Origin of the sequence: Pantoea sp. alder81, from assembly GCF_020179835.1 — a bacterium.
In the GTDB taxonomy this organism is placed as follows: Bacteria; Pseudomonadota; Gammaproteobacteria; order Enterobacterales; family Enterobacteriaceae; genus Pantoea.
The window spans coordinates 50855-106948 of record NZ_JAIUDA010000009.1 but is presented as its reverse complement, the minus strand read 5'-3'; the positions used below and the strand labels follow the sequence as shown (position 1 = coordinate 106948).

Annotated in this window: 56 protein-coding genes, 1 other RNA gene and 1 other annotated feature (2 of these 58 only partly in view); of the genes, 33 read left to right on the top strand and 24 right to left on the bottom strand. The window is 54.6% G+C overall.

The annotated features are described in order from the left end of the window. From tig to LBW88_RS21330, 8 genes are all read left to right on the top strand, one after another. A protein-coding gene (gene tig, locus LBW88_RS21365) for a trigger factor (RefSeq protein WP_200573274.1) crosses the window boundary here: on the top strand, nucleotides 1-2 show a 2-nt sliver of it. It extends 1303 nt beyond the left edge of the window; just 2 of its 1305 coding nucleotides fall inside the window; its start codon lies off the left edge, out of view; its stop codon straddles the left edge of the window (only 2 of its three bases are visible, at nucleotides 1-2). A 336-nt stretch (nucleotides 3-338) separates the two neighbouring features. Beyond that, on the top strand, nucleotides 339-962 hold the full coding sequence (clpP, locus tag LBW88_RS21360) for an ATP-dependent Clp endopeptidase proteolytic subunit ClpP (protein WP_008103933.1): 624 nt from the start codon (nucleotides 339-341) through the stop codon (nucleotides 960-962). A 126-nt stretch (nucleotides 963-1088) separates the two neighbouring features. Next, a complete protein-coding gene (clpX, locus tag LBW88_RS21355; protein WP_100702281.1) occupies nucleotides 1089-2360 on the top strand; it encodes an ATP-dependent protease ATP-binding subunit ClpX in 1272 nt (423 codons plus the stop codon). Nucleotides 2361-2546: 186 nt separating this feature from the next. After that, the gene (gene lon, locus LBW88_RS21350) at nucleotides 2547-4901 is read left to right on the top strand and encodes an endopeptidase La (protein ID WP_224934139.1); all 2355 of its coding nucleotides are present in this window, start codon (nucleotides 2547-2549) and stop codon (nucleotides 4899-4901) included. A 213-nt stretch (nucleotides 4902-5114) separates the two neighbouring features. Beyond that, the gene (gene hupB / locus LBW88_RS21345; protein WP_034828113.1) at nucleotides 5115-5387 is read left to right on the top strand and encodes a nucleoid-associated protein HU-beta; all 273 of its coding nucleotides are present in this window, start codon (nucleotides 5115-5117) and stop codon (nucleotides 5385-5387) included. 237 nt (nucleotides 5388-5624) lie between these two features. Further along, nucleotides 5625-7493 (top strand): peptidylprolyl isomerase, encoded by a 1869-nt coding sequence (gene ppiD / locus LBW88_RS21340; RefSeq protein WP_224934138.1) that lies wholly within the window; start codon nucleotides 5625-5627, stop codon nucleotides 7491-7493. Between the two features lie 140 nt (nucleotides 7494-7633). After that, a complete protein-coding gene (locus LBW88_RS21335) occupies nucleotides 7634-7957 on the top strand; it encodes a ComEA family DNA-binding protein (RefSeq protein ID WP_224934137.1) in 324 nt (107 codons plus the stop codon). A gap of 101 nt (nucleotides 7958-8058) precedes the next feature. Further along, nucleotides 8059-8466, top strand: coding sequence for an acyl-CoA thioesterase (locus LBW88_RS21330; protein WP_414004106.1), 408 nt, complete (start codon nucleotides 8059-8061; stop codon nucleotides 8464-8466). Nucleotides 8467-8711: 245 nt separating this feature from the next. On the opposite strand, the gene queC is transcribed toward LBW88_RS21330, so the two are convergent. Both queC and LBW88_RS21320 read right to left on the bottom strand, forming a co-directional pair. Beyond that, nucleotides 8712-9407, bottom strand: a complete 696-nt coding sequence (queC, locus tag LBW88_RS21325; protein ID WP_224934135.1) for a 7-cyano-7-deazaguanine synthase QueC — start codon at nucleotides 9405-9407, stop codon at nucleotides 8712-8714. Between the two features lie 26 nt (nucleotides 9408-9433). Further along, nucleotides 9434-11149, bottom strand: coding sequence for an SgrR family transcriptional regulator (locus LBW88_RS21320; protein ID WP_224934134.1), 1716 nt, complete (start codon nucleotides 11147-11149; stop codon nucleotides 9434-9436). Nucleotides 11150-11242: 93 nt separating this feature from the next. Here LBW88_RS21320 and cof point away from each other — a divergent pair, with 93 nt between their 5' ends. Next, a complete protein-coding gene (gene cof, locus LBW88_RS21315) occupies nucleotides 11243-12064 on the top strand; it encodes an HMP-PP phosphatase (protein WP_224934133.1) in 822 nt (273 codons plus the stop codon). Between the two features lie 34 nt (nucleotides 12065-12098). Here the strand turns inward: cof and LBW88_RS21310 are convergent, their stop codons facing one another. Further along, on the bottom strand, nucleotides 12099-13133 hold the full coding sequence (locus LBW88_RS21310) for a PLP-dependent cysteine synthase family protein (RefSeq protein ID WP_224934132.1): 1035 nt from the start codon (nucleotides 13131-13133) through the stop codon (nucleotides 12099-12101). Between the two features lie 115 nt (nucleotides 13134-13248). On the opposite strand from LBW88_RS21310, the gene LBW88_RS21305 reads away from it, so the two are divergent. The 5 genes from LBW88_RS21305 to amtB all read left to right on the top strand — a co-directional run bounded on the left by LBW88_RS21305 (nucleotide 13249) and on the right by amtB (nucleotide 19193). Continuing rightward, a complete protein-coding gene (locus tag LBW88_RS21305; protein WP_224934131.1) occupies nucleotides 13249-13710 on the top strand; it encodes an Lrp/AsnC family transcriptional regulator in 462 nt (153 codons plus the stop codon). A 24-nt stretch (nucleotides 13711-13734) separates the two neighbouring features. Continuing rightward, entirely contained in the window at nucleotides 13735-15504 is a 1770-nt protein-coding gene (locus tag LBW88_RS21300; RefSeq protein WP_224934130.1) for a SmdA family multidrug ABC transporter permease/ATP-binding protein, read from the top strand. Further along, on the top strand, nucleotides 15497-17272 hold the full coding sequence (locus LBW88_RS21295) for a SmdB family multidrug efflux ABC transporter permease/ATP-binding protein (RefSeq protein WP_224934129.1): 1776 nt from the start codon (nucleotides 15497-15499) through the stop codon (nucleotides 17270-17272). Before LBW88_RS21300 ends, LBW88_RS21295 begins: the two co-directional genes overlap by 8 nt. Before the next feature lie 259 nt (nucleotides 17273-17531). Next, complete coding sequence (glnK, locus tag LBW88_RS21290; RefSeq protein WP_007886947.1) at nucleotides 17532-17870, top strand: P-II family nitrogen regulator; 339 nt, start codon at nucleotides 17532-17534, stop codon at nucleotides 17868-17870. Nucleotides 17871-17903: 33 nt separating this feature from the next. Continuing rightward, a complete protein-coding gene (gene amtB, locus LBW88_RS21285) occupies nucleotides 17904-19193 on the top strand; it encodes an ammonium transporter AmtB (RefSeq protein WP_224934128.1) in 1290 nt (429 codons plus the stop codon). 69 nt (nucleotides 19194-19262) lie between these two features. Here the strand turns inward: amtB and tesB are convergent, their stop codons facing one another. Beyond that, entirely contained in the window at nucleotides 19263-20126 is an 864-nt protein-coding gene (gene tesB / locus LBW88_RS21280) for an acyl-CoA thioesterase II (protein WP_224934127.1), read from the bottom strand. Nucleotides 20127-20330: 204 nt separating this feature from the next. Here tesB and LBW88_RS21275 point away from each other — a divergent pair, with 204 nt between their 5' ends. Beyond that, nucleotides 20331-20888, top strand: a complete 558-nt coding sequence (locus LBW88_RS21275) for a YbaY family lipoprotein (RefSeq protein WP_224934126.1) — start codon at nucleotides 20331-20333, stop codon at nucleotides 20886-20888. Nucleotides 20889-21194: 306 nt separating this feature from the next. Here the strand turns inward: LBW88_RS21275 and LBW88_RS21270 are convergent, their stop codons facing one another. Next, nucleotides 21195-21506 carry an MGMT family protein gene (locus tag LBW88_RS21270; protein WP_160867924.1) on the bottom strand — a complete coding sequence of 104 codons (312 nt, stop codon included), beginning with the start codon at nucleotides 21504-21506 and terminating at the stop codon, nucleotides 21195-21197. A gap of 176 nt (nucleotides 21507-21682) precedes the next feature. On the opposite strand from LBW88_RS21270, the gene ffs reads away from it, so the two are divergent. Then, nucleotides 21683-21779, top strand: an RNA gene (gene ffs, locus LBW88_RS21265) — signal recognition particle sRNA small type. Between the two features lie 128 nt (nucleotides 21780-21907). Here the strand turns inward: ffs and LBW88_RS21260 are convergent. The 3 genes from LBW88_RS21260 to LBW88_RS21250 all read right to left on the bottom strand — a co-directional run bounded on the left by LBW88_RS21260 (nucleotide 21908) and on the right by LBW88_RS21250 (nucleotide 23028). Further along, a complete protein-coding gene (locus LBW88_RS21260) occupies nucleotides 21908-22126 on the bottom strand; it encodes an HHA domain-containing protein (protein ID WP_034828137.1) in 219 nt (72 codons plus the stop codon). 24 nt (nucleotides 22127-22150) lie between these two features. Beyond that, a complete protein-coding gene (tomB, locus tag LBW88_RS21255) occupies nucleotides 22151-22528 on the bottom strand; it encodes an Hha toxicity modulator TomB (RefSeq protein WP_224934125.1) in 378 nt (125 codons plus the stop codon). A 146-nt stretch (nucleotides 22529-22674) separates the two neighbouring features. Further along, entirely contained in the window at nucleotides 22675-23028 is a 354-nt protein-coding gene (locus LBW88_RS21250; RefSeq protein ID WP_224934124.1) for a hypothetical protein, read from the bottom strand. A gap of 341 nt (nucleotides 23029-23369) precedes the next feature. Between LBW88_RS21250 and LBW88_RS21245 the strand changes: the two genes are divergently transcribed. From LBW88_RS21245 to LBW88_RS21235, 3 genes are read left to right on the top strand one after another with little or no spacing between them, the layout of a single operon-like run. Next, on the top strand, nucleotides 23370-24026 hold the full coding sequence (locus LBW88_RS21245; protein WP_224934123.1) for a metal ABC transporter ATP-binding protein: 657 nt from the start codon (nucleotides 23370-23372) through the stop codon (nucleotides 24024-24026). After that, the gene (locus LBW88_RS21240; protein ID WP_224934122.1) at nucleotides 24023-24862 is read left to right on the top strand and encodes a metal ABC transporter permease; all 840 of its coding nucleotides are present in this window, start codon (nucleotides 24023-24025) and stop codon (nucleotides 24860-24862) included. Before LBW88_RS21245 ends, LBW88_RS21240 begins: the two co-directional genes overlap by 4 nt. Before the next feature lie 21 nt (nucleotides 24863-24883). After that, complete coding sequence (locus tag LBW88_RS21235) at nucleotides 24884-25762, top strand: metal ABC transporter substrate-binding protein (protein ID WP_224934121.1); 879 nt, start codon at nucleotides 24884-24886, stop codon at nucleotides 25760-25762. A 44-nt stretch (nucleotides 25763-25806) separates the two neighbouring features. Here LBW88_RS21235 and ykgO read toward each other — a convergent pair whose 3' ends face one another. From ykgO to LBW88_RS21215, 4 genes are all read right to left on the bottom strand, one after another. Further along, nucleotides 25807-25947 carry a type B 50S ribosomal protein L36 gene (gene ykgO / locus LBW88_RS21230; protein ID WP_008103894.1) on the bottom strand — a complete coding sequence of 47 codons (141 nt, stop codon included), beginning with the start codon at nucleotides 25945-25947 and terminating at the stop codon, nucleotides 25807-25809. A gap of 14 nt (nucleotides 25948-25961) precedes the next feature. Next, complete coding sequence (locus LBW88_RS21225) at nucleotides 25962-26219, bottom strand: type B 50S ribosomal protein L31 (RefSeq protein ID WP_038648520.1); 258 nt, start codon at nucleotides 26217-26219, stop codon at nucleotides 25962-25964. A 159-nt stretch (nucleotides 26220-26378) separates the two neighbouring features. Then, on the bottom strand, nucleotides 26379-29528 hold the full coding sequence (locus LBW88_RS21220; RefSeq protein WP_224934120.1) for an efflux RND transporter permease subunit: 3150 nt from the start codon (nucleotides 29526-29528) through the stop codon (nucleotides 26379-26381). Between the two features lie 17 nt (nucleotides 29529-29545). Further along, nucleotides 29546-30736: an efflux RND transporter periplasmic adaptor subunit gene (locus tag LBW88_RS21215; RefSeq protein WP_224934119.1), complete on the bottom strand. Its 1191-nt coding sequence runs from the start codon at nucleotides 30734-30736 to the stop codon at nucleotides 29546-29548. Nucleotides 30737-30878: 142 nt separating this feature from the next. Here LBW88_RS21215 and acrR point away from each other — a divergent pair, with 142 nt between their 5' ends. Next, nucleotides 30879-31517 (top strand): multidrug efflux transporter transcriptional repressor AcrR, encoded by a 639-nt coding sequence (gene acrR, locus LBW88_RS21210; RefSeq protein WP_224934118.1) that lies wholly within the window; start codon nucleotides 30879-30881, stop codon nucleotides 31515-31517. Here acrR and rsmS read toward each other — a convergent pair. From rsmS to priC, 3 genes are all read right to left on the bottom strand, one after another. Then, nucleotides 31514-31669 carry a pleiotropic regulatory protein RsmS gene (gene rsmS / locus LBW88_RS21205; protein ID WP_224934117.1) on the bottom strand — a complete coding sequence of 52 codons (156 nt, stop codon included), beginning with the start codon at nucleotides 31667-31669 and terminating at the stop codon, nucleotides 31514-31516. The two genes, acrR and rsmS, sit on opposite strands and share 4 nt — an antisense overlap. An 11-nt stretch (nucleotides 31670-31680) precedes the next feature. After that, nucleotides 31681-31926, bottom strand: a complete 246-nt coding sequence (locus LBW88_RS21200) for a GlsB/YeaQ/YmgE family stress response membrane protein (RefSeq protein WP_224934116.1) — start codon at nucleotides 31924-31926, stop codon at nucleotides 31681-31683. Between the two features lie 108 nt (nucleotides 31927-32034). Further along, entirely contained in the window at nucleotides 32035-32547 is a 513-nt protein-coding gene (gene priC / locus LBW88_RS21195) for a primosomal replication protein PriC (RefSeq protein WP_224934115.1), read from the bottom strand. Between the two features lie 57 nt (nucleotides 32548-32604). Here priC and LBW88_RS21190 point away from each other — a divergent pair, with 57 nt between their 5' ends. The 6 genes from LBW88_RS21190 (at nucleotide 32605) to htpG (ending at nucleotide 39180) form a co-directional block, all read left to right on the top strand. Next, entirely contained in the window at nucleotides 32605-32985 is a 381-nt protein-coding gene (locus LBW88_RS21190) for a DUF454 family protein (RefSeq protein WP_224934114.1), read from the top strand. A 152-nt stretch (nucleotides 32986-33137) separates the two neighbouring features. After that, nucleotides 33138-33689: an adenine phosphoribosyltransferase gene (apt, locus tag LBW88_RS21185; RefSeq protein ID WP_224934113.1), complete on the top strand. Its 552-nt coding sequence runs from the start codon at nucleotides 33138-33140 to the stop codon at nucleotides 33687-33689. Between the two features lie 284 nt (nucleotides 33690-33973). Then, nucleotides 33974-36094, top strand: coding sequence for a DNA polymerase III subunit gamma/tau (gene dnaX, locus LBW88_RS21180; protein WP_224934112.1), 2121 nt, complete (start codon nucleotides 33974-33976; stop codon nucleotides 36092-36094). Then, nucleotides 35436-35497, top strand: a sequence feature (DnaX frameshifting element). (Overlaps the previous gene by 62 nt.) A 52-nt stretch (nucleotides 36095-36146) precedes the next feature. Next, nucleotides 36147-36476, top strand: coding sequence for a YbaB/EbfC family nucleoid-associated protein (locus tag LBW88_RS21175; RefSeq protein ID WP_031377860.1), 330 nt, complete (start codon nucleotides 36147-36149; stop codon nucleotides 36474-36476). Continuing rightward, on the top strand, nucleotides 36476-37081 hold the full coding sequence (gene recR, locus LBW88_RS21170) for a recombination mediator RecR (RefSeq protein ID WP_084935478.1): 606 nt from the start codon (nucleotides 36476-36478) through the stop codon (nucleotides 37079-37081). The genes LBW88_RS21175 and recR overlap by 1 nt, the downstream gene beginning before the upstream one ends. Nucleotides 37082-37305: 224 nt before the next feature. Continuing rightward, nucleotides 37306-39180: a molecular chaperone HtpG gene (gene htpG / locus LBW88_RS21165; RefSeq protein WP_224934251.1), complete on the top strand. Its 1875-nt coding sequence runs from the start codon at nucleotides 37306-37308 to the stop codon at nucleotides 39178-39180. Between the two features lie 47 nt (nucleotides 39181-39227). Here the strand turns inward: htpG and LBW88_RS21160 are convergent, their stop codons facing one another. Beyond that, nucleotides 39228-40097 (bottom strand): LysR substrate-binding domain-containing protein, encoded by an 870-nt coding sequence (locus LBW88_RS21160; RefSeq protein ID WP_224934111.1) that lies wholly within the window; start codon nucleotides 40095-40097, stop codon nucleotides 39228-39230. Nucleotides 40098-40289: 192 nt separating this feature from the next. Between LBW88_RS21160 and LBW88_RS21155 the strand changes: the two genes are divergently transcribed. The 4 genes from LBW88_RS21155 (at nucleotide 40290) to LBW88_RS21140 (ending at nucleotide 44473) form a co-directional block, all read left to right on the top strand. Beyond that, on the top strand, nucleotides 40290-41120 hold the full coding sequence (locus LBW88_RS21155; protein ID WP_224934110.1) for a DUF6024 family protein: 831 nt from the start codon (nucleotides 40290-40292) through the stop codon (nucleotides 41118-41120). 151 nt (nucleotides 41121-41271) lie between these two features. Next, on the top strand, nucleotides 41272-41916 hold the full coding sequence (adk, locus tag LBW88_RS21150; RefSeq protein ID WP_224934109.1) for an adenylate kinase: 645 nt from the start codon (nucleotides 41272-41274) through the stop codon (nucleotides 41914-41916). A 238-nt stretch (nucleotides 41917-42154) separates the two neighbouring features. Then, the gene (gene hemH / locus LBW88_RS21145) at nucleotides 42155-43114 is read left to right on the top strand and encodes a ferrochelatase (RefSeq protein WP_224934108.1); all 960 of its coding nucleotides are present in this window, start codon (nucleotides 42155-42157) and stop codon (nucleotides 43112-43114) included. Nucleotides 43115-43171: 57 nt separating this feature from the next. Beyond that, nucleotides 43172-44473, top strand: a complete 1302-nt coding sequence (locus LBW88_RS21140) for an inosine/guanosine kinase (protein ID WP_224934107.1) — start codon at nucleotides 43172-43174, stop codon at nucleotides 44471-44473. Nucleotides 44474-44705: 232 nt separating this feature from the next. Here LBW88_RS21140 and ybaL read toward each other — a convergent pair whose 3' ends face one another. Together ybaL and LBW88_RS21130 are read right to left on the bottom strand one after the other, a co-directional pair. Beyond that, nucleotides 44706-46394 carry a YbaL family putative K(+) efflux transporter gene (gene ybaL, locus LBW88_RS21135; RefSeq protein WP_224934106.1) on the bottom strand — a complete coding sequence of 563 codons (1689 nt, stop codon included), beginning with the start codon at nucleotides 46392-46394 and terminating at the stop codon, nucleotides 44706-44708. Nucleotides 46395-46614: 220 nt separating this feature from the next. Further along, entirely contained in the window at nucleotides 46615-47811 is a 1197-nt protein-coding gene (locus LBW88_RS21130; RefSeq protein ID WP_224934105.1) for an MFS transporter, read from the bottom strand. A gap of 163 nt (nucleotides 47812-47974) precedes the next feature. Here LBW88_RS21130 and ushA point away from each other — a divergent pair, with 163 nt between their 5' ends. Next, nucleotides 47975-49726, top strand: coding sequence for a bifunctional UDP-sugar hydrolase/5'-nucleotidase UshA (gene ushA / locus LBW88_RS21125; protein WP_224934104.1), 1752 nt, complete (start codon nucleotides 47975-47977; stop codon nucleotides 49724-49726). A 28-nt stretch (nucleotides 49727-49754) separates the two neighbouring features. Here the strand turns inward: ushA and LBW88_RS21120 are convergent, their stop codons facing one another. Further along, nucleotides 49755-50186 carry a multidrug/biocide efflux PACE transporter gene (locus LBW88_RS21120; protein WP_200573229.1) on the bottom strand — a complete coding sequence of 144 codons (432 nt, stop codon included), beginning with the start codon at nucleotides 50184-50186 and terminating at the stop codon, nucleotides 49755-49757. Nucleotides 50187-50276: 90 nt separating this feature from the next. On the opposite strand from LBW88_RS21120, the gene LBW88_RS21115 reads away from it, so the two are divergent. Further along, on the top strand, nucleotides 50277-51146 hold the full coding sequence (locus LBW88_RS21115; RefSeq protein ID WP_224934103.1) for a LysR family transcriptional regulator: 870 nt from the start codon (nucleotides 50277-50279) through the stop codon (nucleotides 51144-51146). A 90-nt stretch (nucleotides 51147-51236) separates the two neighbouring features. Here the strand turns inward: LBW88_RS21115 and ybaK are convergent, their stop codons facing one another. The 4 genes from ybaK to copA form a co-directional block, all read right to left on the bottom strand. Then, nucleotides 51237-51716 carry a Cys-tRNA(Pro)/Cys-tRNA(Cys) deacylase YbaK gene (gene ybaK / locus LBW88_RS21110; RefSeq protein ID WP_224934102.1) on the bottom strand — a complete coding sequence of 160 codons (480 nt, stop codon included), beginning with the start codon at nucleotides 51714-51716 and terminating at the stop codon, nucleotides 51237-51239. Between the two features lie 29 nt (nucleotides 51717-51745). Then, nucleotides 51746-51901 (bottom strand): hypothetical protein, encoded by a 156-nt coding sequence (locus LBW88_RS21105; RefSeq protein ID WP_224934101.1) that lies wholly within the window; start codon nucleotides 51899-51901, stop codon nucleotides 51746-51748. Nucleotides 51902-52098: 197 nt separating this feature from the next. Then, on the bottom strand, nucleotides 52099-52899 hold the full coding sequence (locus LBW88_RS21100; protein WP_224934100.1) for a TraB/GumN family protein: 801 nt from the start codon (nucleotides 52897-52899) through the stop codon (nucleotides 52099-52101). Nucleotides 52900-52970: 71 nt separating this feature from the next. After that, on the bottom strand, nucleotides 52971-55469 hold the full coding sequence (gene copA, locus LBW88_RS21095) for a copper-exporting P-type ATPase CopA (RefSeq protein WP_224934099.1): 2499 nt from the start codon (nucleotides 55467-55469) through the stop codon (nucleotides 52971-52973). Nucleotides 55470-55565: 96 nt separating this feature from the next. On the opposite strand from copA, the gene cueR reads away from it, so the two are divergent. Beyond that, on the top strand, nucleotides 55566-55982 hold the full coding sequence (gene cueR, locus LBW88_RS21090; protein ID WP_224934098.1) for a Cu(I)-responsive transcriptional regulator: 417 nt from the start codon (nucleotides 55566-55568) through the stop codon (nucleotides 55980-55982). Here cueR and LBW88_RS21085 read toward each other — a convergent pair. After that, on the bottom strand, nucleotides 55958-56094 hold the final stretch of the coding sequence (locus LBW88_RS21085; RefSeq protein WP_224934250.1) for an NfeD family protein. It continues 322 nt past the right edge of the window; 137 of the gene's 459 nt are visible here — the last part of the coding sequence; the start codon falls outside the window, past its right edge; the stop codon is at nucleotides 55958-55960. The two genes, cueR and LBW88_RS21085, sit on opposite strands and share 25 nt — an antisense overlap.

Genomic DNA, 56094 nt, shown 5'->3' with positions numbered 1-56094 from the left:
GATTCTTTAGTTAACCGAAAGTGCGAAGCCCGCGACTGAAAAGTCGCGGGCTTTTTCGTTTTGAGGCGTTAACCGCACAGATTTGTCCTCTATTTGCCTAATTAATCGGCAAATTGTTCGCTAAGCTCTTTTTCCGTGTTAGCGAATGGGCAAAAGGTTGTTATGCTTGAAACAACTGGCCAGCATCCCCAGATACAGGGAGCATGCATGAAAACAGTGAGACTGGCTGATTAACCGTCCTGTTATGTCGGAGTGAGAGGGCAGCGCATAGTTTTCCCGACGCGCCTCACGTAATATCGGTACAGAATGTTGCCAATGAAATTTATCAGGAGACGGTAATGTCATACAGTGGCGATCGTGAATTTACTGCACCGCACATGGCGCTGGTGCCAATGGTGGTCGAACAAACCTCGCGCGGCGAGCGTTCATACGACATCTACTCCCGCCTGCTCAAAGAGCGTGTGATCTTCCTGACCGGCCAGGTTGAAGATCATATGGCCAACCTGATCGTGGCACAGATGCTGTTTCTGGAAGCTGAGAATCCTGAAAAAGACATTTATCTCTACATTAACTCGCCAGGCGGCGTGATTACTGCCGGGATGTCGATTTATGACACCATGAAATTCATCAAGCCGGACGTCAGCACCATTTGTATGGGTCAGGCTTGTTCAATGGGTGCGTTCCTGCTGACCGCAGGCACGAAAGGCAAGCGTTTCTGCCTGCCTAACTCCCGCGTCATGATTCACCAACCGCTGGGCGGCTATCAGGGCCAGGCGACGGATATTGAAATCCATGCGCGTGAAATCCTGAAAGTGAAGCAGCGTATGAATGAATTGATGGCTGAACACACCGGCAAATCACTGGAAGAGATCGAACGCGATACCGAACGCGATCGTTTCCTCTCTGCCAGCGAAGCGGTAGAGTATGGCTTGGTCGATTCCATCCTGACGCATCGCCAATAAGACACATCTGGCTGCCCCTTACGCTATAGTTAACGGGGCAGGTAGTTGGGTTGAATGAATACGGCCGTTGATGTACGGCCAGTGCCGTACACCAAATTGAGTCTGAGAAAGAAAAGAGGTTAGCTGATGACAGATAAGCGCAAAGACGGTTCAGGTAAGTTGCTGTACTGCTCTTTCTGCGGCAAAAGCCAGCATGAAGTCCGTAAGCTGATTGCCGGGCCGTCAGTGTATATTTGCGACGAGTGTGTTGATTTATGCAATGACATCATTCGCGAAGAGATCAAAGAAGTCGCTCCGCATCGTGAGCGCAGTGCACTGCCGACGCCGCATGAAATTCGTCATCATTTAGATGATTACGTCATCGGTCAGGAAAAGGCGAAAAAAGTGCTGGCGGTTGCGGTATACAACCACTACAAACGTCTGCGCAACGGCGATACCAGCAATGGTATTGAGCTGGGCAAAAGTAACATTCTGCTGATCGGTCCAACCGGTAGCGGTAAAACGTTGCTGGCTGAAACCCTGGCGCGTTTGCTGGATGTTCCGTTCACTATGGCGGATGCGACCACCCTGACCGAAGCCGGTTATGTGGGTGAGGATGTGGAAAACATCATCCAGAAACTACTGCAGAAGTGTGATTACGATGTGCAGAAAGCACAGCGCGGCATTGTTTACATCGATGAAATCGACAAGATTTCTCGTAAGTCAGACAACCCGTCAATCACGCGTGACGTTTCCGGTGAAGGTGTACAGCAGGCGTTGCTGAAATTGATCGAAGGCACAGTGGCAGCCGTTCCTCCGCAGGGTGGACGTAAGCATCCGCAGCAGGAATTCTTGCAGGTTGATACCTCAAAAATTCTGTTCATCTGTGGTGGCGCATTTGCCGGCCTCGATAAAGTGATTTCTCAGCGTGTTGAGACCGGAACCGGTATCGGCTTTGGTGCAACGGTTAAGGGCAAATCTCAGAAAGCCAGCGAAGGCGAGTTGCTGTCGCAGGTTGAGCCTGAAGATCTGATTAAATTTGGTCTGATTCCTGAGTTCATTGGTCGTTTGCCTGTTGTGGCGACGCTGAATGAGCTGAGCGAAGAAGCGCTGATTCAGATTCTGCGTGAGCCGAAGAATGCGTTGACCAAGCAGTACCAGGCGCTGTTTAACCTGGAAGGCGTTGAGCTGGAGTTCCGCGACGAAGCGCTGACAGCGATTGCGAAGAAAGCGATGTCCCGTAAAACCGGTGCACGTGGTCTGCGTTCTATCGTTGAAGGTGCGCTGCTGGAAACCATGTACGATCTGCCATCGATGGATGATGTGGAAAAAGTGGTGATTGATGAGTCAGTGATTGACGGTCAATCCGAGCCGATGTTGATTTATGGTAAGCATGAAGCTCAGGCTTCTGGCGAATAAATAAACAATCGAACCATGTTGTTATCTTAAAAAAGGGGAAAATGTTTCCCCTTTTGTTTTTCTCTCTCCCGTGACATTGAATGTCGACCAAGCATCCCCATATACTCAATATCCTGTGGGTTGAACTGCAAACTTCTTTTACGCGGTACCCATCACCTGGCGGACATTAAACTAAGAGAGAGCTCTATGAATCCTGAGCGTTCTGAACGCATTGAAATCCCCGTGTTGCCTTTGCGCGACGTGGTGGTTTATCCGCACATGGTAATTCCGTTGTTTGTTGGTCGGGAAAAATCGATTCGTTGCCTCGAAGCGGCGATGGATCATGACAAGAAGATCATGCTGGTTGCCCAGAAAGAGGCTTCAACGGATGAACCTGGTATTAACGATCTCTTCTCGGTAGGGACCGTCGCTTCCGTATTGCAAATGCTCAAGCTGCCCGATGGCACGGTAAAAGTGCTGGTTGAAGGCTTGCAGCGTGCACACATCACCACGCTGGCTGACAATGGCGACCATTTTGTTGCCCAGGCCGAATACCTGATCTCGCCAGAAATTGAAGAGCGCGAGCAGGAAGTGCTGGTGCGTACGGCGATTAATCAGTTTGAAGGCTACATCAAACTGAATAAAAAAATTCCACCTGAGGTTTTGACCTCACTGAACAGCATCGACGATGCGGCGCGTCTCGCCGACACCGTGGCAGCGCATATGCCGCTGAAGCTGGCTGATAAGCAGTCAGTGCTGGAAATGTCCGACATCAACGAGCGTCTCGAATATCTGATGGCGATGATGGAATCCGAAATCGATCTGCTGCAGGTTGAGAAGCGCATTCGCAATCGCGTGAAAAAGCAGATGGAGAAAAGCCAGCGTGAGTACTATCTGAATGAGCAAATGAAAGCCATTCAGAAAGAGCTGGGCGAAATGGATGACGCGCCGGACGAATACGAAGCGCTGAAACGTAAAATTGAAGCGGCAAAAATGCCGACTGAAGCGCGCGAGAAAGCCGAAGCAGAACTGCAGAAGCTGAAGATGATGTCGCCGATGTCTGCAGAAGCCACCGTGGTGCGCGGTTATATCGACTGGATGGTTCAGGTACCGTGGGTCGCGCGCAGCAAAGTGAAGAAAGATCTGCTGAAAGCGCAGGAAACGCTGGATATCGACCACTACGGTTTAGAACGCGTCAAAGATCGCATCCTTGAGTATCTTGCGGTGCAAAGTCGCGTCAGCAAAATCAAAGGGCCAATTCTGTGCCTCGTCGGACCGCCAGGGGTGGGTAAAACCTCGCTGGGTCAGTCAATTGCTAAAGCCACCGGCCGTAAATATGTGCGTATGGCACTGGGTGGCGTGCGCGATGAAGCGGAAATCCGCGGACATCGGCGTACTTACATCGGCTCTATGCCGGGCAAACTGATCCAGAAAATGGCGAAAGTGGGTGTGAAGAACCCACTGTTCCTGTTGGATGAGATCGATAAGATGTCGTCCGATATGCGCGGCGATCCGGCTTCGGCATTGCTGGAAGTGCTGGATCCAGAACAGAACATCGCGTTCAACGATCACTACCTGGAAGTGGATTACGATCTCTCCGATGTGATGTTTGTGGCGACCTCTAACTCCATGAACATCCCGGCACCGCTGCTGGACCGTATGGAAGTCATTCGTCTGTCGGGTTATACCGAAGATGAAAAACTCAACATCGCCAAACAACATTTGCTGCCGAAACAGATTGAACGTAATGCGCTGAAAGAGAAAGAGATCAGCGTTGACGATAGCGCCATCATCGGCATTATCCGCTACTACACCCGTGAAGCGGGCGTGCGTAGTCTGGAACGTGAACTGTCCAAGCTGTGCCGTAAAGCGGTGAAAACGTTGCTGATGGATAAGACCAGGAAGAGCATCAAGATTAACGGTGAAAACCTTAACGACTTCCTGGGCGTGCAGCGCTTTGACTATGGTCGCGCGGATACTGAAAACCGCGTGGGTCAGGTGACCGGTCTGGCGTGGACGGAAGTGGGCGGCGATCTGCTGACCATCGAAACCGCCTGCGTACCTGGCAAAGGTAAACTGACTTACACCGGCTCGCTGGGTGAAGTGATGCAGGAGTCTATCCAGGCGGCGCTGACAGTGGTTCGTGCGCGTGCGGAGAAACTCGGCATTAACGGTGATTTCCACGAGAAACGTGATATCCACGTGCACGTGCCGGAAGGGGCAACGCCGAAAGATGGTCCAAGTGCCGGTATCGCGATGTGTACTGCACTGGTTTCATGTCTGACGGGTAACCCGGTGCGCTCTGATGTGGCGATGACGGGTGAGATCACCCTGCGCGGTCAGGTGCTGCCAATTGGTGGCCTGAAAGAGAAGCTGCTGGCAGCGCATCGCGGCGGCATCAAAACCGTGCTGATCCCGGATGAAAACAAGCGCGATCTGGAAGAGATTCCACAGAACGTGATTGCCGATCTAACCATCCATCCTGTGAAGCGTATTGAAGAAGTGCTGAACCTGGCACTGGAAAATGCGCCTTACGGTATGCAGGTTGCGACGGCAAAATAGTGATTAGCGGCAAAAACCGTTAAAAAGCGAAGCTGGCAGGCCAAATGGTGCTTGCCAGCTTTTTTTTGTGCCGCTACTTTAGGGGGCTGTTGAATCAACGATTAAGATGAATACCGTTGTTTCAGCTCCACAGGCTTGATATAACTGGCTGCGCGTTCGCACCGGGCGGGAAGCGCGGGTGCGATGTGAATAATAAAAGAGGGGATGAATAGAGTGAATAAGTCACAGTTGATCGACAAAATTGCTGCAGACGCTGACATTTCTAAAGCAGCAGCGGGACGTGTGTTAGATGCATTCATGGGCTCCGTTTCTGACGCGCTGAAAGGCGGTGATGAAGTGGCACTGGTTGGTTTCGGTACTTTCTCTGTACGTGAGCGTGCTGCTCGTACAGGCCGTAACCCGCAAACTGGTAAAGAGATCACCATCCCGGCTGGTAAAGTACCGGGCTTCCGTGCAGGTAAAGCACTGAAAGACTCAGTCAATTAATGACCGCTGATACATCCATTGAAGCATTTTCTTCTATGGATTGAGGACGAAAAAGCCGTTCTCATGTAACATACGGGCACATCATTTTTGATGTGCCTTTTTTATTCTTGATGCGCGGCGATGGCCTTAGGCTATTGTCTCCGCATGGTTGCCAACTGCCAGCCTGAACAGCAGTTGCACGATGATGACATCGTGTCAGAGCTTTACATTCACACTACAGCGGAGTGTTGTCATACCATGATGGACAATTTACGCGCGGCGTCGAATCATGTCGTGCTCAAGATTATTCTGGGATTGATCATCCTGTCTTTCGTACTGACCGGGGTGGGCAACTACCTGATCGGCGGTGGCAGCGACTACGCTGCCAAAGTTAATGGTCATGAAATTAGCCGTGCAGAGCTTGAGCAAGGCTATAACAACGAGCGTAATCGTCAGCAGCAGATGCTGGGCGATCAATTCTCACAGTTGGCCAGTAACGAAGGCTACATGCAGCAGATGCGTCAGCAGGCGCTGTCACAGCTGATTGATCAGGCTTTGCTCGATCAATACATTAAAGATTTAAAGATTGGCATCAGCGATGATCAGATCAAGCAGGCTATCTTTAATCAAAAAGCCTTCCAGACCAACGGTAAGTTCGACAACGCGAAGTACAACGGTTTAATCACACAGATGGGCTTTACGCCGGATCAGTACGCGGCAGCACTGCGCAAGCAGTTAGCCACGCAGCAGTTGATCAATGCGGTTGCCAATACCGATTTCATGCTGAAAGGCGAAACCAGCAAGCTGGTGGATCTGGTCTCGCAGCAGCGTGAAGTGCGTCAGGCAGTAATCGATGTCAACGCGCTGGCAGCGAAACAAACTGTCAATGATGATGAGATCAATCAGTATTACCAGCAGCATCAGAACAACTTCATGGCACCAGAGCAGTTCCGCGTCAGCTACATCAAGATGGATGCAGCTAACATGCAGGAAACAGCGAGTGAAGCGGATATTCAGAGCTGGTTTGATCAACACAAAGCCGACTATTCACAGCCGCAGCGTAATCGCTACAGCGTGATTCAGACCAAAACTGAAGCGGATGCCAATGCGGTTCTGGATGCGCTGAAGAAGGGTGAAGATTTCGCCACGCTGGCCAAAAGCAAATCCATTGACCCGATCTCGGCGCGCAAAGGCGGCGATATGGGTTGGCTGGAGCCGGGCACCACGCCGGATGAGCTGAAAAACGCCAACCTGATGCAAAAAGGTCAGCTGTCTGGTGTGATCAAATCTTCAGTTGGCTTCCTGGTGGTGCGTCTGGATGATATCCAGGCAGAACAGGTGAAACCGCTGGCTGAGATCCATGACGCTGTTGCCGACAAGGTGAAGCAGGAAAAAGCAGTCGATGCTTTCTACAAGCTGCAGCAAAAAGTCAGTGAAGCGGCCAGCAATGACAACGAGTCGCTGGCAGGTGCAGCACAGGCTTCTGGTCTGAAAGTGGCTGAAACCGGCTGGATCACCCGTGATGATGTACCAGCTGAACTCGATTTCGATCAGGTTAAGCAGGCGATCTTTAATGGTGGACTGGTGGGTCAAAACGGTGCGCCGGGTAATAACTCTGACATCATTAGCGTCGATGGCGATCGTGCATTCGTGCTGCGCATCAGCGAGCACAAGCCTGAAGCCGTTAAACCGCTGGATCAGGTGAAAGCGCAGATTGCCGACACGCTGAAGCATGACAAAGCCACTCAGCAGGCTAAAGCGCAGGCAGATAAACTGCTGGTTGATCTGAAAGCCGGTAAAGAAGATGCGCTGAAAGCGGCAGGCTTAACACTGAGCGCCAGCAAATCCTTTGATCGCAATGCGCAGGATCCTGTTGCACAGTCTGCCTTTAACCTGCCACAGCCAGCGGACAACAAACCGTCCTGGGGCGTGAGTGAAGATATGCAGGGCAACGTGGTACTGGTCGCGCTGGATAAGGTCAGCCCAGGTAATATGCCGCAGGCGCAGATGGATGAGATGGTGAAAGGCGTAACGCAGAATAACGCGCAGATTGCGTTTGAAGCACTGCTGGAAAACCTGCGCAAAGACGCGAAAATCAAATACGGCGCGGCGGCACAAAACCAGTAAGCCTCACAAAAAATGTGAATCCGCTGCAACAACACAAAGGCCGCTTCTGCGGCCTTTTCCATTTCTGTCATTGTCCTTTTGAGCCTGAAAACCCGCTGTGACACTCTGCTGTGGCTGTCAAACACAAGGAGAAATACAGCATGGTGAAATCTACATTTCGCGCATTATGCGTCACGCTGGCGCTGGGTGGCGCACTCTATACCACCGGACTGGCCGCTGCCGAAAGCCCCAGCGAAACGCAGGCGACGCAGGTATCCCCGCCGCAAGAAGGACAGGTCAGCATTAATCAAGCCAGTGCTGAACAACTCGCCGCCGCAATGAACGGCATCGGCCTGAAGAAAGCGCAGGCGATAGTCAGTTATCGCGAGCAGTATGGTCCGTTTACCGCCATCGAGCAGCTCAAGGAAATACCGGGCATCGGCAATGCGCTGGTGGAGCGTAATAGCGGCCGGCTGAAACTGTGAGGCGGCTCGCGACTTTGAAGGATTGATAAAGCGTTAAATCTGGCTGTGCTATGCTCAACAGGTCATACCAGTTGTCATTCACAGCCAGAACAGGAGCAACAATGCAAACCACCATCAAAGTACGCGGCTATCATCTCGACGTTTATCAGCATGTGAACAACGCGCGCTATCTGGAGTTTCTGGAAGAAGCGCGCTGGCAGTGGCTGGAGGATGTCGATGCCTTTCACTGGCTGATGGATAAGAAGCTGGCGTTTGTGGTGGTCAATATCAACATTAACTATCGTCGTCCGGCGGTACTGGGCGACGTATTGCATATTGAGAGCGAAGTATCACAGTTGAATGGCAAAAGCGGCATCATTTCGCAGCGCGTGCTGCTGGCAGGTGATAACACCGTGGTGGCGGATGCGGCCTTGACCTTCGTCTGCATCGATTTGCGTACGCAAAAAGCGGTACCGATGGAAGGGGAGTTGCGCGACCGTATGTCGGCGTTGATGGTAGAAAGCCATTAACAGTGGAGCGAGCTGGCGTCAGAAACGCCAGCCAGCGAAGAAGCTTAATGAGTTCAGCGAGTAAAGCAGCTCAATCATTACCTGCTAGCGAAGCTGCTCAATGAGTTCCAGCTTAATGAGTTCAAGCCAGCTAAGCAGCTTAATCAGTTACATCGAGCAAAGCTGTTTAATCAGTTACAGCCAGCAAAGCCGCTCAATCAGTACGAGCCACCAATTAATCATTGCGAGCCACCGATTCAGCGCAATCAGTTAAGGCCGCTTTTTTGTTTCATCGCTGCCATCACCGCAGACGTATTGGCTTGATAATCCGCCAACCCTCGCGCACGCAGATGGCAAGCCGCGCATTCACCACAGCCATCACCTTTCACACCGTTGTAGCAGGTCAGGGTTTCCGCACGCACCAGTGGCAGCTGCTGCCAGTAATCGGCCAGCGCCCAGGTTTCGGCTTTATTCAGCCACATCAGTGGCGTTTCGAAGCGAATGTTGCGCGCCATGCCCAGGCTGACGGCATTGTTGAGTGCTTTGACGAACTCATCGCGGCAATCAGGGTAGCCGGAGAAATCCGTTTCACAAACACCGGTAATCACCGCTTCGGCTTCCACCTGGTAAGCGTAGATGGAGGCTAAGGTCAGGAACAGAATATTGCGGCCCGGTACAAAAGTGCTCGGCAAACCGCTGGCATCAGGATCGTAAGTGGGCACCGGAATGTTATCGCGCGTCAGGCTGCTGACTGCCAGTTCATTGAGCAGCGTCACATCCAGCACTTTGTGGGCACAGGCGCCCAGTTTATGCGCGAGTTGAGCCGCGACTTCAATCTCTTCGCGATGGCGCTGGCCATAATCGAAGGTGACACAGTGCACTTGATCATATTGTTGCAGTGCCTGAATCAGACAGGTGGTGGAATCTTGTCCGCCACTGAATACGACAACGGCTTGTTTCATCTTTATTTCCCCAAAAAGCAGTGCGCCTATGGTACTGGCTCGGGCGCGGGCTGAACAGTCCCTGCGGTGGCTGGCGGTGGAATCCAGGCGCGGGTGAAATCAAACCAGCCCAGCGTATTGAGCTGGATGCCTTCGACGCCAGGCGGGGCAAACACCTGATAGCGATAGTTAAACAGCGGCAACAGATGTCCATCACGCATCAGCTGCTGAAAAAGCTGGTGCGTTAATGCTGCGCGTTGCTCTGGGCTGGGCTGATGGGCGATAGCGCTAAGTGGGGCTTGTAATACCGGAGCACGTAAGGGAGTCCATACGGGATCGTTCTCCAGCCAGTTCACCAGGGTAAACAGCGGGGCATCGCCGATCAAACGGTCACCCATCACCACATCGGCATCGCTCAGGTCGATATCGTCACGCCAGTTTTTCACATCATGAAAAACACAGGTTAATTTGCAGCCCTGTTTTGCCAGCAACGGCACCAGCGCCTGCGCCATCACATGCAGTTCGATAGGGAGATGATAATGCAGAGTGAGTTTCTCGGGCAGCGTGACGGCTGTCATCCCGGCAGACGGCACCGGCCAACCGGGCAGCAACTCCTTGCTCGCGGTAATCAAGCCTTCATCCAACGGTAACTGCTGAATCACTCCGCTGTGTTGAATTAATGCAATCAGTGCCGTGACTTGTGCGGCAGTGAAATCGGCGGAAATGCGCGGTGCCAGATAACAGAAGCCGAGGCTGATGCTGTGATCGACCGGGCGCAATGCGTCCAGTTCGTCAGGATCGCCAATAGCGATTTGCACCGGATGGCGACAGCTGGTGCCGAGGCCATGGGCAAACAGCTGCGGTGTAATCCAGTATTCCACCACCTGAATCAGAGGACGTTGCAGATGCCAGCGGGCATGGCTTTCCAGGCGAACCAGCTCATCAGTGAAATGGGTCAGCTTCCACGGCCCACTACCAACGTCAACCGCATCAGGGTGTGGCAGCAGGCAGTATTGATGGGCCAGCCGCTGCGGCAGCCAGTAGTCGCTCTGACGCAGTTGAATACGCAATGCCAGCGGATGTGGCGCTTCAATGCGTTCGATAGAGGCCAGCAGGCGGCTGCCGCGCACGGTTTGCATGATCTGCTGCAGTTGCGAGGCCAACTGCGCCGCTAGAATTGGCTCATCGTTGTGCCAGCTGAGCTGCGGGCGCAACCAAAAATACCAGTCACAGCCGCTGCCATCATGTTGCCAGTGATGCGCAAGATCGCCTTCTACATCGTCGCCATTAAAGCGGGTCAGGCCGGAGAAAATCTGCCGCACCAGGTGCTGTTCAGCCCTTCCGGTCAGACGAAGCGGCCGCAGCGGCTCCATTGCGCGATAGTAGGGGATACGCAACACAGGTGCCTGGTTTTGCCATTGGCCGCCCATCAGCGGTCGCAGCATTTTCACCAGCCGTTCAGGATGGAGATCCAGCACCTGCAACGCCTGAACCGCTTCGCCCGCTTCCAGTTGTTGGGTTAACAGCTGTTGGCGGAGTTGTTCAGGTGAGATCAGAAACGTTAGTTCGCCTTGTTTTCCGCGGCCGGACTCGCCGCGCCAGCTCAGCCAGCCTGCATCCTGCCACTGACGTAATAAGGTTCGCACATGGCGCTCACTGCAAAAACAGTGCTGCGCCATGGCGGCTACGCTCAGACGCAGAGGCTCGCCCTGGCTGAGTTGCCACAGGCGCTGAAATTGATTAACCCGATGAAGTTGGCGCATCGCTAAACCCGGAACAGTTTTGTAAAAGTATTCACTATTAGTTCCGCAATTACCAGGTGATAGTAGATTCCTCACTCAGACAGGAGAAATTGCATGGCTCGCCTCGCGGCATTTGATATGGATGGCACGTTGTTACTGCCGACGCACCGGTTAGGGAATGAGACCATCGACACCCTGCATGCCTTGCATCAGCGCGATATCACCATTGCTTTCGCCACGGGCCGCCATCTGATGGACGTGCAGGTGGTACGCGACCAATTGACTCTGCCAGCCTGGCTGATCACCGGCAATGGCACACGTATTCACGATCTGGAAGGGCAGCAGCTGTTTGGTTGTGATTTGTCCTCATCCGTTGCCGAAGAGGTGATTCACACTCATTGGCAAACGCCAGCATCAATCCACATCTTTAACGATGAAGGCTGGTTTACCGATAAACCGTTGCTGGGAGCATTGGAAGCGCACGTGATGAGCGGCTTCCACTATCAGCTGCGCGATTTGCGTCAGATGTCGGCACATGAGGTGACCAAAATTTGCTTTATTGCGCCGCATGAGATGCTGCAAGCGTTAAAAGTGGAGTTGCAGCATGCGCTGGCCGAGCGCGCCAACATCTGCTTTTCAGCATGGGATTGTCTGGAAGTTCTGCCGCTGGAGTGCCATAAAGGCGCGGCGCTGGCGCACTTGTGCCAGCATCTGTCGCTATCAATGGCAGATTGTATGGCGTTTGGTGATGCGATGAATGACCGCGAAATGCTGGAGCGCGTGGGCAGTGGCTTCATCATGGGCAACGCCATGCATCAATTGAAATCGTCGCTGCCACATTTACCGATTATTGGACATTGCGAGACACAGGCGGTGTCTCATTACTTAAATCACTGGATGACCACACCACACCTCGATTATTCCCCCGAATGCTGAGGCTTACAGTGAACCGGACAGGACGTCCGGTTTTTTATTGCAGTTCACGCAGCCACGGTTGAATATCCCCGATATTCTGCGCGACCCATTCAGGGTTGTAGTAGGTGTCCGGATAACGATCACCACTGTCGCACAACAGTGTCACTAGTGAACCTTGCTCGCCATTTTCCCGCATGCGTTTAGCTACCTGCAGCATGCCCCAGAAATTGGTGCCAGTTGAAGCGCCCGGGCGACGACCCAGAATCTTCTCCAGTTGCAGCATCGCCGCCACCGTTGCGCCATCAGGCACTTTGATCATCTCGTCGATGACATCGGGTAAAAACGAAGGCTCCACGCGCGGACGTCCGATGCCTTCGATCATGCTGCCACGATCGCTGCGCAGCGCACTGTCGCGGCGATGCCAGAAATCAAAGAACACGGAATGCTGCGGATCCACCACCAACAGACGCGTATTGTGTCCCTGATAACGAATATAGCGGCCCAGTGTGGCCGAGGTCCCGCCGGTGCCGGCGCTCATCACCACGGTATGCGGCACCGGGAAAGGTTCATGCGCCATCTGACGGAAAATACTTTCAGCGATGTTGTTGTTGCCGCGCCAGTCGGTGGCGCGCTCGGCATAGGTGAACTGATCCATAAAATGACCGTTAAGTTCACGCGCCAGACGTTCCGATTCGCTATACAGCTGACAAGGATCGGCAACGAAATGGCACTCGCCGCCATAAAAACGAATCATTTCAATTTTGCGTTTCGCAGTGCTAGCGGGCATTACCGCGATAAAAGGCAGACCCAGCAAACGCGCAAAATAAGCCTCTGATACCGCTGTGCTGCCAGATGAGGCTTCAATAATTGGCGTATTCTCGCGGATCCAGCCATTAGCCAACCCATACAGGAATAGCGATCGTGCCAGGCGATGCTTCAGGCTGCCACTCGGATGAGTACTTTCATCTTTGAGATAAAAGCGGATGCCAGGAAAATCATCCAGTGCGAAACGAATAAGGTGTGTATCCGCAGAGCGTTGAAAATCGGCGTTAATTTCATTGATGGCGTGGCGAACCCAGGGCGTTTGCATGTGGTGAATCCGTAATAATTATTGTGCACAGTGTAAGGCACTGGCAGGAAAATAAGGTTGCTTTAATCCGGGTATAATGCCCGAATAAGAGAAAATTTTTCTCCCGGAGCGCCCAATGCTAGATAAAACTGACCGCACTTTGCTGGCAATGCTGCAAAATGATTGCACATTATCGCTGCAAGCGTTGGCGGAGGCGGTCAATCTCACCACTACGCCTTGCTGGAAACGCCTGAAAAAGCTGGAAGATGATGGCATTATTCGTGCGCGCGTGGCGTTGCTGGATGGGGAGAAGATCGGTCTTTCGCTCACAGCATTTATGTTTGTGAAAACTCAGCAGCACAGCAGCGGCTGGTTTCAGCAATTTGTTGCCGTGGTGCAGCAGATGCCAGAAGTGATGGCATTCTATCGCATGGCCGGTGAATACGATTATCTGCTGCGCATCCAGGTGGCCGATATGAAAAGTTACGATGCTTTTTACAAGCGTCTGGTAAATGGCGTGCCAGGCCTGATTGATGTGACCTCCAGTTTCGCCATGGAAGAGATTAAATACACCACCGCCTTGCCGGTAGCGCCCTGAGCGGGCACAGAAAGAGAGTGTCTTGTGCGATTATTTAGCCAATTAAGTTGGTATTTCCTGCGCGAGTGGCGGCGATATCTGGGTGCCGTCAGCTTGCTGATTGTGATTGCGCTATTGCAGCTGTTGCCGCCGCATGTGGTTGGCGTCATCGTCGATGGCGTGACGCAACACACTTTAAGCAGCAGCAAAATTTTCATGTGGATTGGCGTGATGCTGGTGACGGCGGTGATCGTCTATCTGCTGCGCTATGTCTGGCGTGTGCTGCTGTTTGGCGCGTCCTATCAACTCGCGGTGGAGCTGCGCGAGGATTTCTATCGCCAGCTGAGTCGCCAGCATCCTGCGTTCTACCTGCGCCATCGCACTGGCGATCTGATTGCGCGCGCGACCAATGATGTCGATCGCGTGGTGTTTGCCGCCGGCGAGGGCGTCCTGACGCTGGTGGATTCGCTGGTAATGGGCCTGGTGGTATTGGCCGTGATGAGCACCCAGATCAGTTGGCAGCTGACGCTGCTGGCGTTGATCCCGATGCCGCTGATGGCGATTGCCATTCAGAAAGATGGTTCGCGTCTGCACCAGCGCTTCAAAGTCGCGCAGGCCGCCTTCTCCAGCCTGAACGATCAAACACAGGAGAGCCTCACCAGTATCCGCATGATCAAAGCGTTCGGCCTGGAAGATCATCAATCACAGCAGTTTGCAGACATTGCCCGCGATACGGGTAAAAAAAATCTGCATGTGGCGCGGGTTGATGCACGCTTTGATCCCATCATTTATATCGCTGTGGGTTTCTCTAACCTGTTGGCGATTGCCGGTGGTGGCTGGATGGTGTGGCACGGCAGCTTGACGCTCGGTCAGCTCACCAGCTTTGTCATGTATCTCGGCCTGATGATTTGGCCGATGCTGGCGCTGGCATGGATGATCAATATCGTTGAGCGGGGCAGTGCGGCATGGAGTCGCATTCGCGCGCTGTTGGCGGAAGCCCCGGCGGTGGAGGATGGGCAGAAAGTCTTGCCTGACGACGCTGGTGTTTTACAGGTCGCCATTCGAGAGTTCCGTTATCCCGCTAATTCTGGCGCGGCGCTAAGCCATGTTAATTTTCAATTGAAACCGGGCCAGATGCTGGGGCTGTGCGGTCCAACCGGCTGTGGTAAAAGCACGCTCTTGAGCCTGATTCAGCGCCACTTTGACATCGACCAGGGCGACATCCGCTACCATAACCTGCCGCTGACACAGCTGCGACTCGATAGCTGGCGCAGTCGGCTGGCTGTGGTGAGTCAGACACCATTTTTGTTCTCCGATACCATCGCCAATAACCTGGCGCTGGGGCGTCCGAATGCGTCTCAGGAAGAGATTGAGCGCGTGGCGCGCATGGCCTGTGTACATGATGACATTTTGCGCCTGCCGCAAGGCTATGACACCGAAGTGGGTGAGCGCGGTGTGATGCTTTCCGGCGGTCAAAAGCAACGTATTGCCATTGCTCGTGCACTGTTGCTGAACGCGGAAATCCTGATCCTCGACGATGCACTGTCAGCCGTTGACGGCCGCACGGAGTATGAAATTCTGCATAACCTGCGTCAGTGGGGCAAAGGCCGCACGTTGATCATCAGCGCACATCGTTTATCGGCGTTGACAGAAGCCAGTGAAATTCTGGTGCTGCAACAAGGTGCGGTGACCCAGCGCGGCGATCATGAAAGCCTGGCGGTGCAAGAGGGTTGGTATCGCGATATGTATCGCTATCAGCAACTCGAAGCGGCGCTGGATGAGGACGAAGTGGCAGAGGGTTCCAACCATGGCTAAATCGCAACGTTTATGGCCAACGCTCAGGCGTCTGCTGGCTTACGGTAAGCCCTGGCGCAAATCGCTGTGGCTGGCGGTCGGTATGTTGTGGATCGCCGCGGCGGCCGAAGTTACCGGTCCGGTACTGGTGAGCTACTTCATCGATAATCTGGTGGCGAAACACCAGATGCCCTGGGGCATCGCCATCGGTCTGCTGGTGTGCTTTATTTTGCTACAACTGCTGGCTGCCGGTTTGCATTATTTCCAGGCACTGTTGTTTAACCGCGCAGCAATTGGTGTGGTGCAGCAGTTGCGCGTGGACGTGATGAACGCGGCGCTGCGTCAGCCGCTGAGTGCCTTCGATACCCAACCGGTGGGGCAGATTATTTCGCGCGTCACCAACGATACCGAAGTGATCAAAGACCTGTATGTCACGGTGGTGGCCACCGTGCTGCGCAGTGCGGCACTGATTGGCGCGATGCTGGTGGCGATGTTCTCGCTCGACTGGCGCATGGCGCTGGTGGCGATCGTCATCTTCCCGCTGGTGCTGACGGTGATGCTGATTTATCAGCGCTACAGCACGCCAATCGCGCGTCGGGTACGCAGCTATCTGGCCGACATCAACAACGGCTTCAATGAAGTGATTAACGGCATGAGTGTGATCCAGCAGTTTCGCCAGCAGGCGCGCTTTGGCGAGCGTATGGGCGAAGCGAGCCGTTCACATTATCTGGCGCGCATGGAAACCCTGAGGCTGGATGGCTTCCTGCTGCGTCCGCTGTTGAGTCTGTTTTCGGCGATGATTCTGTGCGGGCTGCTTATGCTGTTTAGCTTTGCTACGCCCGGCGTGTTTGAAGTCGGCGTGCTATACGCCTTTATTACCTATCTGGGACGTCTGAACGAACCGCTGATTGAACTCACCACGCAACAATCGATGCTGCAACAGGCGGTGGTCTCTGGCGAGCGTATCTTCGAGCTGATGGATGCCACGCAGCAAGATTACGGCGTGGATAACCAGCCGCTCGCTTCAGGCCGCATCACGTTGCGCGACGTCAGCTTTGCCTATCGTGACAACCGCGATGTCCTGAGTCATATCACTCTTGAAGTGCCGACACGCGGTTTTATTGCGCTGGTCGGGCACACCGGCAGTGGTAAGAGCACATTGGCGAATTTGCTGATGGGGTATTACCCAGTGACGCGCGGCAGCATTGAGTTAGATGGTCGTCCCTTACCGCAACTTACGCATGAAGCGCTACGGCAAAGTGTCGCGATGGTGCAGCAAGATCCGGTGGTGCTGGCCGATACGCTGTTAGCCAACGTGCAGCTTGGGCGTGATATCTCAGAACAGCAGGTGTGGCAGGCGCTGGAAACGGTACAACTGGCTCCTTTGGCGCGTTCCATGTCCGAGGGCATTCACACCCGATTGGGCGAGCAGGGCAATAATTTGTCGGTGGGCCAGAAGCAGCTGCTGGCGATGGCGCGAGTTCTGGTGTCATTGCCACAGATTTTGATTCTTGATGAAGCCACTGCCAGTATTGATTCCGGTACCGAGCAGGCGATTCAGCATGCTTTGCGTGCACTGCGTCAGCACAGCACGCTGGTGGTGATTGCGCACCGTCTTTCAACCATCACCGAAGCGGACCAGATTCTGGTACTGCACCGTGGTCAGGTAGCAGAGCGCGGCACGCACACTGAATTATTGGCTCAACAGGGGCGCTACTGGCAGATGTATCAACTGCAGCAGGCCGGTGATGAGCTTGCAGCGGGCATCCCCGCACAGGCTGAAGGGTGAATTGCACCTTTTTTGCGCAGATTTATCGGATTGTTCTGTATTGATGCACTCCTTTGAGGCTCAAAGCACCAAAGGAGTGCAATATTGCAACACCTTTCTTTTGCCCTATCCCCAAACTGAGCCACCCATCACATAACGAAGCGCGATATAGCGCCTCTATGCCGCTGACTTCTTCCCTTTTTTAATTTATGGCACAGCGTTTGCTTATATCTCCTCGTGTCCGCGAGACTCACTCAATTTATTATCTGGAGGGGAACGTATGAAGCTGGTTACCGTGGTAATCAAACCATTTAAGCTGGAGGACGTGCGTGAAGCTTTATCCTCCATTGGCATTCAGGGACTGACTGTTACCGAAGTGAAGGGGTTTGGTCGCCAGAAAGGTCACGCAGAGCTTTATCGCGGTGCCGAGTACAGCGTGAACTTCCTGCCAAAAGTTAAAATTGATATCGCCATTGCGGACGATCAACTCGATGAAGTGGTGGATGTCATCAGCAAAGCCGCTTACACCGGCAAAATTGGCGACGGCAAAATCTTCGTCGCAGAACTGCAGCGCGTCATTCGTATTCGTACCGGCGAGACCGACGAAGCAGCACTGTAACTGGGGCTCTGAATTGTGATGGGATGGAAAGAAATGAATAAACTGATGACTAAGTTAGGCCTCACCAGCCTGGCACTGTTACCGTCTCTGGCCATGGCGGCAGCTCCTGCCGTTGCGGACAAAGCCGATAACGCCTTTATGATGATCTGTACCGCATTGGTACTGTTTATGACGATCCCGGGCATCGCCTTGTTTTACGGCGGTTTGATCCGCGGTAAAAACGTCCTGTCGATGCTGACCCAGGTTGCAGTCACCTTCGCATTAGTTTGCGTGCTGTGGGTCATCTACGGTTATTCGCTGGCCTTCAGCGAGGGCAACGCCTTCTTCGGTAACTTCCAGTGGGCGATGCTGAAAAACATTGAGCTGAAAGCGCTTATGGGTAGCTTCTATCAGTACATCCACGTGGCGTTCCAGGCTTCCTTCGCCTGTATCACCGTGGGCCTGATTGTCGGTGCACTGGCGGAACGTATTCGCTTCTCAGCGGTACTGATTTTCGTGGTGGTCTGGCTGACGCTCTCTTATCTGCCAATCGCACACATGGTGTGGGCAGGTGGTCTGCTGGCGCAAGACGGTGCGCTGGACTTCGCTGGCGGTACTGTCGTTCACATCAACGCCGCTGTTGCAGGCCTGGTGGGTGCTTACCTGGTGGGCAAACGTGCGGGCTTCGGTAAAGAAGCGTTCAAACCGCACAACCTGCCGATGGTGTTCATGGGTACCGCGATTCTGTATGTAGGCTGGTTCGGTTTCAACGCCGGTTCTGCTTCTTCAGCGAATGAAATCGCCGCACTGGCCTTCCTGAATACCGTTGTCGCAACTGCGGGTGCAGTGCTGTCATGGGTGTTCGGTGAGTGGGCAATGCGTGGCAAACCTTCACTGCTGGGTGCCTGTTCTGGCTTTATCGCAGGTCTGGTGGCTATCACCCCAGCTTGTGGTTATGTCGGTGTGGGCGGTGCGCTGATTATCGGTCTGGCCGGCGGCCTGGCGGGTATCTGGGGTGTAACCACCCTGAAGAAATGGCTGCGCGTGGATGACCCATGTGATGTGTTCGGTGTGCACGGCGTGTGCGGTATCCTGGGTTGTGTGCTGACCGGTGTGTTCGCCTCCTCTTCACTGGGTGGCGTGGGCTACGCAGAAGGCGTGACCATGGGCCATCAGGTTTGGATTCAGCTGTTCAGCTGTGGTGTGACCATCATCTGGTCCGGTGTTGTGGCCTTCATCGGCTTCAAACTGGCAGATATGATTGTGGGCCTGCGTGTTCCAGAAGATCAGGAACGTGAAGGTCTGGATGTGAACAGCCACGGCGAGAACGCTTACAACCAGTAAGAAATGGGCTGTAGAAGAGCAGTGCGCTAAAACAATAAAAAGACGAGGGGCGATGATATCGCCCCTTTTTTATGCGTCGCGCTGGCGCATTACCCCTTCCTGAACGGTGGTCGCGACCAGCGTGCCGTCCTGAGTGTAGAACTCCCCACGCACAAAACCACGCGCGCCCGAAGCCGAGGTGCTCACCACGCTGTACAGCAGCCATTCAGAGAGGTCGAACGGGCGGTGGAACCACATGGAGTGGTCAATGGTGGCCACCTGCATGTCGGGCTCAAGGAAGCCTTTGCCATGTGGTTGCAGCGCCACAGGCAGGAAGTTGAGGTCCGAAGCGTAACCCAGCAGGTACTGGTGAATGCGGCGATCGTCCGGCAGCTTGCCGTTGGCACGAATCCACACCTGGCGCATCGGCTCATCGACACGGCCTTTGAGCGGGTTATGGATTTGTACCGGCCGAATATCCAGCGGTCGCTCGGCAAGAAACTTTTCTTTGAGTTTGAGCGGCAAATGGGCCGCCAGTTTTTGCGCCAGATCCTGCTCCGAGGGGAGGTTGTCCGGCCCCGGCACTTGCGGCATGGTGTTTTGATGCTCGAAGCCACTTTCCGGCGCCTGGAAAGAGGCGGTCATATAGAAGATAGGGTGACCATTTTGCACCGCACTGACGCGACGCGCGCTGAAGCTTTTGCCATCACGCAGGGTTTCGACATCGTAAATAATAGCTTTTTCGCTATCACCAGGACGCAGGAAGTAGCTGTGGAACGAGTGAATGATGCGCTCTTCCGGTACGGTCTGTTTCGCCGCGTACAAGGCCTGGCCAACTACCTGACCACCAAATACCTGGCGCAGGCCAAGATCTTCACTTTGGCCGCGAAACAGGCCTTCTTCGAGTTTTTCGAGATTGAGTAAATTAAGCAGGTTTTGCAGTGCCTGGCTCATAGCAGATTCCTCAGGGGGGCAATCGCGTCAGTTTGAAAGATCCGACCAGTTGCCGTCAATGATTTTGCCGCGATTTCAGCGGGCTAGGGGACCATTTAGGCGCAATGCGGATTTTTGTGCCAGAATTAAGGTCAATCGGCGGCTGAAAAGCTACTCAACAATTTGTCCGCCGACAATCATAGTGTTCACAAGGAGACGACATCGATGAAACTCTGGCATGTTATTAGCGGTGTGACGCTGGCGGCAGCGCTGGCTGGCTGTGCCGATCACAGTAAGCCGGTGGCTACCCCTACGCTGGGTTCCGCTGTTGCAGGACAGACGGCCGCCATCACGCAGCCTAACGTAAGTGGTTCGGTGTATATTCGCCAACGTATTGCCTTGCCGCCGGATGCGGTGCTGACCGTGACGCTGTCGGATGCTTCATTAGCTGATGCGCCATCGAAAGTACTGGCACAGCATGTAGTGCGCACCGAAGGGAAACAGGCGCCGTTCCAGTTCGTGCTGCCGTTCAATCCTTCGGACATTCAGCCTAACGCGCGTATTCTGTTAAGTGCGGCTATCAGTATTGACGGCAAGCTGGCGTTCATTACCGATACCGTGAAGCCGGTGATCAATCAGGGCGGCACCAAAGCCGAACTGCTGCTGGTGCCAGTGACCAATATGGCGATGCAGACCACGCCAGGTGCGGCCACTACGGTGCCATCAACATCGCCAACGCAAGTAGTGCCTTCTGCTTCGGTGCCTGCGCCGACGAATATGTGACAATCACAAGGTGCTGATCCTGGCGCACTGTCCGGGAAGCATGTAGGAAAACAGGGCGGGGGAGTGTGCGGGCAGGCAACACTGTTGCGTAAAGCCGCTGTCTCGTCCCTGATCGCTCGGCACACGCCATCCCTGGCGTGTGACGCTTTACTCCACAGTGTTGCCTGCCCGCACTTCAGCTTGGGTGCGTTGGGGTGAGGCTATTCCATGTAATTAGCGGATTGTCCAAATTTGCTCGACACTCTCTTCTTTGACGGGGGGCTTTACTCCACAGTGTTGCCTGCCCGTACCTCAGCATGGGTGCGCTTAGTACTCCCAGCGATACTTCTCTAATTCAATCTCACCCGCGTCACTCACTTCAATGCCCTCAGCTTCGAGCGCATCGCGCTGGCGGAAGAGATCGTCGCCTTGCAGTGAAATGCGGCCATGGCGATTGATGACGCGGAACCACGGCAATTTGCTGCCTTCGGGTAAGCGACGTAATACGCCGCCGACTTGTCTTGCGGCACGCGGTGAACCGGCAAGCAGGGCGATATCACCGTAGGTGGTGACTTTGCCTTTGGGGATGGCGGCAATAATTTGCCAGACGCGCTCGGAGAAATTGCTTGTGTCGTTCATGCACGCACCTGATTCAGCGAGTAAACGCCGACTTTAGCATGCAGGGAGGGTGAGAATCAGGGTTTTACGGGATAGCTGTTCAAGAAAACAACGGTCACCCGGCCTATGCTTGCAATTGCCAGGGGCTTACTTGATAATGCCTGCGCTCTCGAAAGAGAGCTCGTCAATGGGGGCCCTGTTGGTTCTCCCGCAACGCTAACTTGTGAACTCGGTCAGGTCCGGAAGGAAGCAGCCGCAGCAGGCGACGCGTGTGCCGGGATGTAGCTGGCAGGGCCTCCACCATTTCTGCTCCCCGAAAAAATCCTCAAGAAATCAGTACACAGCGAAACGCTGGCACTCCTTTGCCTGTGAATCATTCCCTGAAGGGAAAAGATGACGTAACGAATAGCGGGTAAAAATAGTTAGCGAACGAACTTCCAGACAGAAACCGGTACTTTGTCGTAAAGCTTATTCATCGTCAGTTCAGCAAGGCGATGATCGGCAGCAGAATAGAATACCGCGAGTTCGTTGTCAGATAATTCGTACTTGTTCTTTTCAATCACCCGTTCAAGGGTGTCAATTGAGCGACAACGACGCAGTCGCATCAAATAGTCTGTTTTGGTTAAGGCTTGATTGCTCATAAATAAACCGGTCTCACTCTGATGCTAAAAGGAATGGCTGAGTTGTTGGAGAAAAGCGCACTCTTCGGCAAACAGATTAAATAAGCGTTTTGCTGAACGTTGCCACCGTTGAAGATCCTGAGTATTGATTCCATAACTGCTAAACAGCATAAAGGTATCGTCAAGATATTCATCGATTTGCGTAATCAGCGCTTCATCTTCAACGTGCTTAATTTTGTAATTCATCGTGAAAGAAGCGATATGCTCAATCAAATCGTTGAGCTGTAAATTGCTTTCCGCAGTAGGGTCATTAACCCAGCCGTGATGGCTGTCCGTTAGCGTCGCCATACTTTCGTCAAACAGGTTCTCACACAGGAATTTAAGCTGGGCAATATCATGCCGTTTTGGTGAGTATTCGTCCATCTTTTTCCCCTCCAGAGCTTGCACAGTGACCGCAGCGCGGCGAGATTTGGAAAAGCTATCAGGAAGCGATCATGAATATAAAGAATTCAGCGACTCCTTAAATATAATCCACATTCATTAGCTTTGCTCACCTCGATTACCAAATATTACAATTCGTCGGCGGGCGAGGGGCGGGTATTGTCTATCACGGTAAACACCAGTGCACCCGGTACTATCTGGAACAAAACTTCTTCACGTTGGGTTGATGTTTCATTTAAATCCAGGCAAGGATTAAATAAATCCCACTTAAAATCGTAAAGCATTTTAAATCGATTGTTGTCGTGCGGTTGAATGGAAATAATCTTAAAGCTGTCAGGAACTAATTGCGCGTTTTGAGAATACCACTGTAAATCACCTGCCAGGGCTTCGGCTATTTTGAGAATATTCCCCTGGATAATAGCCTGCAACTTCTCGCAATCGTCCTCATCCACAGCAATATCACAATGAATAATAGACTGCATTTCGCTTCCGGTAAAAAAGGAGGATGAATCTATCATTGGGGTTCTGGCCAAATATTGCAAGTTAACTCTGTGCAGAATACGTAATCGTTGCGATGGGATTTATCGCTCAATCGATTCAGATCCAGTGTGAGTCACAGAGGATGCCCAGGGTGGTTAACTTTTGAAACACTTTCTCACGGGCAACACCCGGGAAAAATCGGGTAGTATTAATGTTATGTTATAACGTTTTGGTTTCCCTCCATGAATCACAGTGGTTTACTCCTCTCACTTAGCGGCCGCCTGATGGTCGCGCTGCTGCTTATCGCGTTCCTGGCGCTGGCTATCTATTGGGGGATGCAGAAATGATGCATTTCAATCGCTTGCAGGGCGGCTATCAGGGGCAAGTGGTGACACCGATAGTCACCGGAGAACTGGCAGCAGGCAGCATGACGGCGCTGATCGGCGCGAACGGCACCGGTAAATCCACACTGCTAAAAACCATCGCCGGCCTGTTGCCGCCGATTGCAGGGACTTGTGAATTAAAGATTTCACGCAAGGCGCTTGGCTGGTTACCGCAGCGTAGTGAGTTAGAAACCCGTTTTCCTCTTACCGTTTATGAGCTGGTTGCTATGGGATGCTGGCCTCGCTGCGGCTGGTTTGGTGGCATTAACCGAGCCATGCGACAGGAGATCGATGCTGCGCTGGATGCGGTGCAAATGCGTGATTTCGCCGATGCGCAACCTTCTATGCTTTCCGGCGGCCAGTTGCAGCGTGTGCTGTTTGCGCGTCTGATGCTGCAGCAAAGTAAAGTCTGGCTGCTGGATGAACCCTTTAATGGCATTGATACGCAAACCGTCACGCTGCTGATGTCAATCCTCGAACAGCAGCAGCAGGCGGGCACCACCTTATTAGTGGTGTTACACGATCGCCCGTTGGTCGCGCGTTACTTCAAAGATGTGTTGTCACTCGACGATGCTGACTCCGCTCAAACTCCACTGCTGCGCAGGGTGGCCTCGTGACATTGATTCAACCCTTTATCGAATTTGGTTTTATGCGCCGCGCGTTAGTGGCTTGTGTGGCGTTGGCCCTGAGCGCCACGCCGCTGGGCGTGTTCCTGTCACTGCGCCGTATGAGTCTGGTGGGCGATGCGTTATCGCATGCGGTATTACCGGGCGCGGCGATCGGCTATCTGGTATCTGGCTTATCGTTGGTGGCGATGGGCATCGGCGGACTGATTGCGGGTTTAGCCGTTGCGCTGCTTTCCGGTGCGGTCAGTCGATATACCCCCTTAAAAGAAGATGCCAGTTTCTCTGGTTTCTATCTCGGCTCGCTGGCGCTGGGCGTCACGCTGGTGTCACTGCGTGGATCGAGTGTCGATCTGCTGCATGTGCTGTTCGGTTCACTGCTGGCGGTCGATAACGCGGCCCTCATGCTGGTAGGCGGCATCGCGGCGTTCACTTTACTGATGCTGGCAGTGATTTTTCGTCCGCTGGTGATCGATGCGTTTGATCCGGATTTCCTGCGTGCGCAAGGCAAATGGAGCGCGCCGATGGTGCACGGCATCTTCCTGATGCTGGTGGTGCTCAATCTGGTGGCCGGTTTTCAGGTGCTCGGCACACTGATGTCGGTGGGGCTGATGATGCTGCCCGCCACCAGCGCCCGTTTCTGGAGCCGCCATCTGGCTTGCATGCTCGGCATTGCGATGGTGCTGGCGATGATCGCCGCCCTGGTCGGTTTGATCCTTTCCTGGCACTTCTCACTGCCTGCCGGACCGGCGGTGGTGCTGAGTGCGGCCGTACTGTTTTTGCTTTCTGTTTTAACAGGACCATGTGGCGGTCTGTTGCGCCGTCGATAACTATACAATTAGGGGATACGAATGAAGAAGTTACCGCTGAGTCTGGCGATTGGCGCCATGTTGATTAGCCCGCTGACCCTGGCAAAAACCGTGGATGTGGTGGCGAGTTTTACCGTGCTGGCGGATATCGTTAAGCAGGTAGGCGGCGATCACGTTAACGTGAAATCGCTGGTTCAACCTAACGGCGATCCACACACCTTCGAGCCGACCCCACAAGACAGTGAATCTCTGGCTAAGGCTAACGTGGTGTTTGTCAGTGGTTTAGGTCTTGAAGGCTGGATGGATCGTTTAATCAGCGCATCGGGCTATAAAGGGACGATCGTGGTGGCATCCAACGGCATTAACACCCGTAAAATGGTGGATGACGGGAAAACCATTACGGATCCGCATGCATGGAACAGCATGCAAAATGGGGTGATCTACGCGACCAACGTTATGAATGCGCTGATCAAAGCCGATCCTGAAGATGCGGCAGATATTCGTAAAAGCGGTGAAAGCTATATCCAGCAGCTGCAGAAACTGGATAGCTGGGCGAAAAGCGAATTTGCCTCGGTCGCGAAAAATAAACGTAAAGTGCTGACCAGCCATGATGCCTTTGGTTACTTCGGCCAACGCTATGGCGTGAGCTTCCTCGCACCGGTGGGTTTCTCTACTGAAGCAGAAGCCAGCGCCAGCGATGTGGCGTCGATTATTAAGCAGCTGAAAGCGGAGCACATCAACACTTACTTTATGGAGAATCAGACCGATCCGCGTCTGGTGAAGCAGATTGCCAGCGAAACCGGTGCTAAGCCGGGTGGTGAACTCTATCCTGAAGCGCTGTCCGAGGCTAATGGCCCTGCTGCAACCTATGTTGCTGCCTTCAGGCACAACGTAGAGATCATGCTGCAAAGCATGAAGTAAAAAAAAGGCCGGGGAGCATCCCGGCCAATCATCACGACACTTTCCTACCTTTTTTTCTTTCTTCCCTGAACCGCCTTAAAGCGCGGATTCGTTTTGCAGATCACGTAAATGCGACCTTTACGACGTACTACTTTGCAATCTTTGTGACGGGTCTTCGCTGACCGTAATGAACTCAAAACCTGCATGCGTTAACTCCTGATTAATTGCCGCGCGTCAGGAAGCTGCCGAAACGCTTGTTGAAGCGTGCGGCGCTGCCTTCTTTGGTGAGATCTTTCTGCTTGCCGGTGTAGTGGACGTGGGATTTAGAAGAGACATCCAGCGTCACGTACGGCAGCACTTCACCTTCGAACTCAATGGTGCGTTCGGTTTTAATGGTGGAACCGATTTTGAAGTACTCATCGACTGAGGTGTCATGGAACACCACGGGACGGTATTGCGGATGGATATTGGCTTTCATAGCTGCACTCTCATGTAATGTTATAATATAACAATAGTATGAACCTGCTGAGAATTGATTGCAACCGTGATTGAAGTAAGGGCATTTGCCGGGCGGGGGAAAAGTGGAATGACAGCCATAAAAAAGGCCGCTTGCGCGGCCTTTTCAACAGGGGACAACTTAGTGTTTGTGCTCGACCGGATGGCCTTGCTCAATCTCCGCTTTGTTCTTACCAAAGCGGCGACGGACCACCACAAAGAACACGGGCACGAAGAAGATGGCCAACGCAGTTGCGGTTACCATGCCGCCCATTACGCCAGTACCTACGGCGTTCTGTGCGCCGGAACCGGCACCGGTACTGATAGCCAGCGGCAGAACACCGAGGATAAAGGCCAGTGAGGTCATCAGAATTGGACGCAGACGCATACGTGCTGCTTCCAGTGTTGATTCCACTAAACCTTTCCCTTCCTTCTCCATCAAATCCTTGGCGAATTCAACGATCAGGATGGCGTTCTTCGCCGACAAGCCAATGGTTGTCAGCAGGCCCACCACGAAGTAGACGTCGTTACTGAGTCCGCGCAGGGTGGTGAAGATCAATGCACCGACCACACCCAGCGGCACCACTAGCATGACTGAGAACGGAATCGACCAGCTCTCATACAGTGCGGCCAGACACAGGAACACCACAATCAGCGAGATGGCATACAGGGCAGGGGCCTGGTTACCGGACAGACGTTCCTGGTAGGACATGCCCGTCCAGTCGTAGCCGATACCCGACGGCAGTTTGCCCGCCAGCTCTTCCATCAGGTTCATGGCATCACCGGAGCTTTTACCCGGCGCAGCCTGTCCGAGGATTTCCATCGATGGTAAGCCGTTGTAACGTTCCAGACGCGGTGAACCGTACTGCCACTTCGCCGAAGAGAAGGCGGAGAACGGAACCATGGTGCCGGAGCTGTTACGCACGAACCATTTGCTGATGTCATCTGGCAACATACGCGAGTCTGCCTGGCCCATCACGTACACTTTCTTCACACGACCGCGGTCGATGAAGTCATTGACGTAAGAGCCACCCCAGCCAGCGCCCAGCGTGGTGTTGATGTCAGACAGCGACACCCCTAGTGCCTGCGCTTTTTCCTGATCGATGATCAGTTTGTACTGAGGCGTATCTTCCATACCGTTCGGACGCACACCCACTAAGGTATCGGGGTGTTGAGCAATCATGCCAAACAGCTGGTTACGCGCGGCGGTCAACTTCTCGTGCCCCAGGTTGCCCTGGTCAGTCAGCATAAAGTCGAAGCCGGTGGCGTTACCCAGTTCGATAATTGCTGGCAGGTTGAACGGGAAGACCATCGCATCTTTGATCTGACCCAACGCCTGCATGGCGCGTCCGGCAATCGCGGGCACTTTCAGGCTGGCATCGCCACGCTCATCCCACGGTTTCAGGCTCACGAAGGCAATACCGGTGTTCTGACCACGTCCTGCAAAGCCAAAGCCGTTAACGGTAAACACCGAGTTAACGCTGTCTTTCTCTTTGTTCAGGAAGTAATCCGTCACCTGATCCAGCACTTTTTGCGTACGTTCCTGCGTCGCACCGGCCGGCAGCTGCGCCTGCGCCAGTAACAGACCCTGATCTTCTTCCGGCAGGAAGGAGGTTGGGAGTTTCAGGAACAGATACGCCATGCCGACCACAATCACCAGATAGATCACCAGATAACGACCGGTGCTACGCACGATGTGGCCCACGCTATCCACATAGTGGTTGGTGCTCTTGTCGAACAGGCGGTTAAACCAGCCAAAGAAGCCGGTGGTTTTGCCGTGGTCGCCTTTCTTGATCGGCTTCAGCATGGTGGCACACAGTGCCGGCGTCAAAATCAACGCTACCAGCACCGACAGCGCCATCGCAGAAACAATAGTGATCGAGAACTGACGGTAGATAACACCGGTCGACCCGCCGAAGAAGGCCATCGGGATAAATACCGCTGACAACACCAGTGCGATACCCACCAGTGCGCCCTGGATCTGCTCCATCGAACGCTTGGTGGCCTCTTTGGGCGGTAAGCCCTCTTCGGCCATCACACGCTCAACGTTCTCCACCACCACGATGGCATCATCCACCAGCAAGCCGATGGCGAGCACCATCCCGAACATGGTTAGCGTGTTTATCGAGTAACCAAACGCACTGATAATCGCAAAGGTACCCAGCAGGACGACCGGCACCGCGATGGTTGGAATCAGCGTAGCGCGGAAGTTCTGCAGGAACAGGTACATCACCAGGAACACCAGTACGATCGCTTCAAACAGCGTTTTCACCACTTCGAAGATCGAGATCTTCACGAACGGCGTGGTGTCGTACGGATAAACGGTTTTCATGCCTGACGGGAAGAACGGCTGCAGTTTTGCCAGCTCATCTTTCACCGCTTTGGCGGTATCCAGCGCATTCGCACCGGTTGCCAGTTTCACACCGATACCGGAGGCCGGTTTACCGTTGTAGCGGGCGATGATCTCGTAGTTTTCACCACCGAGTTCAATCTTCGCCACATCACGCAAGCGCACCTGTGAGCCATCCTGGTTCACCTTCAGCATGATATTGCCGAACTCTTCGGTATTGGTCAGACGGGTCTGCGCAATAATCGAGGCGTTCAACTGCTGGCCAGGTACTGGCGGTGTTCCGCCTAACTGACCGGCGGCGACCTGGGTGTTCTGGGTGCCCAACGCACTGATGACATCGACCGGCGTCAGCTGGTAGTTGTTCAGTTTGTGTGGGTCAAGCCAGATGCGCATCGCGTACTGCGCACCAAACACCTGGGTATCACCGACGCCAGGCGTACGGCTGATCGGGTCTTTGATGTTAGAAGCAACATAGTCAGAGATGTCATTCTGCGTCATGCTGCCGTCATCACTGACAAAACCCGCCACCATCAGGAAGCTGCTGGAGGATTTTTTAACCTGAATACCTTGTTGCTGTACTTCCTGCGGCAGCAGTGGCATGGCCAGCTGCAGCTTGTTCTGTACCTGTACCTGCGCAATATCTGCGTTAGTACCGGACTGGAAGGTCAGGGTCAGCGTCAATGTACCGGACGAGTCACTGCTCGAGGACATATACATCAGCCCATCGATACCGTTCATGTTTTGTTCGATAACCTGGGTTACCGAATCTTGCAGCGTTTTCGCATCAGCACCCGGGTAAGAAGCCTGAATTTCAACGGCCGGCGGAGCAACATTGGGATATTGCTCAATCGGCAAGCTGATAATCGCTAAAGTACCCGCCAGCATAATGATGATGGCGAGCACCCAGGCAAAAATGGGGCGATCGATAAAGAACTTAGCCATGTATCAGTGGCTCCTGTTTACGACGATGATTTAGCAGACTGAGTTTCTGGCGCTGCTTTGGCATCATCTTTGACTTCTTGTGGTGTCACCTGCGCACCTGGCTTGGCACGCTGAAGACCGACGGTGATCACGCGATCGCCCTCTTTCAGGCCGTCCGTTACCAGCCATTTGTCACCAAATGCCTGATTAGCGGTGATGTTACGAACTTCAACTTTGTTATCTGCGCCGACGACCATCGCGGTAGCCTGACCGGTTGGGGTGCGAGTGACACCCTGTTGCGGAACCAGCAATGCGGATGGGTTGGTGCCTTCATCCAGTCGTGCACGCACGAACATGCCTGGTAACAGACGATGCTCTGGATTTGGGAAGATGGCACGCAGGGTGATGGAGCCGGTGGTTTCATCCACGGTCACATCAGAGAATTCCAATGTGCCTGGCTGGCTGTATGCGTTACCGTTTTGCATCAAGAGCGTGACGTTGGCTTTACCGTCATTCTGTTTCAGCTGACCGGATTCCAGCTCTGCGCGCAAACGCAGGAAATCATCGCTGGATTGGGTCACATCAACGTACATAGGGTCGAGCTGTTGCACGGTGGCCAAAGCGGTAGTCTGACCGCTGGAGACCAAAGCACCTTCAGTCACAGACGATTTACCAATGCGACCGCTGATCGGCGAGGTCACTTTGGTATACGCCAGATTGATGCGTGCGGTTTCCACGTTGGCTTGCGCTGCCTGAACGGCAGCAGCCGTCTGCGCAGCGGTAGCCGCAGCGGTGTCATAGTCCTGCTGACTGATGTACTTAGTACCCAGCAGTGGCTTATAACGTTTGATGGTTAACTGCGCGACGTGTGCATTGGCTTGCGCCTGTGCTAAATCGCCTTTGGCGCTGTCATAAGCCGCCTGGTAAGTTGCCGGATCGATCTGATACAGGGAAACGCCTGCTTTGATATCCGTTCCTTCCTCAAAATTACGCTTCAGAATAATGCCTGACACCTGAGGGCGCACTTCTGCCACGCGGAATGCCGAAGTACGACCTGGCAATTCGGTGGTAATTTTCAAAGGCTCGTTTTTTAACGTCACAACACCCACTTCTGGGGGCTGCTGCTGGGCGGCTTGCTGGGATTTATTATCATCACATCCTGTTAACACAAAGCTGCCTGAAAGCATCAGGACGGCCGCCAGAGGCGCTAATCCTCTGTTTTTATTCATAAATAAACCTCTAGTGTCCGATATCAAATGATCAATGGATCACAAACCGATAAACCCATTGCTGCGTTAAAACACGGGTCGTGCTATGGTACATACATTCACAAATGTATGTAAACTTGCCAGTTTGTAAAAAAAGTCCTCTATGGCACGAAAAACCAAAGCGCAAGCACTTGAAACGCGGAACCAAATTCTGGATGCCGCTTTAGCACACTTCTCTGAACATGGTGTGGCTGCCACTTCCCTGGCAGATATCGCAACAGCGGCCGGCGTCACGCGCGGTGCTATCTACTGGCATTTCAAAAATAAAGCCGATGTTCTGCATGAAATCTGGCTTCGGTGTGACGCTGGGCTTGACGATGTGGAACTTGAGTATCAGACAAAATACCCGGGCGATCCACTTTCTGTTATTCGTTCGATGTTGATCTATATCCTTGACGCCACAGCAAAGGATCCACAAAGACGCGCATTAATGGAGATTATCTTCCATAAATGTGAATTTGTTGGCGAAATGTCGACATTACAGGATATGCGTCAAAGTTTACTGCTTGAGTGTTACGACCGAATTGAATTGGTGCTACGTGAATGTATCGACGTGGGCCAGTTGCCAGCGGGGTTGAACACCTTGCAGTCGGCGCGTCTGATGTGCGGTTACATCAACGGCATGATGGAAAACTGGCTGTTTAACCCGCAGGCGTTTGATCTGGCAGCCGATGCGCCGCAGCTGGTAGATGCCTTTATAGATATGCTGCGGCTCAGTCCGACGATGTCTGGCGCGCGTTAATTCGCGCTTTCAGCCGCCTGTTTTTGCTGATAGTCATGTTGCACTATCGCCAGCGCGGCCAATACCGTCGCGGTGGGCACCTGGTTCTCTTCCAGCAGTTGAATTAAATCCACCGCCAGTTTGATCTCGTCAGATGCAGTTTCCAGTGACATAACTTCTCCTTTTAAATACGTAATTTTGCCGCCACCAGCAGCATCAATACCGATCCCAGCAGTGCCACACCAAAACCCGCCGGATGCAAGGTGGCTAAATCGCCGGTGGTAAAATAGGTGGCGATGTAACCCCCAATTAGGGCACCAATCACCGCCAGCACCAGCGTGGGCACAAACCCGCCCGGTCGACCGGGAAAAATCATGCGTTTGATGCAGCCAGCCACCACGCCGATCGCTATCCAAAAGATAAGAGTCATGATTTTCCTCCTTAATTCGTAGGGGGAAGTATATACCCTAAATAATTCAAGGCGCAGCCAACGCACCTGCAATTTGAAGTATGACGGGTAGAGGAGAGTTGGGGGTGATTACCGTGCCGGGGCTGACAATTCCAGTTTCTGCATTGCGGCGCGGCAACGTGCCAGGCGCTCCTGCAGGATTTCCACTTCACGGATCAATTGCTGCTGCACGCTGAGCGTTTCGGCGCGAGCCAGATGCTGCTGACGCTGTTCAAGCATCGCCATCAGGCGGGTTTCATAGCCTTGATACTCTTCGCGCTTCGACTGGCGCGGATCAATGCGCGGCCGTTCACGTAGAGTGCGCAGTTGCTGACTCTGGCACTCGCGTTGCAGCGCAGCAATCTGATCCAGTACTTTTTCTGCCAGCCATTGTCTTCGCACCACATCGGTTTCAGCGGCGCTCAGTTGCGCCATATTTTGCTCCAGCTCGTGCAGATAATCGGCCAGCCGCGTGCCTTTACAGCGAAAAAGTTGCGAATCGAAGCGCGGCTGACGGCAGGTGCCGTCTTTTTGCTGCGCAATCTGCTGGCGCAATTGATCGATAATTAGCTGCACACGTTGTTGTGCGGGCGGTTGGGGCATCACTCTGATTCCGACTGTGTTAACGTAGCGCAGTTCCGATTTTATCAGGCATCAGGCATGCAACGAATTTTTCTTCTGTGCCTTGGCTGGCTGGCGATTGTGCTGGGTACGCTGGGCATTGTATTACCTTTATTACCTACCACGCCATTCGTGTTGCTGGCCGCCTGGTGTTTTGCCCGCTCGTCACCGCGTTTTCACCATTGGCTGCTGTGGCGCTCGCCGTTTGGCCGCTATATTCGCCACTGGCAACAGCATCGTGCCATGCCGCCCGGTGCCAAAGGGCGCGCCATGTTGCTGATTGTCATCACCTTTGCCGTCTCAATCTACATGGTCAACATGTTGTGGGTGCGCATTATGCTGGGTGTGATGTTGTGCGTGCTGCTGCTGTTTATGTGGCGTATTCCGGTGGTGGCAGAAAATGCTGACAGTGGCGATTAAGCGCGGCAGGGTTGCATTTAGCCGGGTATTTGCATAGATTTGGGCATCTTCGTGCGTGGCTTCCCCATTTAACTGTCTTCGTTAACCCGGTTTCCGGGTATTGGCGCTGTCAGAAGCTGCGCGTATTAGATATTTTTCCAGGCGTAACACTTATGACCGCAACTGCTCAGCAGCTTGAACTCATCAAAAACAGCATCAAAAGCATCCCTGACTACCCTAAGCCGGGCATCCTGTTCCGTGACGTCACCAGTTTAATGGAAGATCCGCAGGCCTATGCCGCGTCGATTGCCATTCTGGTTGAACGCTATCGTGACAAAGGCATCACCAAAGTGGTGGGCACCGAAGCGCGTGGCTTCCTGTTTGGTGCGCCGGTAGCACTGGGTCTGGGCGTGGGTTTTGTTCCGGTGCGTAAGCCAGGCAAGCTGCCGCGTGAAACTTACAGCGAGAGCTATGAGCTGGAGTACGGTTCTGATGCGCTGGAGCTGCACAAAGATGCCATCAAGCCAGGTGATGTGGTGCTGGTAGTGGACGATCTGCTGGCCACCGGCGGTACGCTGGAAGCCACAGTGAAACTGATCCGCCGTGCCGGTGGTGAAGTCAAAGATGCTGCGTTCGTGATCAACCTGTTTGATCTGAGCGGTGAAGCGCGCCTCAACGCGATGGGCATCGACTGCTACAGCCTCGTGAATTTCCCCGGCCATTAAGGCCTGTGCGCCGCTGGCATTAGCCATCGCGGCGCATTTCATTGCCCATCCCTGCAGCCGTACCTTTATATCAATGCCGAATAAATCGTACCGCTCCAGCAGGTGCGCGACGAAATTCAGCGCCTGCAGCGCGGGTATAGGCATATCCTGTTGTGGCTGTTAGACTACTGCCCATATAAACAGGGGTTGCGAAGCTGCATTTTTCCTCTTTGTCTTGTGGCGGAACCCGGTTCACATAGCCGCACCGCTGTGCCAACTCAATAAATTCCAGTGATTGAATCCACATGAGCTATCAGGTACTTGCGCGAAAATGGCGTCCCCAGGCTTTCGCTGACGTAGTCGGTCAGGAACATGTGCTGACTGCGCTGGCCAACGGGTTGTCACTGGGACGAATCCATCATGCTTATCTCTTTTCCGGTACTCGCGGCGTAGGGAAAACCTCTATCGCCCGTTTGCTGGCGAAAGGTCTTAACTGCGAAACCGGCATCACCTCCACGCCATGTGGTCAGTGTGATAACTGCCGTGAAATCGAGCAGGGGCGCTTTGTCGATCTGATCGAGATCGATGCCGCGTCACGTACCAAAGTTGAAGACACGCGCGATCTGCTGGATAACGTGCAGTACGCCCCAGCGCGCGGTCGCTTCAAGGTTTACCTGATCGATGAAGTGCACATGCTCTCGCGTCACAGCTTTAATGCGCTGTTGAAAACGCTGGAAGAGCCGCCGTCGCACGTCAAATTCCTGCTGGCGACCACCGATCCGCAAAAACTGCCGGTCACCATTCTGTCGCGTTGCCTGCAGTTCCATCTTAAAGCGCTCGACGTCGAACAAATTCAGCAGCAATTGGTACATATACTGCAGCAGGAGCAGATTGCTGCCGAGCCGCGCGCGCTGCATCTTCTGGCGCGTGCCGCTGACGGCAGTATGCGTGATGCACTGAGCCTGACCGATCAGGCGATTGCCATGGGGCAGGGCAGCGTCACGCGTGAAACCGTGGCGCAGATGCTGGGTACGCTGGATGACGAGCAGCCGCTGGCGCTGATTGAAGCGCTGGTGGATGGCCAGGGCGAACAGGTGATGGCGCTGCTCAATCAGGCGGCATCGCGCGGTGTTGAGTGGGAAGCCCTGCTGGTGGAGATGCTGCGTTTGCTGCATCGCGTGGCGATGGTGCAACTGCTGCCGGCTTCGCTGGGCGAAGACGATGTGAATCAGGCACAGCGCCTGCGCGATTTAGCGCGCGTATTGCCGCCCGCCGACGTGCAACTCTATTACCAGACCTTGCTGATGGGACGTAAAGACCTGCCGCTGGCACCGGATCGTCGCCTGGGCGTCGAGATGACGCTGCTGCGCGCGCTGGCGTTTCATCCGCAGGCGAGCATTGCCGAACCGGTTGCGCGACCCAGCCTGATTCCGCAGACGGCACCGCAAGCACCTGCCGCGGCAACGTCTTCCGCTCAGTCTGCTAAGCCGGCAACGCCAGCGGCTTCAGCCAACACTGCCGCGTCAACAACGCCTGCGGCTTCAGCCAACACCGCCGCGTCAACAACGCCAGCGGCTTCAGCTCACGCCGCTGCGTCTACAGCAACCTCTCCGGCACCTCGCCCTGCCGCTGCCGCGCAGCCACAGATGGCGCCGCCGATGCAGGAAGCACCGCCGATGGCCGATGATTACGCCGATATGCAACCGGCGCCAGAGCATATGTCCGACTCCACCAGCCAGCTGTTACAGGCGCGAACGCAGTTGCTGCGTCAGGGAGCCGGCAAAGCAAAAAAGAGTGAGCCGGCAGCGCGTCCCGCGCGGCCGGCGAATCCGGCGCTGGAACGGCTTGCCAGTGTCACTGAACGCGTGCAGCAGCGTGCGTCTGAACCGGCGGTAAAAACGCCCGCCAAGCCAGAAGCCTATCGCTGGAAAGCACAGCAAACGGTGGAAGTGAAAGCGGAGCCGGTGGCAACGCCAAAAGCCTTGCGTTCCGCTCTGGAGCATGAGAAAACGCCTGAGCTGGCGCTTCGTCTGGCAGAAGAGGCCCAGCAACGCGATGCGTGGGCCGCCGAAATTGCCGCGCTGACGTTGCCAAAATTGGTGCAGCAGGTCGCGCTGAATGCGTGGAAAGAAGTGGGCGAGAACACCGTCACGCTGCATTTGCGCAGCAGTCAGCGTCACCTGAATTCAGCGTCGGCAAAACAGGCGCTGACCGAAGCACTCAGTCAGGCAGCCGGACAAACGGTTGAACTGACCATCGTTGAAGACGATAATCCTGCGGTATTGACGCCACTGGAATGGCGTCAGGCCATTTATGAAGAGAAGCTGGTGCAGGCGCGCCAGTCGATCACAAGCGATACTCACATTCAGACGCTGCAACGATTCTTCGATGCCGATCTGGATGAAGAGAGTATTCGACCCGTTTGAACACCCGCTGTCGCAACGTGGTTGCGCGCAGCCCCAGCAGAGAGAGAAGACTATGTTTGGTAAAGGCGGATTGGGTAACCTGATGAAACAGGCCCAGCAGATGCAAGACAAAATGGCCAAAGTTCAGGAAGAGATCGCCGCGCTGGAAGTGACCGGTGAATCAGGCGCTGGCCTGGTCAAAGTGACCATCAATGGCGCACACAACTGCCGTCGTGTTGAAGTCGATCCAAGCTTGCTGGAAGATGACAAAGACATGCTGGAAGATCTGATTGCTGCAGCCTTCAACGATGCGGCACGTCGCATTGATGAAACGCAGAAAGAGAAAATGGCCTCTGTGTCTTCTGGTATGCAGCTGCCACCTGGCTTCAAGATGCCGTTCTGATGCAAACCAGTCCACTGCTTGAATCTTTGATGGAGTCATTGCGCTGCCTGCCGGGTGTAGGCCCGAAATCGGCGCAGCGCATGGCTTTTCAGCTGTTACAGCGCGATCGTAGCGGTGGCATGCGTCTGGCGCAGGCATTGACCCGCGCGATGTCGGAAATCGGCCACTGTGCCGATTGCCGTACTTTCACCGAGCAGGAAATTTGCACCATCTGCGCCAATCCGCGCCGTCAACAAAACGGCCAGATTTGCGTGGTGGAAAGTCCTGCCGATATTCACGCTATAGAGCAAACCGGCCAGTTTGGCGGTCGCTACTTTGTGCTGATGGGCCATTTGTCACCGCTGGATGGCATTGGTCCACAGGATATTGGTCTGGATCGGTTAGAGCAGCGCCTCGAGCGCGAAACCCTGACCGAAGTGATCCTCGCCACCAATCCCACGGTGGAAGGTGAAGCCACCGCCAACTATATCGCCGATTTGTGCGGGCAATATGGCGTGGATGCCAGCCGCATCGCGCACGGTGTGCCAGTCGGTGGTGAGCTGGAAATGGTCGATGGCACCACGCTGTCGCACTCGCTCGCCGGACGCCATAAGATTAAATTCTAATCACTTGCCGATGTCTTCACTGACATCGGCTTGAAATTCCCATCATCATCCCCATTTCTCTCTCAACTTTTACCCAAAATAATTCAAGTTGCAGGAAGGCGGCAAACGAGAGAATCCCGATGAGCTGACTTAAGTCAGAGATTCGGGTGAACGAGAGCAGCCAACGCATCTGCGGCTTGAAGTATGAAGGGGATATGATCAACCCTGATTTAGTTGAGGTAGCAATGACCATGAAAGGACAAGAGACGCGTGGCTTCCAGTCAGAGGTAAAACAACTTCTGCACCTGATGATTCACTCGCTCTATTCAAACAAAGAGATTTTCCTGCGTGAGCTGATCTCCAACGCCTCCGATGCCGCCGACAAACTGCGCTTCCGCGCACTGTCCACGCCAGATCTGTATGAAGGCGACGGCGACCTGCGCGTGCGTATCTCGGTCGATAAGGACAATCGTACGCTGACCCTGAGCGACAACGGTATCGGTATGCGCCGTGATGAGGTGATTGAGAACCTCGGCACCATCGCGAAATCTGGCACCAAATCCTTCCTTGAATCCATGGGCTCTGATCAGGCCAAAGACAGCCAGCTGATCGGTCAGTTCGGCGTGGGCTTCTACTCCGCATTTATCGTCGCCGATAAAGTCACCGTGCGTACCCGTGCTGCGGGTGCGAAAGCCGATGAAGCGGTGTTCTGGGAATCCGCGGGCGAGGGTGAATACACTCTGGCTGAAATCGAGAAAGCCGATCGTGGTACCGAAATCACGCTGCACTTCCGCGCAGGCGAAGATGATTTCCTCGACGATTGGCGCGTGCGTAATGTGATCAGCAAATACTCCGATCACATCGCGCTGCCGGTTGAGATTGAAACCAAAGACGAAGAGAACGACACCACCACCTGGGAAAAGATCAACAAAGCCCAGGCGCTGTGGACGCGCAACAAGTCTGAGATCAGCGACGAAGAGTACAACGAGTTTTACAAACATATCGCCCACGATTACAGCGATCCGGCGATCTGGAGTCACAACCGTGTGGAAGGCAAGCAGGAGTACACCAGCCTGCTGTATATCCCGCAGCGTGCACCGTTCGACATGTTCAACCGCGACAGCAAACACGGCCTGAAGCTGTATGTGCAGCGCGTGTTCATCATGGACGATGCCGAGCAGTTCATGCCGAACTACCTGCGCTTTGTACGTGGCCTGATCGATTCCAACGATCTACCACTGAACGTGTCTCGTGAAATCCTGCAGGACAGCCGCGTTACCCAGAGCCTGCGCGCCGCGCTGACAAAACGTAGCCTGCAGATGCTGGAAAAACTGGCCAAAGACGACGCTGAGAAATATCAGCAGTTCTGGAAAGAGTTTGGTCTAGTGCTGAAAGAAGGCCCGGCGGAAGACAACACCAATCAGCAGGCGATTGCCAAACTGCTGCGCTTTGCCACCACGCAGAGTGAAGGCGCTGAGCAGACCATTTCGCTGGATGATTACCTGAGCCGCATGGTGGAAGGGCAGGATAAGATTTACTACATCACTGCTGATAGCTATGCCGCCGCGAAGAGCAGTCCGCATCTGGAACTGTTCCGCAAAAAAGGCATTGAGGTGCTGCTGCTGTCCGATCGTATCGACGAGTGGATGATGAGCTACCTGACCGAGTTCGATGGCAAGACCTTCCAGTCAGTGAGCAAAGCGGACGATTCGCTGAGCAAACTGGCCGATGAAGAGACCGAAGAGCAGAAGGAAGCGGAAAAAGCGCTGGAGCCGTTTGTTGAGCGCGTGAAAACGCTGCTGGGCGAGCGTGTGAAAGAGGTGCGTCTGACGCATCGTCTGACCGATACTCCGGCGATTGTTACCACCGACGCTAACGAAATGACCACGCAGATGGCGAAGCTGTTTGCTGCTGCCGGTCAGGAAGTTCCGGATGTGAAGTACATCTTCGAAATCAACCCGGAGCATACGCTGGTGAAACGCGTGGCGGATACTCACGATGAAGCGCATTTTGCTGAATGGGTTGAGCTGCTGCTGGATCAGGCGCTGCTGGCTGAGCGCGGTACGCTGGACGATCCGAACCAGTTTATTCGCCGTATGAACCAGCTGCTGACGGCGTAAGCCTGAGCGGTAATAGACAAGGTCGTCATTTATGACGACCTTTCTTTTTAGTGTGGCGCCTGATCGCGCAGCCAGTCGCGAAACAGGGTGACTTCGGCATCATGCTGCCGGGAGAGTTTGGTCATCATCCAGGTGGCGCGATCCACACGCACAAATCCCAACGGCGCAATCAGCGTCCCGTCATTCAACTCCTGACGCACCAGCAGTCGCGGTGCCATAATCACGCCCAGCCCATTTCTCGCTGCCTGAATGCCCAGCGTAAGATTGTCGAAATGTTTGCCAACCCAGAAATTGCCGCGCACGCCGCTGGTTTTGCCCCATTCCGCCCAGGCGTGCAGCCGCGTATCCGCATGTAAGAGCGGCAAAGAAGCCAAATCCTGCTCGTTTTGAAAACGTGCGGCGTACTGCGGAGCGCACAGCGGACCAATATAGTCATCGCTGATCAGCGTGGCATCAATGTCCTCATCCGGTGACTGCTCATAGCTGAGAATCAGCACATCGGTATGTTCACTGCGCAGCTGGTCGATCTCCACCAGCGGTTGAAACTGCACTTCAATATCGGGATAGCGTTGATAAAAGCTGCTAATACGTGGAATCAGCCATTGTGAGAGAAAACTCGGCGCACAGGAGACGCTAAGGTGATGACGCATGCCGGTGCGGATGCTTTCGCAGGTGGTGGAGAGTTCGCTAAACGCCTTCTGACAGCTCACCAGCAAACGCTCGCCGTGTGAGGTTAATTTGACGCGTCCATTGGTGCGAACGAATAATGGCTTTCCCATCCAGCTTTCGAGCTGTCGAATCTGATGGCTAATGGCGCTGTGAGTGACATGAAGACGCTCGGCCGCCACGCTAAAACTGCTGTGCAGTGCTGCCTGATGAAAATAGTGCAGTGCACGTAACGACGGAAGCGCGGTCATACTCATCCCCTGTGTAAAAACCTAACAGGGATTGTCAGTTTATATCATTTTAATGTCCAGCCGCATTGGCCTAACCTTTCCCCCAGATTATGGCGGGTTGACGGATGGCGTTGTCTGTGTTTAACGCGGCTAATGTTCCCCCTTCAATCTGCGACACACACAGCATTCCTATAATTAGAGAAATCTCACGCGATGGATCACCAACATGCTACTGCCAGGGCGGCGGCGGCGCGCGATCAACTTCGCGGCTTGCTATCCCGTCACTATCGGCTGGAAAACTACGACCTATTCTTTGCACCCTCTTTGCATATTGCGCGGGTGCTGCTCTCACAACTGTTTTTACGTCAGGAGCAGGCGCGCAACCAAACGCGTTACGCTTCGCAATATCCGGTCAGTGAACTGAGTGTCTTACCGGCGGTGCCCATGATGGCCGGCAACATTGCGCTGGTTGAGCACGTCGACATGCAGCAGGGCCGGGTACGATCGCTGGCAGAGTGTCAAAGCCAGGGCGTGACCGATGCCTCGGAATCCTTTGCCACCTTGCTGCATAAACGATTAATCAGCGATGCGCGATTGTTTGTGGCACGGCTCGATCGTCATGCTGCGTTGAGCGGTGACCTGGTGTTGATAGCTTTGAGAACCTGCGATTTCAGTACGCTGGTGCGCAGCGAATTGCGGTTGTTTGAGCAGGGGCTGGCCTTTGGCACGTCGCTGGACCAGACGCTGGAAATGATGGAAAACAGCGGCTGGCGGCCGTTTAATATCGCTAGCGTGGATAATATTACGCTTGATGCCCCGGTTCAGCTGCAATCGATTCAGCAGCACGGCTTACCGTTTGCCCTGTTCCCGCTGCCAGTCAGTTTTGCCTTGCACGACGTGCCGCAGGATATGCACCTGCTTCCCGCTCACCACCGCTTACGCCTGCATGCCAACGTGCGCGGCGGTGTGAACAAAAATCAAAACGTCACACCGATACTGAAAAGACGTCTGAAAGAGGTGTTAAGTGTTAGCCGTGATTCTTAAAAACGGGCACTCTGCTGGTGTTTTGCGCTAAAGCAAGTCAAAGTAAAGCTTTCACCGGAAGCGCGCCCGTTTCCTTGTGGTGCGCGGGTCATAATGGTATGTTCTTGGCCTTCTCAGATAGATCAATGCGATTCGCAAGGGGAATTACGCAATGCGTATTATTCTGCTCGGGGCACCGGGCGCAGGTAAAGGCACTCAGGCTCAATTCATCATGGAGAAATACGGTATTCCGCAAATCTCCACCGGTGACATGTTGCGTGCGGCAGTTAAAGCAGGCACCGAACTGGGCCAACAGGCGAAAGCCATCATGGATGCCGGTAAACTGGTCACAGACGAACTGGTGATTGCGCTGGTTAAAGAGCGTATCACGCAGGAAGACTGCAAAAACGGTTTCCTGCTCGATGGCTTCCCACGCACCATCCCACAAGCTGACGCCATGAAAGACGCGGGCATCAATGTGGACTTCGTGCTGGAGTTTGCCGTGCCGGACGAACTGATTGTGGATCGTATTGTTGGCCGTCGCGTGCATGCACCGTCTGGCCGCGTGTATCACGTCAGCTACAATCCACCAAAAGTGGAAGGTAAAGATGACGTGACCGGCGAAGAGCTGACCACGCGTAAAGATGATCAGGAAGAAACCGTGCGTAAGCGTCTGGTGGAATACCATCAGCTGACTGCACCGCTGATTGCTTATTACAGCAAAGAAGCGGAAGCCGGTAACACCCAGTATCACAAGATCGACGGCACCCGTAAGGTCGCTGAAGTGAGCACGCAGCTGGCCGAAATCCTCGGCTAACCCGTCATACTTCAATTTGCAGGTGCGTTGGCTGCTCTCATTCACCCGAATCACTTACTTGAGTAAGCTCATCGGGATTCATTCGTTTGCCGCCTTCCTGCCATTTGAATTATTCAGGGTTGTGCCAGAAAGGGCCGGTTGTCCGGCCCTTTTGCAGCAATTGCTTTCCCCTCCCGCGTTTTCCGCTACAATTTCCCCCTGATTTTGATCCATTCGTTTTGACATCAAGGAAATACCAATGAGGCAAGAAAAGCCTGGGGTTTTGCTGGTCAATTTAGGCACACCTGATGCGCCTACAACACCTGCCGTTAAGCGCTATTTGAAACAGTTCCTTGGCGATCCGCGCGTGGTGGATACACCGCGTTGGTTGTGGTGGCCGATTCTCAATTTCGCCATATTGCCGTTCCGTTCGCCGCGCGTATCGAAGCTGTACGCCTCTGTGTGGATGAAAGAAGGTTCACCGCTGATGGTGTTCAGCAAGCAGCAGCGTGAAGCGCTGGCGCAGCGCGTGGATATGCCGGTTGAACTGGGCATGAGTTACGGCCAACCGAGCCTTGAGGGTGCGGTTCAGCGTTTGCTGGCTCAGGGCGTGACCAAACTGATTGTATTACCGCTCTATCCGCAGTTCTCGTGCTCGACGGTCGCCGCCGTGTGGGATGGATTATCCGCCAGCTTTAAACCGCTGCGCTCCCTGCCGGAAGTCGCTTTTATACGCGATTATGCCGAGCATCCGGCCTATATCGCGGCACTGAAAGCCTCCGTCGAACGTTCGTTTGCGCAGCATGGCGAACCGGATCTGCTGGTACTCTCGTATCACGGCATCCCGCAGCGCTTTGCCAATGAAGGCGATGATTATCCGCAGCGTTGCAAAGACACCACCGAGGCGCTGGCTGCCGCGTTGAACATTGCACCGCACAAAATCATGATGACCTTCCAGTCACGCTTTGGGCGTGAGCCGTGGTTGACGCCGTACACCGACGAAACCATGCAGGGTTTACCGGCCAAAGGCATTAAGCATGTGCAGGTGATGAGTCCAGGCTTCTCCGCAGACTGTCTGGAAACACTGGAAGAGATCAGCGAGCAGAACTGTGAGTTCTTCCTGCACGCCGGTGGCGAGAAGTTCGAATATATCCCCGCGCTCAACGCCGATGACGAGCACATCGAGATGATGGTTCAGCTGGTCAACGCACGCCGATAAAGTGCTGGCAGAGAGTGTGATATCATTCTCTGTCAGATTTCCCTTACGGCAGCCACGATGAAATTTCCCGGCAAACGCAAATCCAAACACTATTTCCCCGTTAACGCGCGCGACCCGCTGCTGCAAGCCACACCTCAAGAGCAGGAAGAGGGCAGTTGGGTGGTGGGTATCGACCAGACGCTGGTGGATATTGAAGCCAAAGTTGATGATGACTTCCTGCAACGCTACGGCCTGAGCGCCGGTCACTCTCTGGTGATCGACGATGCCACCGCAGAGGCTTTGTACAACGAGCTGATGCGTGATGCGCTGATCAGCCATCAATTTGCTGGTGGCACCATCGGTAACACGCTGCACAACTATTCCGTACTGGCCGATGACCGTTCCGTATTGCTCGGCGTGATGTGCAACAACATCCAGATTGGCGGCTACGCTTATCGTTATCTGTGCAACACCTCCAGCCGTATGGATCTCAATTTCCTGCAAGGCGTGGATGGCGCGATTGGCCGCTGCTTCACCCTGATTGGTGAGCAGGGCGAACGCACCTTTGCTATCAGTCCGGGGTTGATGAACCAACTTCAAGCGGACAGCATTCCAGAAGAGGTGATTGCCGGGGCGTCGGCGCTGGTGCTGACTTCCTATCTGGTGCGCTGCCAGCCGGGTGAGCCGATGCCGGAAGCCACGCTGCGTGCCATCGAATACGCGAAAAAGCATGACGTGCCGGTGGTGCTGACGCTGGGAACCAAATATGTGATTCAGGACGATCCACAGTTCTGGCGCGATTTCCTGCGCGATCATGTTTCGATCGTGGCGATGAACGAAGAAGAGGCGCTGGCGCTGACCGGTGAGCAGGATCCACTGCTGGCGTCGAATATTGCGCTGGACTGGGTGGATCTGGTGCTGTGCACCGCCGGCCCGACGGGTTTGTACATGGCTGGCTTCACCGAAGATGAGTTCAAGCGCAAAACCAATCATCCGCTGCTGCCGGGCGCGATAGCCGAATTCAACCAATATGAGTTTAGCCGCGCTATGCGTCATCAGGATTGCCAGCAACCGCTACGCATCTTCTCGCACATCGCGCCTTATATGGGGGGCCCTGAGAAGATCATGAACACCAACGGCGCCGGTGATGGTGCCTTAGCCGCGTTGCTGCACGATATCACCGCCAATAATTTCCACCGTCAGAAAGTGCCGAACTCCAGCAAGCATGCACGTGGTTATCTCACCTATTCGTCGCTGGCGCAGGTGTGCAAATATGCCAATCGGGTGAGCTATCAGGTGCTGAATCAGCATTCACCGCGTCTGATGCGCGGCCTGCCAGAGCGGGAAGACAGTTTAGAAGAGTCGTACTGGGACAGATAAGGCTGAAACCGATGATGCGCATCCGTTTCGCTATGACTGCGAAATCGATGCGCAAAGTTGGGAGGATTGGTGCGTATCCGTTCCTCTATGCCTGCGAAATCGATGCGCAAAGTTGGGCAGATTGATGCGCATTTGTTCAGCTGTGACTGCTAAATCTACGCGCTAACTATTTGATAAACATAAATTCAGTAGGGTCGCCATTAATGGCGACCTGGCCCATCACTACACGTCGTTAAATCGGGCACTCACGCACAATCGGGTTCTGCGCGATCTCTTCCTGCAGCACATTCAGCATGCTGTTGGCGATCTCACGTTCACCCATCACCACACGATTAGCGCCGCGCTCCATGATGTAATTCACTTCATCGTCGTAATGCGCACGGGCAATAATTTCGATATCCGGACGCTTTTCACGGGCGGCAGTGACAATTTCCCCGGCCTCGTAGCCATTTGGAATGGTCAGCAGCAGCCAGCGCGCGCAGTCAAGGCGGGCTAATTCCATGGTATCGACGCGAGCCGCATTGCCCAGCACCGCCTTGATCCCTTGCTCACGCAGCGCTTCGACGCGCGGACGGGAGTTTTCCACCACCACCAGCGGCACATCGGCCTCCAGCAGTTGTTGGCCCAGCAGGCTACCGACGCGGCCATAACCAACGATCACCGCGTGATTGCAGATATCCATTGGAATCTGCTTCTCTTCTTCTATGGCTTCTTCCAGCGTCTGCTCTTCGATAGTCTCGGTCTTTTCGAGATAGCGCTCTAGTATGGTGAACAGAATCGGGTTGAGCATGATGGAGAGAATCGCCGCCGCCAGCACCAGGTTTCGGCCCTCATCGCTCAACATACCCAGCGAAATGCCCAAACCGGCAAGAATAAAGGCGAACTCACCAATCTGCGCCAGACTCACCGAAATGGTCATCGCGGTGCGCCGCGAGTGGCCAAGCAGGCTGACCAGCAGCCAGGCGGCGATGGATTTACCCAGCACGATAATAGCCAGCGCGCCTAATACCGCCAGCGGCTGCTCAATCAGGATCATCGGGTCAAACAGCATGCCGACCGAGACAAAGAACAGCACGGCAAAGGCATCGCGCAGCGGTAAAGTATCGTGCGCCGCACGGTGGCTGAGTTCGGATTCGTTGAGCACCATACCGGCAAAGAAGGCGCCGAGGGCGAAGGAGACATCGAAGAATTCAACCGCACCGAAAGCGATACCCAACGCCAGCGCCAGTACAGATAAGGTAAAGAGTTCACGCGAGCCGGTAGCGGCGCTTTTCGCCAGAATCCACGGCACCACACGACGGCCCACCACCATCATCAGCACCATAAAGGCGACGACTTTGCCGATGGTCAGCATCAAATCCCACAGCAGCAGAGTAGGGCTGGCGTTGCCTTCCTGTAACATGCCGGCAATCGCGGGCAGCAGCACCAGCGTTAGCACCATCACCAAATCTTCGACGATCAGCCAGCCGATAGCGATTTGCCCACGCTGGCTATCAATCAGTTGACGCTCTTCCAGCGCACGCAGTAACACCACGGTACTGGCGGTGGAGAGGCAGAGACCAAACACTAAGCCGGTCATCCACGACCAGCCCATCGCCCACGACAATCCCATTCCCAGCAAAGTCGCCACCGCGATTTGCGCGATGGCGCCGGGAATGGCGATAGACTTTACCGACATCAAATCCTTCAGCGAGAAGTGCAAACCCACGCCAAACATCAGCAGAATCACGCCGAGCTCGGCGAGTTCAGGGGCAAGGTTAGTATCGGCGACAAAGCCAGGGGTAAAGGGACCGGCGAGCACGCCAGCAAGCAGATAACCGACCAGCGGAGAGATACGCAGGCGGTTGGCAATCATTCCAAGGATAAAGGCGAGGACCAGGCCCCCGACAATGGTGGTGATCAACGGTGTGGTGTGATGCATGCCTGTCTCCTTGTGTGTAAATGTATCCGCTTGTAACAACCCAGTGTAATGCACAATCGCTAACCACGTTTAAACATTTGAGCGGTGAAAAGCGATTAAATTGAAAAAATGAGAAGAAAACGCAGCTGAAGCAGCATTTTCCTCAGTTATCTCACACTATCGGCAGGTTTTCCGCAGAATGGAGGGGGGCGAAGAAAAAGAGTTGCCCCCCAAAAGCGGCTTAAGCGTGGCGGTTATCGGGTAAGAAAGCGGTTAAAAGGCCGATTAAAGGCAGCCAGGCACAGATTTGATATACCCATTCGATGCTGGTGTGATCCGCCACCACGCCGAGCACCGCAGCACCGAGCCCGCCCATGCCAAAGGCAAAACCGAAAAACAGTCCGGAAACCATACCGATACGCCCCGGCATCAGCTCTTGTGCGTACACCAGAATGGCGGAAAAAGCGGAGGCGAGAATCAAACCGATGATCACGCTCAACACGCTGGTCCACATTAAGTTGGCGTGTGGCAGCAGCAAGGTGAAGGGCGCAACGCCGAGAATCGATACCCAAATCACGTATTTACGGCCAATTTTGTCGCCAATAGGCCCGCCAATAATGGTGCCCGCGGCCACCGCGCCGAGGAAGGCAAACAGATGGAATTGCGAGGCCTGAACAGAAAGTCCGAATTTCTCAATTAAATAGAAGGTGTAATAGCTGCTCAGGCTGGTGAGATAGAAGTATTTAGAGAAGATCAGCAGCAGCAAAATGCTGATCGCCAGCGCCACTTTCTTGCGCGGCAACGGATTGACCGGGGCCACCGAAGCTTTTGCTTTGTTAGCGCGCTGCTGATGGCTATACCAGCGGCTGACCTGCAGCAACACAATTATGCCGAGCAGCGCGGCCAGCACGAACCAGCCAAGATGCCCTTTGCCGTAAGGGGCAACAATCATTGCCGCCAGCAGTGGGCCTAACGCGCTACCAAAGTTGCCGCCCACCTGGAACAGCGACTGGGCTAAACCGTGCCGCCCGCCGGATGCCATACGCGCCACGCGCGAAGATTCCGGATGGAACACCGAGGAACCGCTGCCCACCAGCGCGGCCGCCAGCAGCACCTGCGGATAGGTGCTGGAGAACGTCAATAACACCAATCCGCAGAGCGTGAAGCCCATTCCCACCGGCAATGACCAGGGTTTGGGGTATTTGTCGGTGTAATGGCCGATGATCGGTTGCAGCAGCGAAGCGGTGACCTGAAAGGTCAGCGTTATCAGACCTATCTGGACGAAGTTAAGGCTAAAATCTTTTTGCAGCATCGGGTAAATAGCCAGCAGCAGCGATTGCAGCATATCGTTGAGCAGATGCGCGAGGCTGATGGCACCTAAAATGCCAAAAGCGGTCCGTCCCGGTGCGCGTGTCGGGGTTGCGATGTCACTTGCCATAAAAATCCTGAAGAGTGCGGTTATCGTTATCAGTTTGTTACTACCTGTTCGACTCTATAAGCCTTTGGTCTTGAGTTAAAGTGCCATCTGTGCGACACAGATGGGTGATAAAGCACATTAAGTCCACGGCAAAGTGGAAATACGCAGAATAAGGAGATCGGCTTTGTTGTTATTCCCGCGGAGAGGGCGCTGGCTGGCGCTGATCATGCTGTTGCTGCCGATGCTGGCGCAGGCATGGCAAACGGATCGCAGTTATCGATTCAGTATTCTGCACACCAACGATCATCACGGTCGCTACTGGACGAACACGCAGGGCGAATATGGTCTGGCGGCGCAAAAAACGCTGATGGATAAACAGCGTTATGATGTGCAGGCCAAAGGCGGCGGTGCCTTGATCCTTTCCGCTGGAGACGTGAATACCGGCGTGCCGGAATCGGATCTGCTCAATGCCGAACCTGATATTCGCGGCATGAACCTGATCGGTTACGATGCCATGGCGCTCGGCAATCACGAGTTCGATAAGCCGATCAGCGTGCTGCAACAGCAACAGAAGTGGGCCAAATTCCCGTTCCTCTCCGCAAATATCTATCAAAAGGGTAGCGATCAGCGCCTGTTCAAGCCGTGGGCGATCTTTAATCGCATGGGGCTGAAGATTGCGGTGATCGGCCTGACCACCACCGATACGCTGAAAATTTCCAACCCGGAAAATATCGCCAACATCGATATCCGCGATCCGGTGAAAGAGACGGAAAAAGCGGTGGCGGAACTGCGTGCCAGCGAGAAACCCGATGTGATCGTAGCGCTGACGCACATGGGCCATTACGACGATGGGCAGCACGGCAGCAACGCACCGGGTGATGTGGAACTGGCGCGCAGCCTGCCGCCGGGCACGATTAATGTGATTATTGGTGGCCACTCACAGGATGCGGTGTGCATGGAGAAAGATAACGTCAGCGTGAAAGATTATCAGCCCGGCCAACCATGCCAGCCCGATCGTCAAAACGGCGTGTGGATCATGCAGGCGAAAGAGTGGGGCAAACATGTCGGACGCGGTGATTTCACCTTCCGCAACGGTGAGTTGACGCTGGACAGCTATCAGCTAATCCCGGTCAATCTCAAGCACGAAGTGAAGAATCTGGATGGCAGCGTTTCCTGGCTCACCTGGCAGGAAGAGATTCCGCCAAACAGCGCGATGATGAAGCTATTGACGCCGTATCAACTGCGCGCGGCGAAGAAGCTCGACGTGAGTGTCGGTAGCAGCGACGGCGTATTTGTCGGGGAACGCGATAAGGTGCGCTTTGAACAAACCAATCTTGGTCAGCTGATTCTGCGCGCGCAGATGGCAGCGACCAAAGCGGATTTCGCGGTGATCAGTGGCGGTGGCATTCGCACCTCGCTGGCCGCAGGCAAGCTGAGCTGGCGCGACCTGTTGCAGGTGCAGCCGTTTGGTAATCAGGTGGTGTCGGTGACGCTGACCGGAGACGAGTTGCTGAAGTATCTTGCTACGGTTGCCAACATCAAAACCAACTCCGGTGGTTTTGCACAGTTCAGCAATATCAGTCTGGTGGCGGATGGCAAAACGGTGAGCGAGGTGAAGATCAACGGCGAGCCGCTGCAAAAAGACAAAACCTATCGCCTGGCCACCAACAGCTTTAATGCCAGCGGCGGTGATGGTTATCCCAACATCGAGACACATGCGGGCTTCAGCAATACCGGACTGCGTGATGCGGATGTGCTGCGTGATTACGTCACGGCACACTCTCCGCTGAAAATCGCTGACTATGCGCCATCCGGCATTGTGCATTTGACGGAAGCGCAGGTGCAGGAGCGCGATAAAGCGCAGGAGAAACCGCGCAAGCGCAGCTACCCGCAGGCCATTCTGGCGTGGATCTGGCCGCGCGCGCTGCACAATTAAAAACGGCGCCCGATGGGGCGCCGTAGTTTTATGCCTGACAGGATTTCTGCGTCAGCCAGCGCTGGCGCAATTTATCCCACATCCAGTTATAAGCCATGGTATAGGGCAGGAAGAACAGGAAGAACGCGACTTCCACCATAAAGGCTTGCAGCAGCGTAATCTTCAGCATCCAGGCGGCAATCGGTAAACCGATGACGATAAAGCCCCCTTCAAAGCCCAGCGCGTGGATGGCGCGCAGACCGAGGCCGCGTTTTCTCTGCGGCGGCCAGATGCGATCAAAACCGGTGTTATAGATCATGTTCCACAGCATGGCGACCGTTGACAACATAATCGCCAGCGCGCCCATCTGAAACAGCGGCTTTTCCATAATCCAGGCTGCCAGCGGTGCCACCGTGAGAATCGCCAGCACTTCAAATCCTGCAGCATGATAAAAACGTTCTTTCAGCGAACGGGTACGCATATAAACCTCCTATTAGGTAACGCGACACATTTTCTCACCGCGAAATGCTAAGATAAAATGATTACCTATCGATAAAAGCGATGGTTCACCATGAAATACTCCCCGGAATCCCTTGAGGCCTTTGTGCAGACCGTTGCCAGCGGCTCGTTTTCTGCGGCAGCGCGGGCGCTGGCAAAAAGCCAATCCACTATCAGCAGCGCAGTGGCTAATCTGGAAGACGATCTGGGTTTCACGCTGTTTGATCGCAGCGGCCGTCAGCCGGTATTAACCGAACAAGGGCAGCGTGCCCTGGCGCAGGTGCAGCAGATTCTGGCGGCCAGCCAGCGGCTGGATGAGCTGGCGGTGCGGCTGTCGCAGGGCGTTGAACCACGTCTCAGCATTGCGATCTCTGATTTCTGGCAGGCCGATCACCATGAAAATTTGCTCAACCGCTTTGAAGCGCGTTATCCGGATATCGAATTTGAATGCATGATTGCTGAAGATGCGGATGCGCTGGATCTGTTGCAGGCCGGGCGTGTGCATCTTGGTGTGGTGCGCGCGCAGCCACAGCTGCCGCCGGATCTGGCGGTGGCGCGTTTGCAGGTGGGGGCGGAGATGGCGATCTATCTGCATCAGGATCATGCGTTATCGCAATCAAAGCAGGTGAGTGAGGCACAGCTCGGTGAGTTACGCCATTTGCGGCTTAATACCTGGGTGCAAAACCGTGAACCGCTACCCGCCGGGCGCGTGTGGTCGGCGCCTTCTTATTTGTTGCTGCTGGAGATGGCGGAGCAGGGGTTCGGCTGGAGCGTGTTACCGCGCTGGCTGGTGGAGCAGTTTGGTCATCAGGTGCTGAAAGAGTTACCGGTGCCGGGCTGGCCACAGCGCATCGCGGTGGATGTGATCTGGTCGCGCCGCAATCCGCCGGGACCCGCCGGACGCTGGATGATCGATCAGCTTTGCGCTCAGCAGCCCAATTAATCGCGGCGTGCCACGTCGGCCAGCGCGGCATCCAGCAGCCGAATTAATCGCGGCGTGCCACGTCGGCCAGTACGACATCCAGCAGCCGAATTAATCACGGCGCGCCACGTCCGCCAGTGCGGCATCCAGTAGTCGCACCAGATCCTGCGCCGCCAGTTCAATATCGAGCCCGCGCTTGCCGCCGGAGATAAAGATGGTGGCAAATTCCGCCGCTTGTTGGTCGATTACCGTCGGCAGGCGTTTTTTCTGCCCCAGCGGGCTGATGCCACCCACCAGATAACCGGTCACACGCTGCGCCAGTTGCGGATCGGCCATGTCGGCTTTTTTCGCGCCCAACGCCTTTGCCACTTTTTTCAAATCGAGCTGCGAGGAGACTGGCGTCACGGCTACCGCCAGCGCTTTGGCATCACCGTTGAGCGCCACTAACAGGGTTTTGAACACCTGACGCGCATCGAGATTGAGCTTGCGCACCGCCTCGTCACCAAAATTTGTTTCATGGCTGTCGTGCTCGTAAGGGTGCAGAGTGAAAGCGACCTTTTGTTTTTCCAGCAGTTTTACGGCGGGTGTCATGTTCTGTCCTTGCTACGAAAATTCTTATTTCAGTTTTGGTGAATAATACTGGCGAAATTCTGAACTTTGCGCGAAAATTGGCCGGCGCCAGCAATGCTGGTGATAACCAAAATCATAAACAAATTCCTCTTTGACGGGCCGATAGCGATATTGGCCTTCTTTTTTGCCTGCAATTCGCCGCGCATCCGCTTTGCCTGCCGCTCAACTGCTCAACTGCTCAACTGCTCAACTGCTCAACTGCTCAACTGCTCAACTGCTCAACTGCTCAACTGCTCAACTGCTCAACTGCCAAACCTTTTTTCCGCACGATCATACAGACGCACTTCCTCGTACTGATGACTTTCAGAACTTGTGGGCACAACAGGTTTTGCGCTAGCGCTGGTTACGACTTCAGCAACCCTGGCAAATTATCCTCGCCATACAGATGCAGCGCACCGACAGCCACCACATAGCGGCCTTTTGGCAGCGCCTGCAATAACTCGCGCCAGTGCTGATTACGATTACGCATCAGCGTGTCATTAAGATCGCTACTGAAGGTGGTCGGCAGCGCCACCGGCTGCTGACTGGGTGGCGCATCCAGCCACCAGCTGATCATGGTTTGCAGCAGGCGGGCATTGGTGTGCCAATGCTCCAGCGTATCCAGTAACAGCGATAAACCCTCCTGCGGCAGCGACTTCAGCAGCGCGATCTGGGTTTCCGGGCCTTCTAATTCGATAATGCGCTTATTGGCCGCCTTTGCTGCCATCAGCAATTGGTAGTCGATACCGTATTGCGGCCGTAACCCCAGGCGCTGCGCCTGTTGCGCCTGCAGCATCAAGGCGATTTGCCAGAACGGCAGCGTATCGAACACCGTCATGGAAAGCGAAAGCTCATCGCACAGGGCATCCAGCCGCTGCAACACGTCTGCATCCAGTCGCATCGCCAACGGTGCATAGTCATCGTCATTGCTGAAGGGCGATGCGCCCTGGGTTATATCGGCTTCGACAATCAACGCATCGGCTTGACTCAGCTGACGCAACAGACCAGCCGGCAACGGCTGCATATCGCGCGTGCCCATATGAATGCTGCCCGCCAGATGCAAGCGTCGATCGCCCAATTTGATATCCATTGCCGGCCAGGTATAGCGCGCCGGGAAGAGGCTGGCGGCCATCTGCTGGAAGCTGTGCCACAGATTGCGTCTCATGCCCTGTCCTTTTGAAGTCAAAAATCCATGCTAGCGATTTCAGTCACTGAAAAACAGGGCAGAGAGGGCGATTAACGTTTTGCCGGCTTAAAGCGCAACAAACGATTCGCGTTGCTCACCACGGTAATTGATGACAGTGCCATCGCCGCGCCCGCCACGATCGGGCTGAGCAGTAAGCCGGTGAACGGATAGAGCACGCCCGCAGCAATCGGAATTCCCAGGCTGTTATAAATAAAAGCACCAAGCAAATTCTGACGCATATTGCGCAGCGTCGCGCCTGCCATCGCCAGCGCATCGGCAACACAGTGCAAATCGTTGCGCATCAGCGTCATGGCGGCGGTTTCGACGGCCACATCGCTGCCGCCACCCATCGCAATGCCGACATCGGCCTGCGCCAGCGCGGGTGCATCGTTGATGCCATCGCCGACCATCACCACTTTGCGCCCTTGCTGCTGCAACTGAGCAATCGCCTGCGCTTTGCCTTCGGGCAGCACGCCCGCAATCACTTCATCAATACCGGCTTCGGCAGCAATTACTTGCGCGGTTTTCTGGTGATCGCCGGTCAGCATGATTAACCGATAACCCAACTGGTGCAGACGCTGTAAAGCCTCCGCGCTCTCCGGACGCAGGCTGTCACGCAGGGCGATCAGGCCCAGTAACTGGCGCTGATCGGCCAGCAGTACCGGCGTGGTGCCTTGCGCAGCGAAACGGTCGATATCTTGTTGTGCGGCGCGGTAATCAATCTGGTGCTCATCCAGCAATGCCTGATTGCCGAGCAGCAGCGTTCTGCCTGCCACTTTAGCGCTCACGCCTTTGCCACGTATTGTACGAAATTGCTTAATCGGCTCGTCACTGAGATCCGGTGCTGCCGCCAGAATCGCTTTCGCCAGTGGATGGTTCGAACCTTGTTCCAGCTGTGCCGAGGCGCTCAATACCTGCTGTTGATTCCAGTCACCGTACACCAGCACATCGCTGACCTGCGGGGTGCCGCGCGTCAGCGTGCCGGTTTTATCAAACACGATGGTATCGACTTCGCTGGCACGCTGCAGCGCATCAGCATCACGCACCAGCACACCCAGTTCTGCCGCACGGCCGACGCCGGCAATTACCGACATCGGCGTTGCCAGCCCCAGTGCGCAAGGGCAGGCGATAATCAGCACTGTGGTGACGATCACCAGCGTGTAGGCCAACTGTGGCTGCGGGCCGACCAGATACCACACCAGACCCGCCAGCAGGGCAATCGCTACTACCACCGGCACAAACACTGCCGAGATGCGATCGGCCAGGCGGCCAATGTCCGGTTTGCTGCTCTGCGCCTGGCGCACCAGATTGATGATGCGAGCCAGCGTGGTGTGGCTGCCGGTGGCGCGTGCCACGAAGCGCAACGTGCCATCCTGCACCAGCGTCCCGGCATAGACTTTATCGCCCGGCTGCTTCGCCTGTGGCACCGCTTCACCGGTCAACATCGCTTCATCAAACCAGGCTTCGCCGCTCTCGACTTCGCCATCCACCGGCACGCGATCGCCAGTCACCAGTTTCAGCAGCATGCCAGGCTGGACCTCGCTAAGAGGCATTAACGTTTCACCTTGTGCGTCGATGACACAGGCTTGCGCGGGCGTCAGATCCAGCAGCCGTTCCAGTGCCTTAGAGGCACGCTGGCGTGCTCGCTGTTCCAGCGCATGGCCGAGATTGATTAACCCGACAATCATCACGCTGGCTTCGAAATAGAGATGTCGCGCCTGCATCGGGAAAAATTCCGGCCACAGCGCCACGCTCATCGAGTAGAGCCAGGCTGCACCGGTCCCCAGCGCCACTAAAGTGTCCATGGTGGCGGTGCCGTGCCGTAAGCTACGCCACGCACTGCGATAGAAGTGACCGCCAGCGATCACCATCACCAGCAAGGTGATAACGCCGAGCGAGCGCCATAACGTTTGGTTGGTGTCGCTGAGCATCATATTGTCGCCGAGCATGCCCCAAATCATCATGGGTACGCCAAGCAGCAGCGCCAACGCCGCTTGCCAGCTAAAGCGGCGCATCGCCTGCTGTGCGCTGACCTGCTGGCGTTCACGCCGCGTCTGTTCATCGTCGATCACTTCTGCGGAATAGCCCGCCTGATCCACTGCACCCATCAGCGCTTCGGCTTGCGCATCGCCTAACACCAGCGCACTGCGCTCTCCGAGGTTGACGCGGGCCTGACTAACGCCAGGCACTTTCTGCAATGCTTGTTCCACCCGGCTCACACAGCTGGCGCAGCTCATGCCGCCAATCAGCAAATGGTGAACCGGAAGGTTTTCTTCTGCCGGTTGCGACTCCGTTGTCAGCGCCTCCGGCGGCGGCTCTGTTGCTGTCAACGGCTCAGGCTTTGGGCTGTCTTTCACCGCTGCGTGATAGCCGGCCTGTTCCACGGTGGCAATCAGATCGCTGACGCTGGCAGCACCGGTGACGCGCGCTTCCTGCTGGGTGACTTCCGCTTGTTCCACATCGTCACGCTGCTCCAGCGCTTCTTTGACCCGTTTGACGCAGTGGCCACAGGACAAACCGTCCAGCGCCAGTAATTGTGTGTGTGACATCTTAAACTCCTTAACGAGAGGTTTGACTGTCTGCAAACTTTGCATTAGTTATAGAGCCTAAACCTTCCATTCAGGGGAAGGTCAAGAGGCAGAGACATGAACATCAGCGATGTGGCAAAAAAGACCGGGCTGACCAGCAAGGCGATCCGCTTTTACGAAGAGAAGGGCGTGGTGACGCCGCCGTTACGCAGTGATAATGGTTACCGCAGCTACGCCGCGCATCATATCGATGAGCTGAATCTGCTGCGCCAGGCTCGCCAGGTCGGCTTTACGCTGGACGAATGCCGCGAACTGGTGACCCTGTTCAACGATCCCGCTCGCCACAGCGCGGATGTCAAAGCGCGCACCTTGCAGAAAGCGGATGAAATCGCCGCGCACATCGAAGAATTACATGCGATGCGCGCGCGACTGCTGGAACTTGCTGAAGCCTGCCCCGGCGATGACAGTGCCGATTGCCCGATCATCAATCATCTGGCGGGCTGCTGCCGTCAGGGCGAAGGGAAGCGCGGCTGAATCATCAGCGTGATGCCGACCACACCGGTGACGATCACTGGCGTTCCAGCGGGCAAATCTTCTGTCGCTTGTACACGCCAACTGCTGTCGCCAATGCGCACATGACCTAAAC

Excerpts from the sequence above, each read along its gene's own strand:
- clpP (WP_008103933.1), top strand. The coding sequence starts at position 339 with ATGTCATACAGTGGCGATCGTGAATTTACTGCACCGCACATGGCGCTG.
- clpX (WP_100702281.1), top strand. The coding sequence starts at position 1,089 with ATGACAGATAAGCGCAAAGACGGTTCAGGTAAGTTGCTGTACTGCTCT.
- lon (WP_224934139.1), top strand. The coding sequence starts at position 2,547 with ATGAATCCTGAGCGTTCTGAACGCATTGAAATCCCCGTGTTGCCTTTG.
- ppiD (WP_224934138.1), top strand. The coding sequence starts at position 5,625 with ATGATGGACAATTTACGCGCGGCGTCGAATCATGTCGTGCTCAAGATT.
- LBW88_RS21335 (WP_224934137.1), top strand. The coding sequence starts at position 7,634 with ATGGTGAAATCTACATTTCGCGCATTATGCGTCACGCTGGCGCTGGGT.
- LBW88_RS21330 (WP_414004106.1), top strand. The coding sequence starts at position 8,059 with ATGCAAACCACCATCAAAGTACGCGGCTATCATCTCGACGTTTATCAG.
- queC (WP_224934135.1), bottom strand. The coding sequence starts at position 9,407 with ATGAAACAAGCCGTTGTCGTATTCAGTGGCGGACAAGATTCCACCACC.
- LBW88_RS21320 (WP_224934134.1), bottom strand. The coding sequence starts at position 11,149 with ATGCGCCAACTTCATCGGGTTAATCAATTTCAGCGCCTGTGGCAACTC.
- cof (WP_224934133.1), top strand. The coding sequence starts at position 11,243 with ATGGCTCGCCTCGCGGCATTTGATATGGATGGCACGTTGTTACTGCCG.
- LBW88_RS21310 (WP_224934132.1), bottom strand. The coding sequence starts at position 13,133 with ATGCAAACGCCCTGGGTTCGCCACGCCATCAATGAAATTAACGCCGAT.
- LBW88_RS21305 (WP_224934131.1), top strand. The coding sequence starts at position 13,249 with ATGCTAGATAAAACTGACCGCACTTTGCTGGCAATGCTGCAAAATGAT.
- LBW88_RS21295 (WP_224934129.1), top strand. The coding sequence starts at position 15,497 with ATGGCTAAATCGCAACGTTTATGGCCAACGCTCAGGCGTCTGCTGGCT.
- glnK (WP_007886947.1), top strand. The coding sequence starts at position 17,532 with ATGAAGCTGGTTACCGTGGTAATCAAACCATTTAAGCTGGAGGACGTG.
- amtB (WP_224934128.1), top strand. The coding sequence starts at position 17,904 with ATGAATAAACTGATGACTAAGTTAGGCCTCACCAGCCTGGCACTGTTA.
- tesB (WP_224934127.1), bottom strand. The coding sequence starts at position 20,126 with ATGAGCCAGGCACTGCAAAACCTGCTTAATTTACTCAATCTCGAAAAA.
- LBW88_RS21275 (WP_224934126.1), top strand. The coding sequence starts at position 20,331 with ATGAAACTCTGGCATGTTATTAGCGGTGTGACGCTGGCGGCAGCGCTG.
- LBW88_RS21270 (WP_160867924.1), bottom strand. The coding sequence starts at position 21,506 with ATGAACGACACAAGCAATTTCTCCGAGCGCGTCTGGCAAATTATTGCC.
- LBW88_RS21260 (WP_034828137.1), bottom strand. The coding sequence starts at position 22,126 with ATGAGCAATCAAGCCTTAACCAAAACAGACTATTTGATGCGACTGCGT.
- tomB (WP_224934125.1), bottom strand. The coding sequence starts at position 22,528 with ATGGACGAATACTCACCAAAACGGCATGATATTGCCCAGCTTAAATTC.
- LBW88_RS21250 (WP_224934124.1), bottom strand. The coding sequence starts at position 23,028 with ATGCAGTCTATTATTCATTGTGATATTGCTGTGGATGAGGACGATTGC.
- LBW88_RS21245 (WP_224934123.1), top strand. The coding sequence starts at position 23,370 with ATGATGCATTTCAATCGCTTGCAGGGCGGCTATCAGGGGCAAGTGGTG.
- LBW88_RS21235 (WP_224934121.1), top strand. The coding sequence starts at position 24,884 with ATGAAGAAGTTACCGCTGAGTCTGGCGATTGGCGCCATGTTGATTAGC.
- ykgO (WP_008103894.1), bottom strand. The coding sequence starts at position 25,947 with ATGCAGGTTTTGAGTTCATTACGGTCAGCGAAGACCCGTCACAAAGAT.
- LBW88_RS21225 (WP_038648520.1), bottom strand. The coding sequence starts at position 26,219 with ATGAAAGCCAATATCCATCCGCAATACCGTCCCGTGGTGTTCCATGAC.
- LBW88_RS21220 (WP_224934120.1), bottom strand. The coding sequence starts at position 29,528 with ATGGCTAAGTTCTTTATCGATCGCCCCATTTTTGCCTGGGTGCTCGCC.
- LBW88_RS21215 (WP_224934119.1), bottom strand. The coding sequence starts at position 30,736 with ATGAATAAAAACAGAGGATTAGCGCCTCTGGCGGCCGTCCTGATGCTT.
- acrR (WP_224934118.1), top strand. The coding sequence starts at position 30,879 with ATGGCACGAAAAACCAAAGCGCAAGCACTTGAAACGCGGAACCAAATT.
- rsmS (WP_224934117.1), bottom strand. The coding sequence starts at position 31,669 with ATGTCACTGGAAACTGCATCTGACGAGATCAAACTGGCGGTGGATTTA.
- LBW88_RS21200 (WP_224934116.1), bottom strand. The coding sequence starts at position 31,926 with ATGACTCTTATCTTTTGGATAGCGATCGGCGTGGTGGCTGGCTGCATC.
- priC (WP_224934115.1), bottom strand. The coding sequence starts at position 32,547 with ATGCCCCAACCGCCCGCACAACAACGTGTGCAGCTAATTATCGATCAA.
- LBW88_RS21190 (WP_224934114.1), top strand. The coding sequence starts at position 32,605 with ATGCAACGAATTTTTCTTCTGTGCCTTGGCTGGCTGGCGATTGTGCTG.
- apt (WP_224934113.1), top strand. The coding sequence starts at position 33,138 with ATGACCGCAACTGCTCAGCAGCTTGAACTCATCAAAAACAGCATCAAA.
- dnaX (WP_224934112.1), top strand. The coding sequence starts at position 33,974 with ATGAGCTATCAGGTACTTGCGCGAAAATGGCGTCCCCAGGCTTTCGCT.
- LBW88_RS21175 (WP_031377860.1), top strand. The coding sequence starts at position 36,147 with ATGTTTGGTAAAGGCGGATTGGGTAACCTGATGAAACAGGCCCAGCAG.
- recR (WP_084935478.1), top strand. The coding sequence starts at position 36,476 with ATGCAAACCAGTCCACTGCTTGAATCTTTGATGGAGTCATTGCGCTGC.
- htpG (WP_224934251.1), top strand. The coding sequence starts at position 37,306 with ATGACCATGAAAGGACAAGAGACGCGTGGCTTCCAGTCAGAGGTAAAA.
- LBW88_RS21160 (WP_224934111.1), bottom strand. The coding sequence starts at position 40,097 with ATGACCGCGCTTCCGTCGTTACGTGCACTGCACTATTTTCATCAGGCA.
- LBW88_RS21155 (WP_224934110.1), top strand. The coding sequence starts at position 40,290 with ATGGATCACCAACATGCTACTGCCAGGGCGGCGGCGGCGCGCGATCAA.
- adk (WP_224934109.1), top strand. The coding sequence starts at position 41,272 with ATGCGTATTATTCTGCTCGGGGCACCGGGCGCAGGTAAAGGCACTCAG.
- hemH (WP_224934108.1), top strand. The coding sequence starts at position 42,155 with ATGAGGCAAGAAAAGCCTGGGGTTTTGCTGGTCAATTTAGGCACACCT.
- LBW88_RS21140 (WP_224934107.1), top strand. The coding sequence starts at position 43,172 with ATGAAATTTCCCGGCAAACGCAAATCCAAACACTATTTCCCCGTTAAC.
- ybaL (WP_224934106.1), bottom strand. The coding sequence starts at position 46,394 with ATGCATCACACCACACCGTTGATCACCACCATTGTCGGGGGCCTGGTC.
- LBW88_RS21130 (WP_224934105.1), bottom strand. The coding sequence starts at position 47,811 with ATGGCAAGTGACATCGCAACCCCGACACGCGCACCGGGACGGACCGCT.
- LBW88_RS21120 (WP_200573229.1), bottom strand. The coding sequence starts at position 50,186 with ATGCGTACCCGTTCGCTGAAAGAACGTTTTTATCATGCTGCAGGATTT.
- LBW88_RS21115 (WP_224934103.1), top strand. The coding sequence starts at position 50,277 with ATGAAATACTCCCCGGAATCCCTTGAGGCCTTTGTGCAGACCGTTGCC.
- ybaK (WP_224934102.1), bottom strand. The coding sequence starts at position 51,716 with ATGACACCCGCCGTAAAACTGCTGGAAAAACAAAAGGTCGCTTTCACT.
- LBW88_RS21105 (WP_224934101.1), bottom strand. The coding sequence starts at position 51,901 with ATGCGCGGCGAATTGCAGGCAAAAAAGAAGGCCAATATCGCTATCGGC.
- LBW88_RS21100 (WP_224934100.1), bottom strand. The coding sequence starts at position 52,899 with ATGAGACGCAATCTGTGGCACAGCTTCCAGCAGATGGCCGCCAGCCTC.
- copA (WP_224934099.1), bottom strand. The coding sequence starts at position 55,469 with ATGTCACACACACAATTACTGGCGCTGGACGGTTTGTCCTGTGGCCAC.
- cueR (WP_224934098.1), top strand. The coding sequence starts at position 55,566 with ATGAACATCAGCGATGTGGCAAAAAAGACCGGGCTGACCAGCAAGGCG.